A 54,501-nucleotide genomic window follows, 5' to 3' on the forward strand; every position below is an offset into this window, starting at 1 on the left:
ATCGGCTGCACCAGCAAGGAGCGCTTTCCGCTGCTGCCGCAGATTCCCTCGCTGCAAGAACAGGGGCTGGCCGGATTCGACTTCAGTGTCTGGTACGGCGTGTGGGGCCCCGCCGGCATGCCCGCCAATATCGTCTCGCAATACAACGAGGGCATTCGCGGCGTGCTCGCCAGGCCCGACATCGTCAAGCAATTCGGCGAGCAAGGCTGGGCCGTGAAGTCCGGGTCCCCGCAAGAACTCGACGCGCTCGGCCGCCAGCAATACACCCGATGGGGAGAGGTCATCGAACAATCCAAGATCGATACGGGGGTATGACCGTGAGCGAGTCGATTGCCGACGAATTCGGCGGACGCCCGGTCTGGCTGGTCGGCGCCACCGGTACGCTGGGACAGGCCATGGCGCGCCTGCTGTCGCAACGCGGGGCGATACTCGCCCTGTCGGGACGGCGCGCGGCCGAACTGGAACAGTTGGCGGCCGGCCTGCCGGGCCAGGCCATCGCCGTCCCTGTCGACCTGCTGGACCAAGCGAGCGTGAATGACGCCGCGCGGAGCATCAAGCGCAGGCTCGGCGCGGCCGGCTCCCTGGTCGTTTCAGTGTCCATTTCCGCGTTCGGCGAATTCCTCGAATTGCCCGAAGCAAGTTTCGCGTCGGCCATGGACACCAAATACCTGGGCGCCCTGCGCGCCATGCGTGCCGTGCTGCCGGACATGATCGCGCAACGCTATGGCCGCATCGTCACGCTGTCCGGCGGCAGCGGCAGCCGGCCGCGGCCGGTGCACCTGCCCGGCGGAGCCGCCAACGCCGCCCTGGAGCTGCTCTCGCGCGGCGCCGCCATGCGTTATGCCCGCGACGGCATCCGCGTCAACGTCGTCGCCCCCGGTCCCATCGCCTCGCCCCGCATGCAAGCCATCGTCGCGGCCTCGGACGCCGCTGGCCAGGGCGACGGCGACCGGCCCGCCGGCCAACCCCGGGATGTGGCCGAAGCGGTCTGTTATCTCTTGAGCGAGCGGTCGAATTTCGTCAATGGCACGGTACTGAAAGTCGATGGCGGCACACACTGATCCTACCCTCTCGCAATGGCTGGGCGACCGGTTGGCGTCGGCGGCCCGCACCGGGCTTCCCGCCGACGCGCTGGAGAGCGCCCGCCGGCTGATCCTCGACACGCGCATGGTGGCCTGGGCGGGCGCGGCACAGCCTGACGTCATCGCCGTGCGCGAGCTGACATGGCGCAACGGCGGCGCGGCGCAAAGCAGCATCTGGTCGGGTCCGTGGAAGGTGCCCGCGGCCGAGGCCGCGTTCGTGAACGCGCTCTGCGCCTCGGCCCTGGACTATGACAGCCTGCACGCCAACGTGCATCCCGATGCCATCGTGGCGGCTTCGGCCTGGGCCGTGGGCGAGTCGGTCCATGCCACGGGACGCGAGGTCCTGCAGGCCTGCGCCCTGGGCAGCGAACTGGTCTGCCGGCTGGCCGACGCCGTCTCGGGGCCGCAGAAGGGTTGGACCATCGGCGCCGTCCTTGGCACCTTCGGCGCCGCCGGCGCCGCCGCGCTGCTGATGCGGCTGCCTCCGGAACAGATCGCCCATGCCTTGGGGCTGTGCCTGTCCATGGCCGCCGGTTCGCAGCAGGCCAACGTCGAACAGGTACTGGCCAAACGCCTGCAACCCGCGCTGGCCGCCCGCGCCGGCGTCCAGGCCGCCCTGCTCGCCCAGGCCGGCATGACCGCGCCGGCCCAGGCCTTCGAGGGGCCATTCGGTCTCTGGAATCTGTATTTCCCAAGTGATCGCGAGCGCGTCTCGGATCAATTCGGCGTCCGGTTTTCGCTACGGGAGACCGGCCTGAAGAAGTACCCGGTCTGCGCCTGCAGCCATGCCGCGCTGGACGCCCTCCACGCCATCCTGCGGCCAGGCGGCATCCAGCTCGACGACATCGCCAGGATCGAGGCGCAGATCTCGCCATTCATGGACAGGCTGGTAGGCGGCGCGTTCTCCCCCGCGTCCAACCCTCAGGTCACGGGACAATTCTCGCTGCGCTACGGATTGGCCTCGATCGCCCTGCGCGGCCGGCTCGGCCTGGCCGAGATCGCGCCGGCCGCGGTACTCGACCCCGGGATCGCCGGGATCGTGGACCGCATCCACCTCGCCGTCGACACCCGCCATACCGGAGAGCTGGCGCCGGCCACGGTCCGATTGACGCTGCGCTCGGGCCAGGCCATCGAACATACGGTGACAACCATGCCGGGCGGTCCCGCCGCCCCCATGAGCGCCGCCGAACTCGAACGGAAGTACCTGGAATGCGCGGCCGTGCACGCGGCGGAAAACGCCCCTGCCCTGGTCGCCGCCGAAATCGCCCGCCTGGCCCGCATGGACCGGCTCGACGATATCAACCACTGGACCGCGGCCGGGAATACCGGGCCGGACCGTGGCGCCTGATCAGAACCCGCCGAACATCGTGCCCAGCGCGATGACCAGCGCCAGCGCCGGCAGCGGAAAAAGGATCGTCACCGCGGCGATGTCTCCATACGATTGCCGGTGCGTCAGCTTGCAGATGGCCAGCAGCGTGATGATGGCGCCGCAGTGCGGCAAGGTGTCCATGCCGCCGGCCGCCATCACCGCAACGCGGTGCATGAGTTCGGCGCTGATGCCCGCCTCGTGCGCCATGCGCAGGTAGTCCTGGCCCAGCGTCTGCAAGGCGATGCTCAGCCCGCCCGAGGACGACCCCGTGATGCCCGCCAGCACATTCATCGCCACCGCCTCGGAAATCAGCGGATTGCCCGGCGCCACGTTCAGCACCGCATCGCGGATGATGGCGAACCCCGCCAGCCCGGCGATGATCGCCCCGTAGCCCACTTCGGAAGCCGTGTTGAAGAGCGGCAGCATGAAACCGAACACGCCCTGGTTGATGGTGTTCTTCAGGTTGCTCCAATGCTTGAGCCGCAGCAGCACCAGCACCGTGCAGGCCGTGGCCAGCGCGACGATCAGCGCCCACAGGCCGACGATCTTCTGCGGCGCCAGGTCGGGGAAGCGCTGGGCCAGGAACGAGAAATCCACCGCCGGGAACACGACATAGGTGAACAGGGCGTTGATCCCCACCACCAGCAGCAGCGGCAAGAGGGCCAGCGGCACCGGCATGATCGACCAGCGGGCGTCCTGCCGCGCGCCGGCGTCCGTGGGCGCGCCCTCTTGCGCGTCGTCGTGGTCGCCGTAGCCCTCACCCGCGGCATGGGCGGCCGCGGCGCGGCGCCGCAGCCACCAGGTGCCGCCGCCGAACATGATGATGGCCGCGATGATGCCCAGGCCGGGCGCCGCGAAAACATTGGTGCCGAAGTACGGAATGGGGATCGCGTTCTGGATGGCGGGCGTGCCCGGCAAGGCCGTCATGGTGAAGGTGAAGGCCCCCAGCGCGATCGTGGCGGGAATCAGCCGCTTGGGAATCCGCGCCGCCTTGAACAGGTCGACCGCGACCGGATAGATCGCGAAGGCCACGACGAACAGCGACACGCCGCCATAGGTCAACAGCGCGCAGGCCAGCACCACGGTGACGATGGCGTGCTTCTCGCCCACGCTGGCCACGATCCAGCGCGACAGCGTATTGGCCGCCCCCGAGTCGGCCATCAGTTGGCCGAACAGCGAGCCCAGCAGGAAAATGGGCAGGAATTGCAGCACGTAGCCGCTCAGGGCCGTCATGAACGTGCCGGTATAGATGGGCAGCAACAGCGCGGCATCGCCGGACAGCACCACCGCCAGCGCGCCCATCAGCGGCGCCAGCAGCAGCACGGTGACGCCGCGATAGGCCAGGTACATCAACAGCGCCAGGGAAACGACGATGGCAAGCGTGCTGGTCATGGGACTCCTTCGGGCAAGGCTGGGCAAAGCCCGATCATCTCATACCGACACGACAGTCTCCGGTCCGCGTCCCGGCCGGACACCTTCCTAGGCCGCGAGCGGCGCCAGCCCCCGCAAGTAGGCCAGCGTCTCGGCCAGGCCGACGACGTCGCCGTACTTGGTGTCGAGATCGAACAGGCTCTGCGCATGCGCGGCGGCCGAGCGGTCTCCCACCCCTTCCTGTACCACCATGGGCCGGAATCCCAGCTGGCAGGCATCCACGGCGGTGGCGCGCACGCAGCCGCTGGTCGACGTGCCCGTCAGGATCAGCGTATCGACGCCCAGGTTCTGCAACCGGGACGCGAGGTCGGTGCCGAAGAAACACGATGCATACTTCTTGTAGAGCACGATGTCGTGCTCGCCGCGATGCAGCCTCGCATCGATGTGGTGGCCGTCGCCCTCGGCCGCCAGGGACATCGACCCCTTCTGCTTGATGGCCCACAGGCCGGCGTCCCGCATCTGCGGGTCGTCATAGCGCACGCAGGTGAAGATGGCGGGCACGCCCTTCTCGGCGGCGGCATCCAGCAAGGCGTTGGTGGCGGCGACCTGGGCCGAGAGATCGGCGCCCAGCGGGCGCGACGGGTCGGTGAAACCCTTGGTCAGGTCCACCACCATGAGCGCGGGCCGGCGGCCGAATCCCAGCCGCACGGCGAAACCGCGTTCGCGGAAAAAAGCGTAATCCGGATGCTGCGAAATATCGATCAATTGCTTCGTCCTGAAAAAACGCCGCCTCGCGACGGCGTGAAAACACGGCTCACTGCACGTGGATGCCGGCCTCGCGTATCACTTTCTCCCACTTGGCCGCGTCCGCGGCAAAACGCCGGGCCAGTTCCTGCTGCGGCAGGTACTCGGGCTCGATCCCCTGCGCGGCCAGCGTGGCGCGCGCATCCGCCGACAGCATCACGCGCTGGATCTGTTCGCCCCACTTGTCGACCACCTCGCGCGGCAAGTTCTTCGGCCCGACCACGCTGACCCACAACTGGCTGGCGTACCCCGGCACGCCAGCCTGGGCGACGGGCGGCACGCCGGGCAGCGCGGCGACCGGCACTGTGTCCGCCACCGCCAGCGCCTTGAGCTTGCCCGCCTTGATGTGGGGCAACACGGCGCTGATGGGCGAAAACACCAGCTGGATCTGCCCGCCCAGCAGGTCCGCCACCGCCGGGGCCGTGCCTTTGTAGGGCACGTGCACCATCCGGATGTCCGCCATGGATTGGAACAACTCGGCCGACAGGTGATGCAGCGTGCCCTCGCCCGCCGACCCGAAGGTCAGCTTGCCCGGGTTCTTGCGCGCCAGATCAATGAATTCCCCGACTGTGTTCGCGGCCACGGAAGGATGCACCGTCATCACGATGGGCACCTTGGCGATGCTCGCCACCGGAGTCAGGTCACGCCCGATGTCGAACGGCAGGTTCTTGTACAGCAGCGGCGCCACCGACCAGATCTCGTTGGGCAGCACCAGCATCGTGTAGCCGTCGGCCGCCGCCTTGGCCACGGCCGACGTGCCTATCTGGCCCGCCGCGCCCGGACGATTCTCCACCACGACCGGCTGCCCCCAGGCCTCGCCCGCCTTCGACGCGAAGTAGCGCGCCATGTAGTCCGTGCTCCCGCCCGGGGAAAACGCATCGATCAGCTTCACCGTCCGCGCCGGATAGTCCGCCGCGGCGGCCGGCCCCCCGGCCAGCCATACCGCCACCGCCAGCCCCGCGCCGGCCGCGCGCGCAAAGATATTCATGTCGTCCCCTCGTTGTCTTGTCGATGCGCGCCATTAGATGACGGGGCAACGGGGGCATCCAGAACATTTTTGCTATGCGAGCGGTATGTTTTCGTTACCGCGGCTCCTTTACCATGCAGCCGTGCCCCACTCCAGCCCCGAGGTGTCCGATGAACCTGCGGCAGCTACGCTACTTCCGCGCGGCGGTCGAACAACGCAACTTCACCCGCGCGGCCGAACGCATGCACGTCGCCCAGCCCGCGCTGGGCCAGCACATACGCATGCTGGAGGAAGAACTGCAGGTGACCTTGCTCACGCGCCATTCGCGCGGCGTCGCCCCCACCCCCGCGGGCCAGTTGCTTTATTCCCGCAGCGCCGAAGTGTTCGAATTGCTGGAGCAGATCCGCAAGGAAGTCGTCGGGGTCGACCGCAAGCAGCGCCCCGCCATCTCGCTGGGGTTGACGCCCAGCCTGACCCTGCTCATCGGCGCCGACCTGCAACTGGCGGCCACGCACGCGCTGCAACACCTGACCCTGAGCCTGCGCGAGGATCCCAGCTTCCTGCTGGTCGACGCCGTGGAACGCCAGGAGCTGGACATCGCGCTGGCCTACGACATCGATCCCCGGCAGGGCCTGTCCATCACGCCGGCGCTCAAGGAGCAGCACCTGTTCGTGACGCACCCCGACCAGGCACCGCCGCAGGACGCCGTCACGCTGGACCAGATCCTGGGCTTCGGCCTGGCCATGGGCACCGAGCGCGACATCGGCCGCCGCGCGCTGGCGCGGGTGGCGGGCATGCCGCCCGCCGAGCTGCCGATCCGCTACGAGGTCCAGTCCATCGCGGCGATCCGCGAGCTGCTGCTGCGCGGCTCGGCGGCCAGCGTGCTGCCATACGGGACCGTGGCTCGGGAGTTGGCGCAAGGCACCCTGGTCGCGCGGCGCATCGTCGGATGCGAGATGGAAAGCGTCCTGTACGTGGTGCGGCGGGCGAATACCGACCGGGACGACGGCGCGCTGGTGGAGATGGCGCTGGCGATGATCCTGGAACGCCTGGGGGACATGGCCCGCCGCTGACCCGCCGGCACGGTCTCGTCACGCCGCGCCGCACGCCCGCACGAAATCGTCCGCCAGCCCCGCCACGGCGCGCTTGGGCCAGATCGCGCTGACGTCGAAGCTGGGCAGCCGCGCGCCGTCCTCGACCTCGCAATAGCGCACGCCGGCGAAATCCAGCGAACGTATCCAGCTGGGCAGCAGCGCGATCCCGCAACCGCCGGCCACGCAGGCCAGCACGGTCAAGGTCCGGTTGGCCTCCTGCACGATTTCCGCATCCAGGCCCGCCTTGCGGAACGCGTCCATGACGGCCTCGTAGAAGGTCGGCAATTGCGAATGCGGAAACATCACCAGGCCGGCCCGGGCGATGTCCGCCATCGACATCCGCTCCTGGCCGCCGGGCAGCAGGTCTTCCGGCACCGCCGCCACGAGGCGCTCGCGCATCAGCACTTTCTCGTGCATGACCCCGGACAGGGCCACCGGCGTATGCACCAGCGCCACGTCGATCTCGCCGCGCGACAGGGCCTGCGCCTGCTCGGCGTTGCTCATCTCGCGCAGCACGATGCGCAGGCCGGGGACCTCGCCGCGCAGGACGCGCAGGGCGCGCGGCAGGATATCGACCAGCGCGCTGGAAACCAGCCCGACGCGCAGCACCCCCGCCCGTCCCGCCGCGATGGCCTGGGCCGCGTCGATGGCGTTGACGATGCGGAACACGCCGCGCCGGACTTCCTCGGCGATCTGCCGCGCCGCCGGCGTGGGCTCGGCGCCGCGCCGCGACCGCTGGAACAGCGTCACGCCCAGTTCGCGTTCGAGCCGCGCCAGGGACTGGCTCAGGGCCGGCTGGGCCACGCCCAGCTTCTCGGCCGCCTTGCTCAGGCTGCCCGTGTCCAGGACCGCGATGAACTCTTCCAGGCGCCGGATATCCATCACAAAACCTTATATAAAAACATGGTTTCCAGTATAGATAAATATAACAAGCCTTCCTAGAATCGGCCCAACCGGCACGATCACCCAAGCCGGATACGATTCTGGAGAGACACCCCGTGGCCGACCCCACGCCCCCGCTCGTCGATGCGCACGCGCATGTCTTCGCCCGCTCGCTGGCGTTGACGCCGGACCGGCGCTACGCGCCGCAAGCCGATGCCTTGCTGGAGGACTATCTCGCGCATCTGGACACCCATGGGCTGCATGCCGGCGTGCTGATCCAGCCCAGCTTCCTGGGCACGGACAACCGCTACATGCTCGACGCCATCCGCCAGGCGCCGCGCCGCCTGAAAGGCGTGGCGGTCGTGGACGAACATGTCTCGCCCGCCGAACTGGAGCGGTTGGCGCATGGCGGCATCGCCGGCATCCGGCTGAACCTGATCGGCCGGCCGCTGCCCGTGCTGGATCAGGGCGGCTGGCCCCGATTGCTAGCCTGCCTGCGGGCGCTGGACTGGCATGTCGAAGTCCACGTGGAAGCGGCGCGCCTGTCCGGCATCGTCGGCCCGCTGCGCGCGGCGCACTGCCGCGTGATGGTGGACCACTTCGGCCGGCCCGACCCGGCGTTGGGTGCCGCCGACCCCGGTTTCCAATGGCTGCTCGAGGCCGCCCGCGACGACGGCGTCTGGGTCAAGCTCTCGGGCGCCTATCGCAACGGGTCCGAGCCGGGCGGACCGGCGGCAGGCCAAGCCGCACGCCTGCTGGTCGAACATGCCGGCCCGGACCGCCTCGTCTGGGGCAGCGACTGGCCCCATACCCAGCACCCCGGCGTGACCTATGCGCAAACCTATCAGGCACTCGCCGACTGGATCGGCGACATCGATCTACGCCTGCGCATCCTCGCGGCCAATCCAAGCCGCTGCTTTACATTCTAAGGAGACACCATGATCCGTATTCCCTTCCTAGCCACGCTGGCCTTCGCCCTGCCCTTGTCGGCCGCGCACGCCGCCTGGCCCGAGAAACCCGTCACCCTGATCGTCACCTATCCGCCCGGCGGCACGGTGGATACGGTGGCCCGCATCATGGGCCCCAAGCTGTCGGCCAGACTCGGCCAATCGGTCATCATCGACAACAAGGGCGGCGCCGGCGGCATGATCGGCGGCGCCGCGGCGGCCCGCTCCGCCCCCGATGGCTACACCTTCATGCTCGATGCCTCCAACCACGCGCAAAATCCCGCGCTGCAAAGCAAGATGAGCTTCGATACGCTCAAGGCCTTCGACTCCGTATCGCTGCTGCTGCGCGTGCCCAACGTGCTGGTGACCTCGCCACAAGGCACGATGTCCTCGGTGCAGGACCTGATCCGCAACGGCAAGTCCAAGACCCCCGCCTACTTCGCCTCGGCCGGCCCCGGTTCGGCCCAGCACCTGGCCGGCGAACTGTTCAACGTCATGGCCGGCACCTCCCTCGTCCACGTCGCCTATAAAGGCGGCGGCCCGGCCATGGTCGACGTGATGTCCGGCCAGGTGCCCATCATGTTCGCCAGCCTGGGCTCGGCATGGACCCACATCCAGAACGGCAAGCTGCGGCCCATCGCGGTTGGCGGCGACAAACGCTCGGCCGTCCTGCCGCAGATCTCCACCATCGCCGAATCCGGCGTGCCGGGCTTCTCGTCCTACGAATGGAATGCCGTGTTCGCCCCCGCCGGCACCCCCAAGCCCATCATCGACCAGATGTCGGCCGCGCTGGCCGACGTGCTCAAGGATCCCGAGGTCAAGACCAGGCTCGAAGGCATCGGGGCCGAACTGGTCGGCTCCAGTCCCGCCGAACTCGAGACCTTCCGCCGCGCGGAGATCCAGAAATGGCAGGACGTGGTCAAGAAGAGCGGCATCACCATCAACTGAAGACCGGAACCCTGCTCCGCCCGGCGCCCCGGCCGGACCGTCAATCGTCGATCCGGGCCTGCTCGTAGAAGCGGTAGCCCTTGGCCCGCAGCGTGCTGACCGGCAACGCCTGGCCGCAGGCTTGCATCACCTTGGTGCGCAGGCGCCGCATCTGCGTATCCAGACGGCGCTGGTCATATGACAGATAGTCCTCCCCCAGCGCCTCGATGACGGCGCGGCGCGTCACGCACGGCCCGCCGCTCATCAACGCCCGCAGCACGACGTGGTCCTGCTCGGACAGGGGGATGACGACACCCTTGGACGAAACCAGCCGCCGCGGCCGCGCCGACAACCGCCAGCATGACGGATGTTCCGGCAGCAGCTGCGGCTCGACCAGGGCGCCGTCGCCGAGCTTGCGCTCGGTGATGTCGCGCGCCACGCCGATGCGCAATTGGTGCTCTTCCGACCAGGCCGCCGACCAGCTGATGTAGACCACCGTCCCGTCCTTGCGGATGTAGCGGTTCTCGAAATAGCGTTGCAGATAGCCGCCCATGACGCGGTCGATGGAGCCCCGGGTCCGGTCGCGATCCTCCGGATGCACCAGGTCCAGCATGTACTTGCCGGCCATTTCTTCCGGCGTATAGCCGAAGATGCGCTCGCATGCCCCGGTGACCGACACGCATTGCCCTTGCGCGGTCACCGCGCATACGGCGTCCAGCATCAGATCGTCCAGGGCGCCCGAGAATGCCCCGGCCCGCCCGTTCCCGCCCTCGTCATCCATCCTGCATGCTTCCTGCCCGCCGCCCGCGACATCCTGGGAAATACCCCAGGAAAGGGTACCCCTGTTGCACGACAGGCAACATCTTACAAGCAGCTCAGGAGGCGTGCGCAGGCCTCCAGCCGGCGGTGATGGACGAGAGGCCCGCCGGCAACGGGCATCAGGCCGGCGTGGCCAGTTCCGGATGGTCGGCCAGCCATTTGGCCAGCAGCCCCTGCATGCCACCCTCTTCCACGATGGTCTTGATGTCGCGCGCCACGGCGGGGTATCGGCGCGTCTCGCCCCGGGTCAGATCGATCACCTCGCCGCTCTCGAAATCGACCTCCAGTTCATCGCCGTCCTGGACGAACTCCCGGATCCCCTTGCACTGGATCAGGCACGGCAAGGCGACGCCTATCGCCGCCCGGAAGGAGCGGAACGGCATCGACTCGCACAAGACGCGCAGGCCCAGCGCCTTCATGGCGATCATGCCGTTGTTGTGCGCCTTGCCGCAGAAGAAGTTCTTGCCGGCGACGATGAAATCGCCCGGCCGGATGCGCGTCTTCAGGCCGGGATCGATCTCGTTGAACAATTCGGGAATCAGCAACGCCGGGTCCGTCACCCGTCCGGTAATGAAGTCGAAGCGCATGACGCCGCCGTCGTGGGGCACGTCGTCCCCCAGGACATGGCAACGCGCGCGGGTCTTCCAGCCGCCTTCCAGGGCCATGTGTCGTCTCCTCAGTGAATGTCAGTGAACAAGTGCCGGATCCGGCTCGGCCCGGGAGGCATCCGCCCACGAACGCGGATCGACGATCCGGCCCGCCAGCGCCGACGCGGCCACGGTGGCCGGGCTGCCCAGATAGCATTCCGCTTCCTTCGACCCCATGCGGCCGACGCCGTTGGTGGCGGCGGTCGAGATCGAGACCTCGCCCGGGCCCAGGGGCGCCCCCACCCCGCCCGCGCAAGGACCGCAGCCCGCCGGCAGCAGGATCGCTCCCGCGTCCAGGAAAACCTGGCTGATGCCTTGCTCGGCCATGCGGCGCGCGATTTCCACCGTGCCGGGCACGACGAACAGGCGCACGCGGTCGGCGATCTTGCGGCCGCGCACGATGTCGGCCGCGAGCGCGAAATCCTCGAACATGCCCGATCCGCACGACCCCAGGTAGGCGTGATCGACCGGACGCCCCGCCGCCTGCCCCACGGGCACGGCATTGTCGGGGCGCCCCGGCAGCGCGACCTGGGGTTCGAGATCGCCCAGGTCGAGCGCCAGGCGGCTCTCGAAGCGGGCATCGTCGTCGCTGCGCACCCAACTGTCGTCGGCCGGCGCCCCCGTCGGCGACAAAGGCGGGAAGATGACGCCGCTGACGCCGATCTCGGTCAAGGTATTGCACAGCGCGATACGCTCGGCCAGCGGCATCGCTTCGACCGCGTCGCCGCCGAACTCGACGATGCGATGATCGAATTCCAGGCCGTGGCGGCCCGAACTCAAGTCGGCGGACAGACGAAAGCCCAGGTCCCGCGCCAGCACGCCCGGCGCGAACCTGCCGCGCAGCTCGACCCGCAACGTCTCGGGCACCACGGTCCACATCGAGCCGGTCGCCAGCACCATGGGCACGTCCGGTCCGGCGCGCAGCGCCAAGGCCCCGACCGCGCCGAAATTCGTGCAGTGCATATCGTAGGCGAACAGGAACATGCCCGGTTTGACCAGGCCCGCCTCCATCGGATAGATGTGGCCGTGCCCGCCCCGCCCCACATCGAAGAAATGCCCGACCTTCCACTCGGCCGCGATGCGCCGGTTGGCCCGGCTCTGCTCGATCGAACGCGGCGTGGTCTGGATGGTGTTGTGGTCGGTGATGATCATCACCCGTTCGGCGTTCGTGATGCGCCGGTAGCCGATGTCGCTCAGCTGCTTGTGGGCGGTCTCGACATAGCCGTCGTGCATGATCACCAGCTCGGGTTCGGGCGAAATCACGTCGCCCGGCTTGACGCTGTCCAGCCCGCATGCGCGCGCCAGCAGCTTCTCCGTCATGGTCATGGCCATCTGCTGTCTCCTCTTGATAGCTTGCCGGGTTCTCCGTCCGGCCGGTTCATTCAGGCGGCCGGCGGCCGCGCGGCTTTCGCGCCGGCCAGTTCAGGCACGGAAACACCGGCGGCCACGCGCTCGCACTGGGCGGCCTCCGAGGCCGCCTTCCTGCGCGCGAACGCCAGCACGGCCTGCGCGTGCTCGCGCGGGATGAAGCACACCCCGCTGTCGTCGGCCACCACGACGTCGCCCGGATGCACCCGCACGCCGCAGATCTCCACCGGGCCGTTGATCTGCATCGTTTCCAGCCGCCACTTGCCCGTCAGCGGCGTGCGCAGCGACGCCCAGATCGGATAGCCGATGGAACGGGAATGCCCCAGGTCACGGATACCGCCGTCGATGATCGCGCCCACTTCCCCCTGGCGCTTGCCGATCGTGCATCCCACCCCGCCCAGGTTGGAGCCGTGCGCGATGCCCTGGATCACCAGGATGTCGCCCGGCCGCGCCAGGTTGTGCGCCTCCATTTCTCCCATGCGGTTGTCGCCCTGCTTCACATAGACCAGGGGATCTTCCGCCCTGGCCGCGTTGAGCAGGGTCAGCGCCGACCCCACCACGCTCGTGCCGGGCAGGGTCGGCGCCAGCAGGGACGCGGCCACCTGGCCGTGCACGCCCAGCTCGTCGAGCGCATCGGATACCGCGCTCACCACGTCGCCCAGGTCCCGGAACCCTTGCAGGATCTCCGCCGGTACGCGCGGCGGATCCAGATCGGCGATACGTTCCCGGGCGATCTTCCCGGTCAGGATTCTTTCGGTCATGCGCGTCTCCGGTAATCAGTCCGATTCGTTCGGGGTCGCCGGCGAGCCGTCCGCCGGCACCGCCAGCAACTTCTGTCCCAGCTTGGCGAGAAAGGCCGCCCAATCCTTGCGAAACCCCGGGTCCGAGGGCGATCGCCCCGTCGCCATGCGCGTGATCTGCGCATAGGCCAGCGGATAGTTGGCCAGCGCGAACACCGCCAGTTGCAGCAGCTCGGGATCCAGGTCGTCGGCCAGCCGGCGGTCGCCCTGGGCGGCCTTGATCGCCCCGATGCTCCGCTGGATCGTGCGCCCCCGTTCGACCTCGCCGGGAATGCCGGTTTCCTCGCCTTGCGCCGCCTCCCAGGTCAGGAACCTGACCCATTCCAGGTTGCTCAAGGCCCGGTGGAATCGCCAGACGAACAGCAGTTCCGGCTGCGCCAGCGGATCGGCCGCCGCCAGCATGGTGTCGTCGGCCTTGGAGGCCGCGAGCGCATCCGCGTGCTGCAACGCGCGGACCTCGTTGAAGATGTCTTCCTTGCCGCGAAAGTAGTGGTAGATCAGTTCCTTGGTCACCCCCGCCGCGCGGGCGATCGACTCCATGCGGGCACTGGCGAAGCCCTTGTGCGAGAACTCGTGGCGGGCCGCGTCGACGATCGCGCGGCGGGTTTTTTCTGCATTGCGGGTACGGGCCATGGGCGTGGAAAAGAAAGAAAACCTGAAGATACCGCTCACGAACCCCTGGCGGATAACTTACTTCATGGTAAATTAACTGCACGCGGAGTGTCAACGCGCCGCTTCGCGAGCAAGACGACCAGGAGAAGGCCCAAGCCGCCGCCGAGCGGCACGGCCATCGCTCCCTACGGGATCGTGGTCGTCCATGATCCATCCATGAGGAGACAGCCTTGAAGATCCTGACATCGGCGTTCATCGCCGCCGCGGCGTTCGCATCGTGCAGCGCCCTGGCCCAGGCCCCCCGCGCCTACCCGACCAAGCCCGTGCGCATCATCGTGCCCTTCGCCGCCGGCGGCCCCACCGACTACATCGCGCGCCTGGTCGCCGAAAAACTGGCCACCGCGCTGGGCCAGCCCTTCATCGTCGAAAACCGCCTGGGCGCGGGCGGCGTGGTGGGCGCGGAAGCCGCCCTGCGCTCCCCGCCCGACGGCTATACCCTGCTGGTGGCCTCGGCCAGCTACGCGGTCAATCCGGCCTTGATGAAAATGTCGTTCGACGCCGCCAACGACGTCCAGCCCGTCATCAACATGGTGGTCGGATCGACCGTGTTCGCCGCCCATGCCGGCACGCCCTTCAACACGCTGGGCGAAATGGTCGCCTACGCCAAGGCCAATCCGGGCAAGCTGAACTACGCGACCCAGGGGGCGGGCAGCATCACCCACGTCACCACCGAGGCCTTCCTGGCCGCCACCGGGATCACGGCCACGCACATCCCCTACAAGGGCATCGGGCCGGCCCTGACCGCGCTGGCATCCGGAGAAGTGCAATTCGTGCTGCCCGACTACGGCGCCGCGCGGGCCCTGGTCACCGCCGGCAAGGTCAAGATCCTGGCCGTGGCGGGCAACCGCCGGCTGGCGGAACTGCCCAACGTCCCCACCGCCGCCGAGGCCGGCTTCCCGCAGACCGCCAGCTCGGGATCGTGGCAAGGCATGTTCGCGCCCAAGAACACCCCGCCCGAAGTCGTCGACACGCTCAACCGCGAGATCAACCGGATCCTGCGGAACAAAGAGGTCGTCGAACAACTCGGCGCCCGCTACGCCGAACCCGTGGGCGGCACGCCCGACGCCTTCGGCGCCCAGGTGAAGGCCGACATCGCCCGCTTCGGTACCGTGGTGCGGACGGTGGGCATCAAGGCGGAGTGAGCGGCGCCGACAGGCGGACCGGCCACGAGGCGATGCGTTTTTTCGCCCATTAACTTACTGAAAAGTAAATTAATGGGCGGAAGGCAACGGGAGACATCCGGACAAGCGGAGACCGATGCTTCGCCCCCGGGCGCCTACGACAAACCGGCGCTCCCGCGCAAGCTCCCGGCCATGGCCAGGATTTCCTCGTAGCGAAAGGGAACCGTGGCATCGGCCATGACGCGTTCAAGCAGGCCGGTTTCCCAGCGCAGGTACTCGCGCATCGCTTCTTCGACGCCGCTGTCCCGGTCATAGGGCCGGTACCATACGTCGTCGATGGCGGTCAGGTACCGAGGATCGCCCGCGGTGAACGAGTCCGCTCCGACGTCCCGCAAGCCTCCCCGCAGATGCGTGGCGTCGCGGCCCATGGCTCGCGCGTCGGCCGCGGCCAGCGCCGAAAGACGGCCGTCGGCGCAGGTGAATACCAGCGGCACGTCGGCCGGCATGCCGGCCAGCGTCTGCGCGAGACGCGAGCGCACGGTCCAGGCCGCCCCCGGCAGATGGCGCGCCCGGTACTGGCGCGAATCGCCCACGTCGATCACGCGCGCCGCGGGCGCCAGCGGCAGCCGCACGCCGTCGTCATCGACGCCAACGGCCTCGGCCGGCCGGGGCGGCGCGAGCGCATCGGCCCGCGCGCGGTGGATGTACACCTCCCACCCCATCTGGCGCAGCCAGAAAGCCGTCATCGGCGCCTGCACCGCATCGGTATCGAACACGATGATGCGCGCGTTGCGCACCGGTGCGTAGGCATCCGTCTGCTGCACCAGTTGGCCGCCCGGCGCGCTGATCGCCCCGGGCAGCGTGCCGGCCCGCCAGGCGCCCGGCAACCGGACATCGAACAGATAACAGCTGCGGGTGGCATCGGCGAGCAGTGCATGCACCCCCTCGCTTCCGATCACCGCGATGCGCAGCGCGGACGCCAGCCTCGCCGCGGCAGGCGCGGCGCCCTCGGCCAGGGGCCGGTCGACATGGGTCTCGCACCGGCCATGATGGAACGGCAGACCAGCCAGGCGCTGGCCCATCAGGCCATTCTTCAACGCCCGCACATCGTGCTTGCCGGCGCTGATGAGCGACTGCGCGCCCATGATCGAGCGCGTGCGGCCCGCGCAATTCACGACCACGAGGCCGTCATGGCGCAGCGCGCGGGCGACGAGCTCGCCGCCCGGGCAGGAAGCCGCGCCGGGCATGGACATCGCATGAAATTCCTCTTCGCTGCGGCTGTCGAGCACCAGCACGCCGCCGCTCGCGCCTAGCGCATCGAGTTCCTCGGCCGTGATGGACGGTGTGTCGTAGACGTGCTCGACCACCTCGCCGAAGGCCTTGCTCGGCACGTGGAGGCCGGAATATCCGGCGTATCCCGCCGCGTCCCAACCGGCCTGTCCGCCCTCCAGCACCGCCACGTTGCCGTAGCCCATCAGACACAAGCGGCGCGAGGCCGTGGCCGCCAGGCCGTCTTCGTCGTCGACCAGCACGATGCGTGTCGTCTTGCAGGGCAACGCCGGTCCGGCGCACAGCTCCAGCGTGGACAGCGGCAACGAGGCCGCGTGGAAGATGTGTTGGCGAATGTGGACGCCCGTCTCGCGCACATCCAGCAGCGCGAGCTCGCGGCCATCGGCAAGCATGGCATGCAAGTCCCGGGCCGACACGCGCGGCGCGGCGGCGGGCGGATGGCCGGGCGGTGTCATCGCGTCTGGCAGGATCGGGCCAGCGTGTAGCTTTCTCGCTCCACGCTATGGGCGTTCAGGACCGCCCGGTCGATAACGGGCGTCCTCCCCGCATCCATCAACAACGAGCCGTGCTCGACGATCAGGGGATCCTCGAACAATCGCGCGCGCGTCTTGGCAAAGCCATTCATCTCGCCCGCATGCCGCACGCGGCCTCGCCACACGCAGGCTTCGGCCCAGCATCCGATCTCGGTGGACACGCCGTCTCCCAGCACGGGCAGCAATCCGCGTGCATGAATGTGATCCAGGGCCTGGCACAGCCGTTCGACGCCGCCGGCTTTCTTCATCTTCAATTTGATGAAGCCGATGCCTGGCAAGGCGGCGGCGCGGTCGATGTCGGCCAGGCTATAGATCGACTCGTCCAGCATCACCGGCACCGGCGAGATCCGCGCCACCTCGGCGTTGCTTTCCCAATCCTGCGAGCCACACGGCTGTTCCAGCAGCTCGATATCCGGCACGCCGCGCAAACCGTCCAGGTAGCGGCGGGCATCGTCCAGGGAAAAACCGCAATTCGCATCGATGCGCAGGGCCGCCCGCCCACGCGCCGTCTCGGCAATCGTATGAAGACGCGCGAGATCCTTGCCTACGTCGAAACCCGCCTTGACCTTGAGCGTGGCAAAACCGGATTCGATCAGCCCGTTCACCTCGTCTTTCAACGCTTCGGGATCCTTCGCATGACACGGGGCCAGGAGCGGGATCCTCGTGGTTTCCATCACACGAAGCGCGTCATGCGCCGTCAGCATTTCCAGTGCCGCGATGAGCGTGCTGGCCGCGCACGGATGCATGTCGACCTGGCGCCGCAGGATGGCCAACGCGGCCACCGGATCCGTTCCGATCGACGCCGAGGCGGCATGCTTGCAGAAATCCCAGCCGCCTTCCACGCTTTCGTGGGTGTAGCCCGGCGTGATCAGGGCCTCGCCCCAACCCAGTTCGCCCCCGCTGCCGCGAACTTCGGCCACCACCGGCGTGATCTCGTGGAACACTTTCCGGGAAACCGCGTACGGGGTCTCCAGCGGCATCGATATCCGGTAGAGATGGATGGAATCTATCTTCATGACACGGCCACCGGCGCAAGTTCATCGAGATGGGGCGCGATGGCGAGTATGGCCTTGCCGGTCGTGGCGCGCGAGGCCAGCGCCGTCTGCGCCAGACGCGCCTGCTCCAGCGGCCAGACATGCGGCGCGCTGCCGGCATCGGCGCCCGACGCCAGCCAGCCCATCGCGTCGCCGGCCCGCCGGGCATATTCCTGTGCTGTCGCGATGTAGTCCGCCATATGGGGCCGCGTAAGAAAAACCGATCCGGCTTCCGCCAGCTCCATGGGGTCCAGCGCATCCACCCGCCCCGATGCGTGTCCGTACAGCACGCATGTGCCGCGCCGCCTGAGCGACCGCAACGACCTGGCCAGCGTATCGCGGCCCACGGAATCGAATACCACGTCCACGCCCCTCCCCTCGGTCATGCGCCGGACCTCGGCGGCGAAATCCGCCTCGCGATACAAGATGACTTCCCGGGCGCCCAGGTCGCGCGCGATCCGCGCCTTGGCCTCGTTGCCGGCGGTCGCGATCACGTTCACGCCCAGCGCCCTCGCCCGCCGGATGAGCCATTGCCCCACGCCGCCAGCCCCCGCATGCACCAGGCACCAGTCGTCCGCGCGCAAGCCGAACTCGGTCGTCAAATAGTGCGCCGTCATGGCATTGGTCATCCCGGCGGCCGCACGGGCCAGGGATACGCCGCCGGGCACGCGCGCCAGGCGATGCGCGGGAACGATGGCATGGTCGGCCCAGGCGCCCAGGGTGCGCGTGAAGGCGACACGCGCGCCCGGCTCGATGCCCGCGACGCCCGGCCCCAGGGCGTCGACACATCCGGCCCCCTCGATCCCCAGCGTCAAGGGCAGGCGCGACACATACGTGGCGGACGCCGCGTAGTCTCCCTGGCGCCGGTAGATATCCGTGTAGTTCACGCCCGCGTAGGCCATGCGCACCCGGACCTCGCCCGGACCGGGTTCGGGCACGGGAAGATCCTGCACCAGCCGCAATGCTTCCGGCCCGCCGAAACGCTCGATACGAATAGCGCGCATCGCCACGCCCTCAGGCCGCTTCGGCCGCGGCGCGCACGGCCTGCCGGCCCGATATCTGCGTGCGGTACAAGGTGCGCGGCTGGCTCGCGTCCAGGGCGTCGCGGCGGTGCATCGTGGCAAGGTTGTCCCAGATGAGCATGTCCCCCATGCGCCACTCGTGCCTGTAGACGAACTGCGGCTGGGTGGCATGGGCCCAGAGCCTGTCCAGCAACGCCTCGCCCCGCTCGTCGGGCAACTCCGTGACGTAGGATTTCTGGCGGCGGCCCAGGAACACCACCGAACGCCCCGTGGCCGGATGCACCCTCAGCAACGGGTGGATCGCGCCCAGGGGACGCTCCCCTTCGCGCAGCGCGGCGCCCTCGGCACGCGGCTTGCCGGCGCTATTGAGCGAGCCGTCATGGAAGGCATGGCGCCCCTGGGCTTGCGCCCGCAGCGCTTCCGGCAGCGTGTCGTGCGCCAGATAGAGGTTCGAGAAAAACGTCTCGCCCCCCGTTTCCGGAAGGCGAAGGGGGTACAGTATCGCGCCCCGCGGCGGCAGATCGTCGAATGTCATATCGGCATGCCAGACCAGCTCGGAACTGCCCAGCAATCCCTTGGGCTTGCCGTTCTCTTCTTCGTTGGACATCAGCGCGATCTCGGGGTGCTCGGGAATATGGACGCGGCCGTAGCGCACTCCCGGCGGCATATCGAGCGCGCCGAAGAGCTGGCTGGCGGCCAGGAACTGGCCGGCATCGAGCCGCTGGTCGCGGAAGACCAGCACCAGATGGCGGTTCCACGCCTCGTGGAGCTGCTCGCGCAGGTCCTCGGAAACAGGCTGGCGAAGGTCCAGGCCATGGACTTCGGCGCCCAGGGATGCGCAAAGCGGGGTGATCTTCATCGACATGGTGCTCTACCGTGACAGGGACCGCGGTCGGCCGTTCAGTTGGTGGACGAAATATTCCTGCTCTTGATGATCGGGCTCCAACGCGCGGTTTCGCCGCGGATGTAGTCCATGTATTGCGCGCCGGTCGACGTCTCCGGACGAGAACCTTGCTGGGAAAACAGTTCCAGCAGGTCCGGCGATTTGAGCGCCTGGACCGCGGCTTCGTGGATGCGCCTCACGACCGGCGGCGGCAGGTTCGCCGGGCCGCACAAGCCATAGGCGCCGCCGCCTCCGATCAGGTCCGGATACCCCGCCTCGGCGGTGGTGGGAACGTCCGGCAGGAAGGTGCTGCGCCTGGCATCGGTGACGGCCAGGGCCACCAGCTTCCCGGCGCGGATCTGGGGCAGCACATTCGGCATTTCGCCGATGAACATCTGCAGATTGCCATTGAGCATGTCCATGACGATGGGCGCTCCACTCTTGTAGGGCACGTGCACCATGTCGATCTTCGCGAGCGACATCATGAGTTCGGCCGTAAGATGGGTCATCGAGCCGGTCCCGGCCGATCCGAACGACAGTTTCCCCGGATTCGCGCGCACGTGGGCCACGAACTCCCCCAGCGTCTTGATGCCCAGGCTCGCGGGAACCACGATGACCTTCGAGGTATCGGTAAGCAGGGTGATGTAAGTCAAGTCCTTGTAGACATCGAACGGCAGTTTCATTCCCATCAGCGGCAGATTCACCAGGGGGCCGGGCGGACAGAACAGCAGCGTGTTTCCGTCGGCCGCGCTCTGGGTCACCGCGCTGATGCCGATGACGCCGGCGCCGCCCGGCTTGTTCTCCACCACGATGGGTTGGCCCAATTGGTCGGCAAACGACTTGGCGAAGATGCGCGCGAGGACGTCGGCGGATCCACCCGCCTGATACGTCACGATCAGCCGCACGGGCCGGTCGGGATAGACCGCGTATGCGCACGTCGATGCCGACGCGAATGCGAGACTCAACAGGAATCCGGCGACACGGAAGAATCGGAACATGGGCTTGTACCTCTCGGGTTGTCTCGTTGTATCGATCAGCAAACCGGCCCATCGGTGCTGACACTATGCGATCGATGCTAGCACCCGATGCCTTCGGGTTTCTCTGTATTTTCTGAAGGAAAACTTAAGGATTTCTTTTGTTAGGATTCGACGTGCGTCCTTCGTGGAACGCCCAGCACAGTCGGGGAAGCCCTCCATGTCGTCACGTGAACTGCGGTCTCTGGTTTCCATCGCCGACCACGGCAGCATCACCGCCGCATCGGAAGCGCTTTTCCTGACCGTTCCGGCGGTCAGCGCCCACGTGGCCAATCTCGAGCAGGAATTCGGCGTCCAGTTGCTGGATCGGAAGCGCAAGCCCGCCCGGCTCAGCGAAGCGGGGCTGGTCATCGTCGAACGGGCCAGGGAAATACTCAGGCTGCACGATCAGCTCCACAACGCCGTCGCGGAGTCATCCAGTTTCAGTGGCGTGCTGCGCATCGGCGCCTCGCCCACCGTGCTGACCAGCATCATCCCGCGTTCGCTCGCGGCGCTGCGCAAGGCCTACCCCCGCCTTCAGGTGCGGATGCGGTATGGACGCCCGGCGTTTCTCATCAAGCGGCTCGAACACGACGAAATAGACGTGGCGTTCATCAGCGAACCCAGGACCCAGATCGAAGGCATCAAGTGGACGATGTGCGCGCTGGAGCCCATCGTCGTGGTCGCGCCGCCCCACGCGCGCGGACAAACCGACGAGGCCCTGCTCCATGAGTTCCCGTACATCCGGTTCGGCCGCAACTTCCTGGTCAGCCGGGACATCGAAGAGCACCTGGCGGACCGTCAACTTGTGCTGAAGGATGCCATGGACGTCGAATCCGTGGACGCGATCAAGCTGTTGGTCCTGAACGGCCTGGGTGTGTCCATCGTTCCCGACGGCAACCCCCGGCTCTCGCAGTTGTACGGATTGCGCGTCATGCCGTTGGGAACGCCGCCGCTCATGCGGCGCATAGGCATTGCCGAAGCCGTGGGGGGATCGAAGCAGCAGATCGCCGCTGAACTGCTCGAGATTTTTCGGCGCACGTCACTGCATGAAGTGCATCCGGAACAGGTATGAACGCCAGAGCGAAGGTCCGGCACGGCATGTCAAAGCACCGCCTCCAGTCCTTTTCGATCCAGCAGGCTCAGTAGCTTCAACGACGGCCCGCTGGGCGCCTTGTCCCCTTGTTCCCACTTGCGGATCGTTGAAACACTGGTATTGAGCACCAGCGCCAGCACGGTCTGGCTGAGCTTGAACTTCTCCCGCATGGCCCGAATTTCTTCTTTGCTGTACACCGGGACGGGCTCCAGGCAGAGCGCGTCATATTGGTTCATCTTGCGCTTGGTGATGAACCCCTGGCGATGCAAGTCATTGGCCGTTTCATGCACGGCGGCGAGTATGGGACTCTTCACTTTGGTTCGGCTGGTCATGGCAGATCTCTTGTAGCGACCCGTCTTGGACGGCATCCTTCATTTCCAGATTGGTCAGGTTGAGCAAATCTTCAGTCAAGAATTGAAGCGCCTCCAGTTCCACGTCACTGATGTTTGCCCTATCGTTCTTTGAGAATCCAAAGACAAAAACCCAGAGATTCTCCTTGTTGGTAGCGACGAACGTGCGAATGCCACGGCTCTTGCCGCGGCTCCCAACCGCTACTCGCTTCTTGACCAAGCCACTACCAAGCTCAGCATCAATGATGCCCCTGGTGCATCTCGTCGACCGCCTTGCATAGCAGTTGTTCAGTCAACTCCGTCTTGCGCATCCAACGCACGAAGTAGCGTGTCATGAAGACTTGCCGCATTTCTCTAATTATGCCACTTAGTGGCACCTTTATCCAGGATAAGGGGTACGGCTGCGCATGACCCTCGATACAGCCGCCGCACTGCCTCGACATCTCCCCACTTGCGGAGACGCGCCCTGGATTGTCCCCGCAACGCCGCAATCAATGAAAGGTCGTTGTGTGCTCGAATAGTCCTGGCCAACTGCACCGCCCTACAATCGACCTGTGAATCCTGCCCCCTCGTCCAAGCCGCAGCGAGCGGCGTCAGCCTCCCGCGACAAAGGCGGCCCGGTCCGGCCCAACGTCAAATCCGCGGACCGCGTCCTCGATATCCTGGAATTGCTGGCCAGCACCGGGCGCGCCATGACGCATGCCGAAATCTCGCGCCGGACGGCCGTTCCGAAAAGCAGCCTGACCGCGCTGCTGCACAACCTCGTCGTCCGCGGCTACATCGAGCAATCGCGGGATACGCAGCAGTTCCAGCTCGGCGAAGGCGCCTATGCGCTCGCGCGGCGCGGCGCGCACAACCGCGACCTGCTGCGCGCCAGCGAACCATGGCTGCGTCGGCTCATGCATGACACGGAAGAGTCGGCCGGGCTCAGCGTGCTGCGCAACGACATGGCCGAGCGCATCGCCTCCGCCCAATCGCCGAATGCGGTGCTGTATTCCGTGCACGTCGGCGTCATGCAGCCGCTCTATGCCAGTTCGGCGGGCAAGGTATTGCTCGCGTGGCTGTCCCCGGCCGAACGCGAGGCCTATCTCCAGCGCGTCCAGTTGCAACCGCGCACCGAACGGACCATACGCTCCGCGGCGGTCCTGCGGCGGCAACTGCACCAGATCCGGGAGGAAGGCGTGGCCTGGTCCTTCAGCGAGTTCACGGTCGGCATCGTGGGCCTGGCCGTCCCCGTCCTGGACCTCCACGGGCGCGCGCTCGCGGCCGTGGGCCTGGCCCTGCCGGCCAGCCGCCTGGACGATCCCCGCAAGCTGAAGCTGGAGCAGGCCCTGCGCATCGCCGCCCGGAAAATTGGCGCGGCGACGGATCGGGCCAGGGTTTCCGAAGCGAAAAGTGTTCACATATGAGAACACCGTCTGGCGGCATGCGATACCGGGGGCGACACTGCGCCGCATGAACAGGAGGCACCCGAACAGGGTGCCCGGGAGACATGCATGCAGCCATCGGCCACCATCCAGGAAACACTGAACACGCCCGTCGCGGGCCGCTATGACGTCATCGTCGTCGGCGGCGGCGCCTCCGGCACCGTAGCCGCCATCGCGGCGGCGCGCACGGGTGCCCGCACGCTGCTGGTCGAACGCGGCGGCTGCCTGGGCGGCGCCGCCACCGCCAATCTCGTGGCCCAATGGGTCGCGTTCTTCCATGGCGAGACGCGCGTGGTCGGCGGCATTCCGTTCGAGCTGGCCGAACGCGTGCAGGCCGCCGGCGGCTCGGACGGTTTCCATCGCTACGTGATGGGCGAGGCCGCCGGCACGCCATTTCCGCTGCGCGTACTGCCCTTCAACCCCGAGACGGTCAAGTGGGTGCTGGACGACGTGGTCAACGAAGCCGGCGTGGACGTGCTGCTGCACACGGCCTTTGCGCGCGCGCTGGTACAGGACGGTTCCATGGCCGGCGTCACGGTCGAGACCGTCCAGGGCCGCCTGGCCCTGCTCGCGCCCGTGGTCGTGGATGCCTCCGGCGATGCGCTGGTGTGCGCCAGCGCGGGCGTGCCATCCCAGGACGACAGCGGCGAGCGCCAACCCTGCACGTTGTCCTTCCGGCTGTCGAACGTGGACGTGGCGCGCTTCCGGGCGGTGCCGCCGGACGAGCGCCGCGCCCGGGTGCTGGGCGGCTTGCAGCGGGGCGAACTGTTCTGGGAAAGCCTGTCCTTCGTCAGCACCCCGGGCGGCACCGACGCCATCTGCCTGATGAGCCGCATCCAGGACATCGACGCACTGGACGCCCGCGACGCCTCGCGCGCCGAACAGGAAGGCCGCCGCCAGATCGCCAGCATCGTCGGCTTCCTGAGGCGCGAGATACCCGGCTTCGGGAACGCGATCCTGGCCGACATCGCCGAACGCGTGGGCGTGCGCGAGACGCGCCGCATCCAGGGCCGCTACACCCTGAGCGAAGAAGACATCATGCAGGCGCGCGGCTTCGACGACGCCATCGCCCTGGGCGCCGGCCCCATGGACCGCCACCAGCCGGGCGGCACCGGCATCCGCCTGTATGCGCCGCCCAAGCCCTTCGAGATACCGCTGCGCGCGCTGCTGCCCGTGGGCGTGGAAGGCCTGCTGGTGTGCGGCCGCACGCTCAGCGCGACACGCGAGGCCATGGCCGGCGCGCGCCACATGGCCACCTCCATGGCGATGGGACAGGCCGTCGGCACGCTGGGCGCCATCGCGGCCGCCAGCGGCCGCCGCCCCTCGTCCGTGCCGGCCGCGGAAGTACAGCAAGACCTGGCACGGGCCCAAGCCCTGTTCCGCCGCGCGCAGGCCGCCCATCAGCCTGCCTGATTTCCCAGGAGACACCATGAAAAAAACCCTAGGCGCCGCCGCCTGCTTCGCCATGCTCGCCACCGCCACCGCGGCGGCCCAGGACTGGCCCGGCCGCACCACGACCGTCATCAACCCCTTCAGCGCCGGCACGACGACCGACACCGTGGCGCGTGTCGTCGCCGAGGGACTGCAAAAGAAGTTCGGCAACCCCTTCATCGTCGACTCCCGGCCCGGCGCCGGCGGCATGATAGGAACCACGCTGGTCGCCCGCGCCCATCCGGACGGCAGCACCTTCGGCGTCAGCATCGCCGGCCCGCTGGTCCACAATCCCCTGCTCTACCAGCGCATGGCCTACGACCCCGCCAAGGACCTCACGCCCCTGACGCTGGGCGTGCACCAGCCCTGCCTGCTGATCGCCTCCAAGGCGCTCGGCGTCAAGACCGTGCCGGAGCTGGTCGAGGTACTGAAGAAGAATCCCGGCAAATACAACTATTCCTACGTGGGCAACGGCTCGCTCGGCCACCTGGTCATGACGCTGCTCGCCAACAAGAGCGGCGCGCAGATCGTCCCGGTGATGTACGCCGGCGCGGTCCAGGCCACTACCGCCGTGATGACCGACGAGGTGCAGATGGGCTGCCTGCCCGCCCAGGCCACGATGGCGCAGGTGCGCGGCGACAAGGTGGTACCCCTTGCCGTCTCCACCGCCGGGCGCGCGGCGCTGCTGCCCGAGGTGCCGGCCTTGCGGGAGTTCTACCCGGACATCGTCGGCAGCGCATGGATCGGGTTCGTCGCGCCCGGCGGCATGTCCCCCGCGCTGGCCGGACGCATCAGCGCCTCGATCGGCGAGGTGCTGCGCCAGCCCCAGGTGGTGGAGCTGCTGCGCCAGCAACTGATGGAGCCCGCGCCGGGCACGCCCGCGCAATTCAAGGCCTTCATGCAGGAAGAACTGACGCGGTGGAAACCGGTGATCGTGGACAACAAGATCACCGCCGAATAGCAATTGGGAGAATGTGAGTTGAACAGCAGCATCCAACCCCCGGGCCGCACCGCGCGGGGCGTGCCGGTCATCGAAGAAGCCGACGTCGTCGTCATCGGCGCCGGACCGGGCGGCTTCGCGGCGGCGCTGCGCGCGCGCCGCGAGGGCTGCAGCGTGGTACTGGTCGAGAAATTCGACATGCCCGGCGGCGTCCATACCTCCGGGCTCCAGGGCGCCGCCAACACGGGCGTCGGCGGCATCCATACCGAGCTGATGGAACGCTTCGCCGCGGAAGGCGCCATCTACACCGCGACCGAGAAGGACCTGCCCGACTGGGCCGGCAACGCGCTGTCCCACTACGACCACTACCTGGAGCCGGGCTCGCCCTTCCGCCGCGCCTCCTTCAATCCGGATGCCGCCGGCAACATCATGCTGCGGATGCTGGACGAAGCTGGCGTGCGGACCCTCTACGGCGCCGCCTTCGTCGACGTCGAGATGCGGGCCGAGGACGGCCAGCGCCGCATCACCCACGCCATCATCGAAACCGTAGAAGGCCGCCAGGCCATCGGCGGCCGCGTCTTCGTGGAAGGCAGCGGCACCGCGGAAGTCGTGGCGCGCGCCGGCGCCCCCTTCGTGCGCGGCGGCGGGCGGCAACCCGAGACCGTGGCCAAGGATGCGCTGGAACGTCCCATTCCCGGCGGTCTGCTGTGGATCATGGGCGGCATCGACTTCGCGCAGACCGCCGCCTACCAGAAGCGCGAGAACGATCCCGCCCTGAGCAAGCTGATCAACGCGGCGCGCGCAGCCGGCGACATCCCGCCCGAACTCTATCGCCCCCGCCTGGCCGACCAGGGCGTCTACGGCGACCACTACATCGGCCACCCGACCGTGGACATGAGTCCCATCCAGGGCCCCGGCACCTTCATCCTGTGGCAGAACGTGCCCTACGAATGGGCGCTGCACATGGACGAGGACACCGGGCACGCCTCGCGCGCCAAGCGGGAACTGCGCCGGTTGATCGACGCCGAGGCCGCCTTCCTGCGCAAATACGTGCCAGGCTTCCAGGACGCCTTCATCTCCCACGTCGGCCGCTACGTGGGCGTGCGGGACGGCCGCCACCCCATCGGCGAATACGTCTTCTCCATCGACGATGCGCGCGAGCAAAGGCGCTTTCCCGACGCCGTGACGCCGCCCATGACCAAGACCTTCTTCTGGGACCAGTACGCGAAGTACCGCTTCGAGGTGCCCTACCGCTGCTTCCTGCCCAAGGAAATCGACAACCTGCTGCTGACCGGCGCCTCGCTGTCCTTCACCTTCGAAACCATTTTCATGGTCATGCGCAACTTCCCCTGGTGCTGCCAGACCGGCGAAGTAGCCGGCCACGCCGCCGCCCGCGCCGTGCGCGAAGGCACGAGCCCCAAGCAGCTGCGCTGGACCGAGCCGCTGGCCTTCTGATCCGCAAGGAGACACGACATGAACGCTTCGGTCATCGCCGAAACCCTGAACACGCCCGTACTCGACCACTACGACGTCATCGTCGCGGGCGGCGGCGCCTCCGGCCTGATCGCCGCGGTCGCGGCCGCCCGGAGCGGCGCCCGCGTCGCGCTGGTCGAGCGCGCCGGCTGCCTGGGCGGCACCGCCACCTCCGGCATGGTCGCCCAGTACATCGGCCTGTTCAACGGCACCGTACGCTGCGTGGGCGGCATCGGCTTCGAACTCACCCAACGCATCGAAGCCGCCGGCGGCAGCGACGGCTTTCGCCGCTACACCCTGGCCGAGGCCAGCGCCAACCCCGTCACCATCACCAACTTCCCCTTCAACCCCGAAGTCGTCAAGATCGTCGCCGACGACATGACGCGCGAAGCCGGCGTGGACGTGCTCCTGCACTCGCGCGTGGTCGGACCGCTGATGGAAGACAACCGCGTGGCCGGCCTGCTGCTGGAGAACGTATCCGGCCGCCGCGCCCTGCGTTCCCGCATGCTGGTGGATGCCACCGGCGACGCCGTCATCGCCGCCGCGGCCGGCATTCCGTACGTAGGCGAAGAACCCGAACTGCGCGACCAACGCCAGCCCCTGACCCTGGTGTTCCGCATGTCGAATGTGGACGTGCGCGCCTTCCGCGCCATCCCCCGCGAACAAAAGCGCGCCATCGCCCTGGACGGCTTGCGGCGCGGCCAGCTCGCCTGGGAAAGCCTGTCCTTCTGCAGCACGCCCGGCGACACCGATGCCATCTGCCTGATGAGCCGCATCCACGGCATCGACGCCCTGGACGGCGCGGCGCTGACGCGGGCCGAACAAACCGGGCGGCAACAGATCAAGACCATCGTGCCCTTCCTGCGCGAACACGTCCCCGGCTTCGAACGATCCGTGCTCGCCGGCATCGCCGAACGCGTCGGCATACGCGAGACACGCCGCATCGTCGGCCGCCACACGCTGACGACCGAAGACATCGTCGGCGGCAAACGCTTTGCCGACGCGGTCGCCCTGGGCGCCGGCCCCATGGACCTGCACGAAGCCGGCGGCACCGGCGTCGACCTGTGGATGCCCCCAGCGCCCTTCGAAATCCCGCTGGCCTGCCTGCTGCCCCGGACCATCGAAGGCATTGTCGTAACCGGCCGGGCCATCTCCGCCACCCGCGAAGCCAACGGCGGCGCCCGCCACATGGGCACCGCCATGTGCCTGGGCCATGCCGCCGGCGCCTACGCCGCCCTGGCGGCCGGCGGCCAGGGCACGCTGGACACCCCCGCGATCGACACGCTGCGCCAGACGCTGCGCAGCCAGGGCGCCCTGATATCGGCCGACGAGGCCATGGCCGCCGCGGATGAAAACGCAGTCCAGGCACGCCCCGCCTGAATGGATCGAAAAAAGGAGACAAGCATGTACAACATCGTTCGACGCAAGACACTGGCCACGGCCGCGCTGATGGCCATCACGGCCAGCGCCGCCGTGCCTGCGCTGGCCCAAGACTATCCCGGCAAACCCATCCGCCTGATCGTGCCCTTCCCCGCCGGCGGCCCCTCCGACACCACCGCCCGGTCTATCGCCGAAGGCCTGGGCAAAGTGCTGGGACAGCCCGTCGTGGTCGAGAACAAGCCCGGCGCCGGCGCCATCATCGGCAGCGAAGTCGTGCTGGGCCAGCCCGCCGACGGCTACACGCTACTGATGGCCAGCAACGTCATCTCCACCGGCAAGTGGCTCTACCCCTCCATGAACTTCGAACCCGTGCGCGACTTCCGCGCCGTCGCCGGCGTGTTCCGCAGCCCGCACCAGGTGGCCGTCGCGCCGAACTTTCCGGGCCAGGGCATCCAGGACCTGATCGCCCTGGCCAGGCGCGAAGGCGGACGGATGAACTACGGCTCGGGCGGATCGGGCACCATGCCGCACCTGGGGACGGAGCGGTTCAAGCAGGTTACCGGGGTGGAGATGCAGCACATTCCCTACCGGGGTTCGGCGCCGGCCAACGTCGCGCTGGTGGCGGGAGACGTGCCGGTTCACTTCGATATCGAGTTTTCGGTGCAGCCGCTGCTGAAGTCGGGGCGGTTGCGGTCGTTGGGGGTGACGGCGTTGAAGCGGTCGCCGCAGTTTCCGGACGTGCCCACGCTGGATGAACAGGGGATCAAGGGCTTCGAGCTGTATTCGTGGTTCGGCATCGTGGCGCGGACGGGAACGCCGGACGGCATCGTTGCCAAGCTCAATCAGGCCATCAACCAGGTGATGGAAACGCCGGAGTTCAAACAGCGGCTGGCGGCGCTGGGCGCCGAGAAGATCGGCGGACCGCCGGCCACGTTCGAGAAAATGATCCAGGACGATTATCAGCTCTGGGGCGAGGTGATACGCAAGGCCGGCATCAAGATCGATTGAGCTCCGCGGCGCTCCCGTCAGGGAGTCGCCGGCGCGTTCATCTTGCCCACCACGGCATGCAGACGCTTGCCCTCCTCCTTCAGAAAGCCGCCGAACTCCGGCCCGTCCTGATAGGCCAGCGTCGCCTCCATCCTCTCCAGGTTGCGCTTGAAATCGGCATCGTTCGCCGCCGCCCGCACGCTGGCACGCAAGGCCGCCATGACCGCCGGCGGCGTGCCCGCCGGCGCGAAGAGACCGGACCAGACGTAGTAGGTGCTGTCGTAGCCGAGTTCTTTCAAGGTCGGCACATCAGGCATGCTGGGCAGACGATCCGTGCCCAGTATCGCCAACGCCTTCACCTTGCCGCTCTTGGCAAAGGTGGCGGCGGTGGCGGGACCGCCCGTGGACAGGTCGACCTGTCCGCCGGCCACGGCCATCAGTGCCTGCGACCCGCCCTGGTAAGGGACGTGCAAGAGCTGTATGCCAGCGGCCTGCGCGAAACCATCCACGCCCACGTGCGCATTGGCGAAATAACCCGTGGACGAATAACTGACCGATCCCGGCTTGGCCCGCGCCCGGGCGACGATCTTGTCGACGGTGGCGTCCTCCGGACGCATCGCCCCCATCAGCACGGTCGGCTCGTAGGTAATGCGGGCCACGGGCTGGAATTGCGCCAGTTCGTAGGTGGGCTTCTTGCCCTGCATGCGTTCGGCTTCCGGCAGGATGAGGTGACTGGTCAGGCTGATCAGCAGGGTATGGCCATCGGCCGGTGCCCGGGCCACCGCCGCGGTACCGATCGCCCCGCCGGCCCCTGGCCGATTCGTCACGACGATCGGCTGGTGCAAGGTCTTTTCCATCTGGGTCGCGAGCACGCGCCCCACCTGATCGGCCAGCCCACCGGGCGCGAACGGCACCACCAACGTAATGGGCCTGGATGGGAACTCCTGCGCCCAGGCCTGCGCGGTGGCCAGGCCGGCCACCGCCGCCAGCAAGCATTTTCCAAACGTCATTTCTGTCTCCTGATCCCGCCTGGGGTTCTGATATGTCTGTTGCGTACGCTCAGGACGCCGCGACGATGGGATTCGACAGCACGCCTATGCCCTCGATCTCGCCGCGCACCACATCCCCCACGTCCAGATAGCGCGCCGCGCGAACGATGTCATTGCGCGTATAGGGCTTGCCCCCCAGCGCCTCGTCCCCGGCCCACCCCGTTCCCCCCGGCGTGCCCGTCGTGATCACGTCCCCCGGCAGCAGCGGCAGAAACTGCGAGAAGAAGCTGACCAATCGATAGACGCTGGAGATCATCAGCGCGGTGCTGTTGTTCTGCCTCAGCTCGCCATTGACGGTGGTACGCAGGGCCAGGCGCTGCGGATCGGCAATGTCGTCCGCCGTGACCACGACAGGCCCCAGGGGACACGAGGTCGCGAAATTCTTGCTGCCCCCCAGCTCGATGACCGCCAGCCCGTTCTGGAACGTGATCTGACGATCGCGCAGCGTCACGTCGTTCAGGATGGTATAGCCGTAGATGTGCGCGGCGGCGTCCTCTTCGCGTATCCATCGGCCCGGTTTGCCGATCACGACAGCCAGCTCGATCTCATAATCCAGCTTGCGGGTCAGCCTCGCGTCCAGCTCGATGCCTGCATCCGGCCCGATCACCGCGCGCGGGGTCTTGAAGAAAAAGGCGGGATCCTTGCCCGACAAGGCCAGATCGGCAATCTCGTCCAGGTGATCGGCGTAGTTGCCGCCTGTCGCCAGAATGATGCCGGGCACCAACGGCGCCAACAGCCTGGCCGACGGCACCACCACCCGCGAGCCACCGGCCGCCAGCGCCCGCCGTGCCAATGCCTGCCCCGCCTGCGCCGAGGCGATGAATGCGTTGACGTCGCCAAGCACGGCCCGTTCGGCCTCGCTCAACCCGCCGCTGGCCTCGCACGACGCGGCGATGTCCACCACGCCGCCGTCGCCGTCCAGCACCCCGATGCGCGCACCCTGCGCACTGTCGAATCGCACGAGCTTCATGCCTTCTCCCTGGTTTCATTCAGGGCGGAGTCTAGGGACCGTTCTCGCATGACGACAAATTGGTCGGAATGGTGCATGCTTCGCCTGGATTGGTTCGAACCAATCCGCACAAGAACAAAGGAGACACCGGCATGCGCAAGAATGCCCCCATCGAGCCCGTCCAGGCGGTCACGCGCTATATCGCGCAAAGCAAGTTGCGGCCTGGCGAACGTTTGCCGGCCGAGCGCGAACTTGCGCCCCTGCTGGGGCTGAGCCGGGGCAATCTGCGCCAGGCCTTGGCGGAACTGGAAGCCAACGGCGAGGTGCAGCGCCATGTCGGCCGTGGCACCTACCTCAGCAGGCCCACGCGCCGGTCGTCGCCCCTGGAACCCCTGAAGATCGCGTCGCTCACCAATCCTGTCGAACTCATGGCCGCGCGCCTGATCATCGAACCGCAGACCGCCGCGCTGGCCGCCGTCTACGGTTCGGCCCAGGACTTCTCCCGCATCATGGCGGCCCTGCAACAGATGGAAGGCGAGAAAATCCTCTCGCGCACCCAGGCTCAGGCGGAATCCTTCCACCGCGCCATCGCCGCCGCCTCGCACAACCGGCTGCTGCAGGCGTTGACCGACATCCTGTTCGACATCCGCACCGCCATGCACGGCAGGCCAGCCGCCCCCTTCAACATGGCCGAGGATATCCAGCGCATGTACGCGGAACACGCGGCCATCGCGCAGGCCATCGTCAAGCGCTCGGCCCCGGAAGCGGAACGCCGCATGCGCCTGCACCTGGAATCGCTGCAACGCCAGACCGAGTCTTTCGCGGCCTGAGCCGGGGCGCGCCGAATCCCCGTCAAAATAGTCGATCGCCGCGCCGCCACGCCGCCCATGAAACGAGCCTACTTGCTGCCGGTAGCGGCACTGATACAACGGCGCTGGGAGCGGAGAAGATCGGCGGACCGCCGACCGCGTTCGAGAAGATGATCCAGGACGACTATCGGCTCTGGGGCGAGGTGATCCAGAAGGCCCATATCAAGATCGAATAAGCCAGCGGCCTCAGGGGTCGAGGAAGCAGCGGGATGTCGCCATCATCCGCACATGCTGAGCCGAATTGACCGACGGGGTGTGCAGCAGACGCATGTCCATGAGGAAGACATCGCCCGCACGCCCGGACATCTCGACGACCCTGACCTTCAGGCCATCGAGCTCGCGCTCCAGATCCTCCGCCGTTCTCAATATCCGGCGTAGCCGGGACGACGCCCCATCCGGCTGCATATCGACACGATGGGATCCGGCCAGCGCCAGCGTTCCCCCACCCCCGCCAGCCACGTCATCGATCAGGAAAAATGCCTGTATCCCGGGCAAGCGGCCTGGCGGCTTCGCCGCCACGTCCACATGCCAGTTCAAACCTTGCAGCGTCGAGGCGCCTTGACGGGGCGGCGACAGCAACAGTTCGACATCCTGGACAACCTTCGGCATCCGTCCGGCCAGTCGGGTCACCTCGGCCAGCAACGCCTGGGTAACCAGCGATTCGTGCAGCCCAGGCAGCCTGACAAGCGAAGACAACTTGCCGATCTGCTGGAAAACAGGCAGCCCGCGCACCGAGGCGGGCATGCCCTTTCCCTCGGACACGCGCTTGAGTTCATCAAGCAGCTTCTGCCGGACAGCCATCATCCGCTTACGCGGATGAAAGCCCTCCAACCGGACATACCCTTGATCGGCGAAACAATCGGTTTGAGCAGTATTCATTGGCAAGAAGTCCTTGGAGGAACCGGCGCCCCGACTCCCGCCACTCAATGCAGGCAAAGCGGCGTACTGCCCCGTGGCCATGCGCCGTCTATTCGACTGCTTCGAGGATACACATGGCATCGCCCTCCGCCCAGACCGTTCATCTCGCCCCTCCGGCCTCCTGTCCGAACTGCGGTCGCGCGCGGATCGTCCACGCCGCGGGCGAGAAAACCGCACCCCGGCGAACATTCGCCAGCACCCCGCAGCTCGCGATTTATGTAGCGAATCTCCTGCTGATCGGCGGGGCCATCGCGATTTCCGTACAGCCAGAGAGCGCATCGTCACCGCTGATATTCGGCGGATTCCTGGCCGGCCATATCTGCCTCGGCCTATACGCGATCCTGCTACGCGAGCGCGGGCTGCTGTTTCTGAACGTCGCACTCGCGGCGTTGGATCTCTACGCGGTTGTCATTCGGCTCTGACATCCCGCTTGCGCACCGGCTGGCCGCGCAACGCTTGATCAAATCGACACTGCGGCAACGCCGGCCCTACGAAAACCAGCCAACACTGCCGCAGCAACCACTCAAGTATTGTCTTTCACCGTGGGGGTGGGCCCCTTGGCCTTGACCGACTCAATGCCATTGTCCCGTGCCGACGTACCCGAGTACATCTCGCTGCGCCCGATGACCTCGCCATTCGCTCCCGTCAAGGTGAAATAGGGCGAACCGTCGGATGCCGTCTTGCGTTGATATCTTGCGTCGCTCGGGGAGTTCCTACGCACCGACTCAATGCCACCCAAGGCGCTCGCTTTGGCGGTGTAACGCTCGCTGGTAAGAATGACTTCGTGGTTGCCGGCTTTTAGATTGAACATGTACTGATCACCGCTACGCTTCAAGTCGTAGTAACCGCTCATAGGAGCCTCCGATGTCTGAGTTCTTCATCTGATGGTCGATCGGTGCTGCGATGCGTATCGTATACATGAACGCCGGCCAATAGTAGTGCGTTCTTGGCCTATAGGAGCCTTGCTGACCGGGCAACGGTGAATGCTGTAGTACAGACAGGTGCAATGTAGAGCCAATCGAAAATTTGCTCACGCGATAGTTGGAGACTAATGACCATGAGCAAGCAGATGGCCTAGCATGTCAAGCAGGCGACAGCCAAGCATGCTCTGAACAGGGTTCTTGTGCATTGAAGAGAAAACGATGTACTACAAGCATCTCTTCAAGACCGTGCGGCAATAGCCAGTTGCGTAATCGAGGGCGGGATACCCTCTTACGTCCGCAGTGCCCACATGGATCAATATTGGGTTGCCCCTTTGTCAATGACTGCTTTCGACCCATAGCGGAAACTCACCACTCCGCCAAGCTGCCGTTCAGCGTTTGACCTGTGAGGCAGTGCCCGGCTTGCCGGGGACATCCTCCCGATGAAAGGGGGCCACGCTGAAAAGAGCATGCTACTTAATGTGGTCGTATACAAAATTTCCAACTACTCCAAGTGCAACGCTGGCGAGCATCGATATCAGTAGCCACAAGTTCTTCCGTCTCAACCGCTCTAGCGTTTCGACTCTATTCTTGGCCGCCGCCGGCGAGAGCACGACGAACGAGGGATTTGGCCTCGCTAAAGAGACGCCCGCAAAGAACACTAGGACCGCGAACATTAAGGAGTAAATCAGTATCGATGCAACGGCAAGCTTACTATCGGTACTCCTCGATGCTTCAGCCAGCAAAACGTCTACCTTTGCATGAAGGCTTTGAAGGTCTGGCTTGCTATTGGTGGCTACCTCAAGAATTTTCTCCTTAGCTTCTGCCCTGGACCCGTGCGTTGATAATTCCGCGTACAGCACAGAGGCGAACATCATGAGCGGAAATGAGAGGCTAATGAATGGGAAGAAAAATCCGCGTAGCCCCTTCTTCAGTCGTCCCTCAGGGACTTGAATAGCATTGATTTCCGTCTCGACGAGGCGGAGTATATCGTCTGCCCACGTGCGTTCGGTGTGGCGAATCTCGACCGTGACACTCCCTACCGTTGGTTTGCGTCCGACTAGGATTTCTGCGAAGCTCTGCCTGTTGTCCCCCGAGTCGAAGCTAATGATTAACTCTTGCCGCTCTGGTATTTGCTTAGTGGGAAACTGGATGAGCAAGGCAAGGTGAAACTTTGCACCAATGCTAATAATGTTCTGAGTCTCTGAGAAGTGCTGAAACGCCTGCCAAGTAGTTAATTTTCGCTCAAGCTTGTCCCGGTACTGAATAGTTACCTCGAACGCCAACGGCTCAGGTGCATTCTGCTGTTGTATGCGCTGGAGGATTAGCGAAAAGAAGTGAATAAACCACTGCTGATCCGCAGAGAAGGAGTTATCAAACTTTCTTTCCAGCGTCTGCGGCTGGCCGAGTAGGCCAGAAATGAATTCGCCAAGTTTCTTCTTATCCACTGCTAAGGCGACGGTGCTATCAGCTACTTCAACGTTAACAACTTCTGCCATAAATCCTCTTCTATGTTGTTTTGGAACCGTGAAGATTAACTTCATTGGTTCACCGTAACGCTACCTATCGGAGTGCTTGTGCCCCAACCCGGCTGGAGTTCCGGCTGTATCGCTGCCCTCATCAGCGGCCGCTTTTGGCCGATAGCAGTCACATGAAGCCCAGGCACAGCGAATCAGTGAGAAAAGCCGAGACAAACCACATCAATCTCTCGGAAAAGCATCCCTATTGCTGGCTCACATAATGACGGATGAAAGTTGGCACATTTCTTCAAACAAACGATCCGACAAAGCCATGAGATTCTTCTCGATTTTATTTCCAACCTCAATATTCTTACACTTCCGGGGCTGCAGTGGAAAATCAAATTTCCGCTCTGGAAAACCTGCCACACAAAGATCTGAAATTGCAATATTCTTGGCATATTGATCTGTGCACTTGCCACAAGCAAGCTCCACCCCCAGTTGCGACAAGTGAAATTGGCGCTGTGCGAAGCGGATATCATCGACTTCGTTCTTCGATAGCTGAACTGAGCCGGCATAGGCAATATTGTTGGCAATCAACCCCTGCAACAGGGGTTCGCATTTCATCAAGAATCAGTAAACGCATACGCGTCCTGGATGTACTGCTCTGCCTGTTCGAATCGTTCATTGCCCGTTTCTAGCCTATGGCGCTCGTTATCACCAACAAAATGCACAACCTTCAATCGCCCCTGCAATGAACGCCACTTCCACTAAACAATGAACCTCAACACATGCGCGATCCAGAGCCAACGCCCCCTCTTTGAACACACGCGAACGCCCTGTGAAGCCCCGCCTAGTTGAAATACTCCAGCCGCTCATTTGGCCTTCCAACACTCTTAAAATCCTCATTCCATATGGAAGGCACGATCAAACCAGCATTTTTAGTAACTTTTGTAACTCCGGAGACTCTTTACGTCAACAAGGATCTCCGCCCTTCCCCATCGTTCTAAAAAATAAAAAAGCCGCACAAAGTGCGGCTTCTCTTCAAACTACAACAACCCCTACTTCTTCCTAACCGGCGGCAAATCCGTACACACCCCCTCCGCCACCTCAGCCGCCATCCCGATCGACTCACCCAGAGTCGGATGCGGATGGATAGTCTTCCCGATATCCACCATATCCGCCCCCATCTCGATCGCCAGAGCCACCTCGCCAATCATGTCGCCGGCATTCGTACCGACGATGCCGCCGCCCACGATCCGGTGCGTCTCTTCATCGAACAGCAGCTTGGTAAACCCTTCATCGCGCCCATTGGCGATGGCGCGGCCCGAAGCGGCCCACGGGAACATGCCCTTGGTGACCTTGCGGCCCTGCTTCTTGGCTTCGTCTTCGGTCAGGCCCACCCACGCGACTTCCGGATCCGTGTAGGCCACGGACGGGATCACGGTGGCGTCGAAGTGGCTCTTCTGGCCGGCCGCGGCTTCCGCCGCCACGTGGCCTTCATGCACGGCCTTGTGGGCCAGCATGGGTTGGCCGACGATGTCGCCGATGGCGTAGATGTGCGGCACGTTGGTGCGCATCTGGGAATCCACGGAAATGAAGCCGCGGTCGCCCACCTGCACGCCGGCCTTGTCGGCGCCGATCTTCTTGCCGTTGGGGCTGCGGCCGACGGCCTGCAGCACGAGGTCGTAGCGCTGGGGTTCCTTGGGAGCTTTTTCGCCTTCGAAGGTGACGTAGATGCCGTCGGCCTTGGCTTCGATGCCCACCGTCTTGGTCTTCAACATGATGTTGTCGAAGCGGTGTTCGTTCATCTTCTGCCAGACCTTGACGAGGTCGCGGTCGGCGCCCTGCATCAGGCCGTCCAGCATTTCGACGACGTCCAGCCTGGCGCCCAGGGTGGAGTACACCGTGCCCATTTCGAGGCCGATGATGCCGCCGCCGATGATGAGCATTTTCTTGGGCACGCTCTTCAATAGCAGCGCGCCGGTGGAGTCAACGATGCGTTCGTCTTCGGGGGCGAACGGCAGTTTCACGGACTGGCTGCCGGCGGCGATGATGGCGCTGGCGAACTGGATGACCTGTTTGCCGTCCTTGCCCTGCACTTCGATGTGGTTGGGGCCGACGAAGGCGCCGACGCCGGTCACGACGGTGACCTTACGGGCCTTGGCCATGCCGGCCAGGCCGCCGGTCAGCTTGCCGACGACGCCGTCCTTGAACGCGCGCAGCTTGTCGAGGTCGATCTCGGGCTTGCCGAAGGTGATGCCGTGTTCGGCCATCTTGGCGGCTTCTTCGACCACGGCCGCGGTGTGCAGCAGGGCCTTGGAGGGAATGCAGCCGACGTTCAGGCAGACACCGCCCAGGGTGGCGTAGCGTTCGATCAGGGCCACTTTCAGGCCGAGGTCGGCGGCGCGGAAGGCAGCGGAGTAGCCGCCGGGGCCGGCGCCCAGAACGACGACGTCGAAGCTCTGGTCGGCCTTGCCGCCGAAGCTGGCGGCGGCGGGCAGCGGAACGGGATCGGGATCCGGCTTGTCGGAGGTGGGTTCGCCCAGTTCGTGCATGGCGGCGGGCGCCAGTTCGACCTTGGGGAAGCCGGTGCGGGACTTGGTGTCCACAGCGGGGGCCGGGCTGGCAGCGGCACCGCCTTCGGCGGCGTCGATCTCGAGCAGCACGGAGCCTTCGCTGACCTTGTCGCCGACCTTGACCTTGATGGCCTTGACCACCCCGCCCTGCTCGGCGGGAATTTCCATGGAGGACTTGTCGGATTCGACGGTGATCAGGCTTTGCTCGGCCTTGATGGTGTCGCCCACGGCCACCAGGATCTCGATGACTTCGACTTCCTTGAAGTCGCCGATGTCGGGTACCTTGAGTTCTATCGCCATCTCGGGCTCCTTACAGCAGGATGCGGCGGTAGTCCGCCAGCACCGAGGCCAGGTAGGCGTTGAAGCGGGCGCCGGCGGCGCCGTCGATGACGCGGTGGTCATACGACAGCGACATGGGCAGCGTCAGTTGCGGCACGAATTGCTTGCCGTCCCAGACGGGCTTCATGGCGGAGCGGCTGACGCCCAGGATGGCCACTTCGGGCGCGTTGATGATGGGCGTGAAGCTGGTCCCGCCTATGCCGCCCAGCGACGAGATCGAGAAGCAGCCGCCCTGCATTTCCGAGGGCGAGAGCTTGCCGTCGCGCGCCTTCTTGGCCAGTTCGGTGGTCTCGCGAGCCAGGTCCAGGACACCCTTCTTGTCGGCGTCGCGGATGACCGGCACCACCAGTCCGTTGGGCGTGTCGGCGGCGAAGCCGATGTGGAAGTACTTCTTCAGGATCAGGTTGTCGCCTTCCAGCGAGGCGTTGAACTCGGGGAATTTCTTCAGCGCCGAGACCACGGCCTTGATCAAGAACGCGAGCATCGTGACCTTGACGCCGGACTTCTCGTTTTCCTTGTTGAGCTGGACACGGAAGGCTTCCAGGTCGGTGATGTCCGCATCCTCGTTGTTGGTGACGTGGGGGATCATCACCCAGTTGCGGTGCAGGTTGGCGCCGGAGATCTTCTTGATGCGCGACAGCGGCTTGGCCTCGATGTCGCCGAACTTGGCGAAATCGACCTTGGGCCAGGCCAGCACTTCCAGCCCGGACCCCGAGCCGCCGGCGGCCGCGGGCGCCGCGGCGGCACCGCCGGCCAGCGATTTCTTGACGAAGTTGCGCACGTCGTCGGGCGTGATGCGGCCCTTCGGACCGGTGGCGGGCACCCTGGCCAGATCGACGCCCAGTTCGCGCGCGAACTTGCGCACGGACGGCGAGGCATGGGCCTTGGATTGCGCATGTTCGACGGCCGGATCGACCGGTACGGGCGGTTGTTTGGCCGCGGGAGCCGGCGCAGCGGGCGCCGCGGATACCGCGGCGGGCGCGGGGGCGCTCTCGGCCTTGGCGGCGGCCGGCGCAGACGCGGCGGCGGCGCCGCTCTTGACCTTGACGAGCTGGCTGCCCTTGGACACCTTGTCGCCAACCTTGACCAGCACGGCGGTGACTTCGCCCGCCGTCGAGGTGGGGATTTCCATGGACGACTTATCGGATTCGACGGTGATCAGGCTTTGCTCGGCCGCAACCTTGTCGCCCACCTTGACCAACAGTTCGATGACTTCGACGTCCTTGAAGTCGCCGATGTCGGGGACCACCACGGTTTCTTCTGCCCCGCCCTGCGCGGGGGCGGCGGCCGGCGCGGCCTGGGGCGCGGCTTCCTGCCTGGCTGCGGGCGCGGCGGGCGCTTCGGCCTTGGCCGGCGCCGCTTCCTGCCTGGGCGCCTCGACGGCTCCGCCGGCGGCTTCGATCTCGATCAGCGGGGTACCTTCGCTGACCTTGTCGCCCACCTTGACCTTGATGGCCTTGACCACCCCGCCGGTCGCGGCCGGGATCTCCATGGACGACTTGTCGGACTCGACCGTGATCAGGCTTTGTTCGGCCTTGATCGTGTCGCCCACGGCCACCAGGACCTCGATCACTTCGACTTCGCTGAAATCACCGATGTCGGGGACTTTCAGCTCGCTCACATTACTCATTCTGTAGTCTCCAGAAAGCCGGACACCCATCCGGCGCGCCGCCGCAGACAGACGCGCGCCAGCCGGGGGCAAGACAGGGCGCAGCCCTATCTTACCCATCCCGGCCGTCGATCACGCGTGTTGGGGGTTGGCTTTCTCGGGGTTGATGCCGTACTTCTTGATGGCCTCGGCCACCTTCTTCATGGGGATCTTGCCTTCGTCGGCCAGCGCCTTCAGGGCGGACAGCGTGACGAAGTGGCGATCCACCTCGAAGTGTTCGCGCAGCTTGGCGCGGAAGTCGGAACGGCCGAATCCGTCGGTGCCCAGCACGTTGTAGGTGCGGCCCTTGGGGATGAACGGGCGGATCTGGTCGGCGAAGGACTTCATATAGTCGGTCGAGGCGACGATCGGGCCTTCGGTCTTTTCCAGCGCTTCGGTCACGTAGGCGACCTGCGGCGTCTTCTCGGTCGGATGCAGCAGGTTGTGGCGCTCGGCGTCCAGGCCGTTGCGGCGCAGCTCGGTGAAGCTGGTCACGCTCCAGATGTCGGCGGCGACGCCCCAGTCCTTCTCGAGCAGTTCCTGGGCGGCGATGACTTCGCGCAGGATGGTGCCCGAGCCCAGCAGCTGGACGCGATGCCCGGCCTTGGCCTCGCTCTTCTTCAACTGGTACATGCCGCGGATGATGCCCGCTTCGTCGCCGGTCTTCAGGCCGGGCTGGGCATAGTTCTCGTTCATGACCGTGATGTAGTAGAAGACGTTTTCCTGGTCTTCCACCATGCGCTTCAGGCCGTTCTGGATGATGACCGCCAGCTCGTGCGCGAAGGTCGGGTCGTACGACACGCAGTTGGGGATGGTGGCCGACATCAGGTGGCTGTGGCCGTCCTCGTGCTGCAGGCCTTCGCCGTTGAGCGTCGTGCGGCCGGCGGTGCCGCCCAGCATGAAGCCGCGGGCCTGCATGTCGCCGGCGGCCCAGGCCAGGTCGCCGATGCGCTGGAAGCCGAACATCGAGTAATAGATGTAGAACGGCACCATGATGCGGTTGTTCGACGAGTACGAGGTCGCCGCGGCGATCCAGGAGCTCATCGCGCCCGCTTCGTTGATGCCCTCTTCCAGGATCTGGCCGTCTTCCGCTTCGCGGTAGTACATGACCTGGGCCTTGTCCACCGGCACGTACTTCTGGCCTTCGTGGGCGTAGATGCCGATCTGGCGGAACATGCCTTCCATGCCGAAGGTGCGCGACTCGTCGGGCACGATGGGCACGACGCGCGGACCCAGGGTCTTGTCGCGCAGCAGCTGCGTCAGGATGCGGACGAAGGCTTGCGTGGTCGAGATCTCGCGGCCTTCGGCGGTGGGATCGAGCACGGCCTGGAACGCCGACAGCGCCGGCGCGGGCAGGTGCTCGTCGGCCTTCTGGCGGCGGTGCGGCAGGTAGCCTCCCAGGGCCTGGCGGCGCTCGTGCAGGTACTTCATTTCCGGCGATTCGTCGGTCGGCTTGAAATACGGCAGGTCGCCCAGCTTGTCGTCCGGCACCGGGATGTTGAAGCGGTCGCGGTAGGCGCGAATGATGTCGTCGTCCAGCTTCTTCTGCTGGTGCGCGGGGTTGCGCGACTCGCCGGCGGCGCCCATGCCATAGCCCTTGATGGTCTTGGCCAGGATGACGGTCGGGCGGCCCTGGCTCTTCTGCGCGGCGTCGAACGCGGCGAAGACCTTGTGGGGATCATGGCCGCCGCGGTTCAGGCGCCAGATGTCGTCGTCGCTCATGCGGCTGACCATCTCCAGCAGCTTGGGGTGCTTGCCGAAGAATTTCTCGCGCACGAACGCGCCGTCGTTGGCCTTGTAGGCCTGGTATTCGCCGTCGACGGTCTCTTCCATGATCTGGCGCAGGATGCCTTCCTTGTCGCGCGCCAGCAGCGGATCCCAGTAGCCGCCCCAGATCAGCTTGATGACGTTCCAGCCGCTGCCGCGGAACTCGCCTTCCAGCTCCTGGATGATCTTGCCGTTGCCGCGCACCGGACCGTCCAGGCGCTGCAGGTTGCAGTTGATGACGAACACCAGGTTGTCGAGCTTCTCGCGCGAGGCCAGGCTGATGGCGCCCAGCGATTCAGGTTCGTCCATTTCGCCGTCGCCGCAGAACACCCAGACCTTGCGGTTGCTGGTGTCGGCGATGCCGCGGGCGTGCAGGTACTTCAGGAAACGGGCCTGGTAGATGGCCATCAGGGGGCCCAGGCCCATCGAGACGGTCGGGAACTGCCAGAAGCCGGGCATCAGCTTGGGATGCGGGTAGGACGACAGGCCCTTGCCGTCGACTTCCTGGCGGAAATGGTTGAGCTGGTCTTCGGACAGGCGGCCTTCCAGGAAGGCGCGGGCATAGACGCCGGGCGAGGAATGGCCCTGGAAATAGACTAGGTCGCCGCCGCGGCTTTCGGTTTCGCCATGCCAGAAATGGTTCTGGCCGGTTTCGATCATGGTCGCCAGCGAAGCGAACGAGGCGATGTGGCCGCCCAGGTCGCCGCCGTCGGCCGGATGCAGGCGGTTGGCCCGGACCACCATGGCCATCGCGTTCCAGCGGATGTACGAGCGGATGCGGTTTTCCAGGTCGAGCTTGCCCGGATGCGCCGGCTCCATGTGCGTCGGGATGGTATTGACGTAGGCCGTGTTCGGCGAAAACGGGATGTAGGCGCCGGAACGGCGGGCCAGGTCGATCAGGCGCTCCAGCAGGAAGTGCGCGCGCTCAGGGCCTTCGCGATCCAGGACCGCTTCCAGGGCGTCGAGCCATTCTTGGGTTTCCAGGGTATCTTCGTCGTTGGCGGCGGTTATACCGGCCCCGACCTGGGGAAGAGCGGACATGCCTGTCTCCTGAGTCTCTGTGACATCCGGACGGCTCGTAGCCATCCGAGGGTTTAAGTCGCTGTTGGCGGCCTTCGCCTATGTAAAACTAGGGCCCTCGCAACTCCGGCGCGATTCTAGAAGGCAGGAAGCCTTCCATGCAATAAAAATTTCGCTTTGCGATATCATTTACCACAATGTGAAATCTAGCACGAAACCCGAATAAAAGCATTCTGCGCTGCAATAAAACCAGCGGGTCTCCGGACGCGCCACTGTGCGTAAACTTTCTTCATGTCTACCGTTCATCCTTCCAATATTCCCGCCCCGTTCAAGGATCTGGGGCGCCTGCGCCGGCGTAGCTGGTATTGGCTGACTCCGGCCATCGCGCTGGGGCTGTTCGTCTGCGTCATGGGCTCCATCCTGTGGTGGCTGGATGCCCGCGACGACGCGCAGCGCTACGGCACGCTGGTGCGGGACGTCGACTGGGCGCAGCAATCCATGCGCCTGCGCATGCTGGCGGCGCGCGACCGCATGGGGGCGTTGGGACGCGACCTGGTGCGCACCAACATGACCGAGGGCCGTTTCCTGGACGACGCCCGGGAACTCCTGGTGGAGCATCCCGAGATCATCCACGTGGCCTGGATCAACGCCGACCGCAAGGCGGTGTGGATCTCGACGCCCGACCGGCGCGCCGGCCAGACCTTCCGCATGAGCGCCCCGGGCGCGGCCGAACCGGAAGCCTTCCGCGCTTTCGAGATCGCCCGCGACGAACACCGGCCGGCGTATTCCCGCCCCTACCGCGGCCAGTACAACGAGGTCTACCTGGACCTGTACGTGCCGGTATTCCAGGACGAGCGCTTCCTGGGCACCCTGGCCACGGTGTATTCGGTGGACGCCATCCTGCAGAACCTGATCCCCCAGGAGACCCAGCACAAGTACAAGGTATCCATCCTGGACGGCAACGAGATGCCGCTGGTGTCCTCGTCCTCGCGCGCGGACAAGGGCGCCATCAACGCCTATGAGGTGCCGCTGGACCCGCCGGGCAACGGCATGATGCTGAGCGCGCGCGGCTACCGCACGCAGACGGACACCTCGCAGACCATGCTGGTCTGGGTGGTGGTGTCGCTGTCGGCGGTCATCATATGGAGCCTGTTCGCGCTGTGGCGCCATACCCGCTTCCGCTCCCAGGCCGAGGAGGCCCTGATCGCCGAGACCGCCTTCCGCCGCGCCATGGAGAACTCCATGCTGACCGGCATGCGGGTGCTGGACATGGAAGGCCGCATCACCTATGTGAACCCGGCCTTCTGCCGGATGATGGGCTGGGACGAGGCCGACCTGCTGGGACGCCCGCCGCCCTACCCCTATTGGCCCCAGGGCGACCACGCCGCCCAGTGGCGCAACACCGAGATGCTGCTGTCGGGCAACGCCCCCAGCAGCGGCTTCGAGATGGAGGCGCAGCGGCGCGACGGATCGATCTTCTTCGCCCGCATGTATGTGTCGCCGCTGCTCGACCAGCGCGGCGTGCAGACGGGCTGGATGACGTCCATGACCGACATCACCGAGCCCAAGCGCATCCGCGAAGCCCTGGCCGCCGCCCACGAACGCTTCATGACGGTGCTCGAAGGCCTGGACGACGCCATCTCGGTCACGGCCGAGACGCCCAAGGGCTCGGAGCTGCTGTTCGCCAACAAGACCTATCGGCGCGTGCTCGGCTCGCAGCCCACCGGCCATGACGAACTGTCCGCCGGCCGGCGCGGCCGTTTCACCGATGAAGCGATCGAGGTGTATTCCTCCTCCACCCACCGCTGGTTCGAGGTGCGCCACCGCATGCTGCAATGGGTGGACGGGCGCCGGGTGCGGATGCAGGTGGCGCGCGACATCACCGAGCGCCGGGCGTCCGAGGAAGCCTCCCGCGCCCAGCAGGAGAAGATCCAGCTCACCAGCCGCCTGATCACCATGGGCGAGATGGCCTCGTCGCTGGCGCACGAACTGAACCAGCCGCTGACGGCCATCAACAACTACAGCATGGGCGTGGTGGCGCTGGTACGCGCCGGCGATACCGATCCGGCCAAATTGCTTCCGGCCCTGGAAAAAACCACCGCACAGGCCCAGCGTGCAGGTATGATCATCCGCCGCATACGCGAATTCGTGAAGCGGAGCGAACCCAAGCGCCAGCGGGTGAGCCTGCCCACGATCGTGGATAATGCGGCCGGATTTGCCGGGATCGAATCCCGGACCCGGCGGATCGATATCATTCAAAAAATACCCCAACAGTTGCCGGACGTTCTTGCCGATCCTATCCTGATCGAACAGGTGGTCCTGAACCTGCTGAAAAACGGCCTGGAGGCCATGCAGGATTCAGCCGGGCGGGAACTGCTGGTGGAAGCGAACGTGCGCGAGGACATGGTAGAAGTGGCAGTCACCGATACCGGCCACGGACTGGCCGATCCCGAACGGCTGTTCGAGCCTTTCTACAGCACCAAGTCGGAAGGCATGGGCATGGGCCTGAACATCTGCCGCACGATCATCGAATTCCACCATGGCCGGCTATGGGCCGAAGCCAACCCCGCCGGAGGCACGATCTTCAAATTCACGCTTCCGTGGGTACGTCCGATCCTGCCGACCGGACCGGCCCCCGAACTGGAATCCGCACCCAAGGAGCTTACCTGATGAGCAATACGCCCCAATCCAGCACGGTCTTCATTGTCGATGACGACGAAGCCGTGCGAGATTCTCTCCGATGGCTGCTCGAAGCCAACGGTTACCGGGTACGGGCCTACGAGAGTTCGGAACGTTTCCTGGCCGAGTACGATCCCGAGGTGATCGGCGTCCTGATCGCCGACGTGCGGATGCCGGGCATGACCGGGCTGGAGCTCCAGGAACAACTGCTCGCCCGCAAGTCCGCCCTGCCCATCGTCTTCGTCACCGGCCACGGCGACGTGCCCATGGCGGTCTCCACCATGAAGAAAGGCGCGGTGGACTTCCTGGAAAAGCCCTTCAACGAAGCCGACCTGCGCCAGATCATCGCCAACATGCTGGAACAGGCCCACTCCCGCGCGGCGGACGATGCCACCCGGCGCGGCCACGAGGCCCTGCTGGCCCGGCTGACCGTGCGCGAGCAGCAGGTGCTGGAGCGCATCGTGGCCGGCCGCCTGAACAAACAGATCGCGGACGACCTGGGCATCAGCATCAAGACCGTCGAGGCGCACCGCGCCAACATCATGGAAAAGCTGCAGGTCACGACCGTGGCGGACCTGATGAAGGTCGCGCTGCATCATCGGCCGCAGGGATAACCCGCCGCCCGATACCCAGCCAACTATGTATTTGCCACCGCATTTCGAGCAGACCGATGCCGGCAGGATCCGCGACCTGATACGCGCCTGTCCGCTCGGCATGCTCGTGACGGCGGGGCCACAGGGGCTGGACACCAATCACCTGCCCTTCATCCTCGACCCCGACCGCGGTCCGCACGGCACGCTGCTGTGCCACGTGGCGCGGGCCAATCCGGTCTGGCGGGAACTGGCGGATACCCAGGCCGAGAGCCTGGCCGTCTTCCAGGGACCCAGCGCCTACGTCTCGCCCAGCCTGTACGAAACCAAGCGCACCACCCATGAGGTGGTGCCCACCTACAACTACGCCGTGGTGCATGCCCATGGCCGTCTCATCGTCCATGACGATCCGCGCTGGGTGGCGGGCGTGGTGGGCCGGCTGACGCGCATGTTCGAACAGGGACGCGACGATCCGTGGAAGATGAGCGACGCGCCGCCCGCTTTCCTGGAAGAACGGCTATCGGCCATCGTCGGGCTGGAAATGCCCATCGCCCGGCTGCGGGCCAAGTGGAAGATGAGCCAGAACCGCAGCGAGGCCGACCGGCGGGGCGTGGCGGCTGGCCTGGAAGCGTCCGGACAGGATGGGGACCGGGCCGTGGCGGGGGTGATGAAGGCGGTCGAAAAAACCTTGCCCGCCGGTTAGGACCGTGGCGGCTACCTGGGCAACGTCCGCGCGGGCGATGCCGAAAGACGCATACCTATCGCCTCCAGGACGGCCATGAGCGTCTTCAACGTGGGATTGCCGTTGGGCGACAAGGCCCTGTAGAGCGCCTCGCGCGTCATGCCCGCCGACCGCGCCACGGCCGCCAGGCCACCATAGGCTTCGGCCACATCGCGCAATGCCAGCAAGCCCACCGAGCGGTGCCGCGAGTCCTCCATTTCCTCCAGTGCCGCTTTCAGGTATTCAACGGCGAAGGCATGATCCGCCCGCAATTCGGCGATCAGCGCATCCCGGTGCGACACCGAGGCCGCGTATTTTGCCGCGCTCATGAATTCCTCTTCTTCCAATCGGCCCAAAAATGGTACGCCCGGACGATGTCCTTCTGCTGGGTCCGCTTGTCCCCCCCGCACAGCAGGACGACGACGGCAGAACCATGCCTTCCCACGTAAAGGCGATATCCTGCTCCCTCATCCTCGCGCAGTTCCACCACGCCATGACCGACTGACCGGGCGTCCCCCCAGATTCCCATCGATAGCCGACGAACCCGTATGGCCATGCGCGCTCGTGCTCTATCGCTGCGGACGTGGGTCAACCAGTCATCGAAGGGCACGCTGCCATCGGAACATTGGTAGCGGAGGATCTCAACCAGGCTGAACATGGCAATAGTAACTTATAAATCACAGACTTCCAGGGTTGGCTTCGCATGCGGCCTCCCGCAAAGACGCTTGCCTATTCGTTGCGGGACAGGAATATCCCGCCCCGCCTGCTCCTCCCCCGTGCGCTAAAATGCCCCAGGCGTCCGCGCCCTCGTTCCTCCACTCCTCTTTGCCTTCAGACCGCCATGCCCGCACGCCTCATCAACGGCAACGAACTCTCCAAGCAGATCCGCTCCGACATCGCCCAGCGCGCCGCCGAACTCACGCGCCAGGGCAAGCGTCCCGGCCTGGCGGTGATCCTGGTGGGCGAGGATCCGGCCTCGCACGTGTACGTGCGCAACAAGGTCAAGGCGTGCCACGACGCGGGCTTCCATTCGGTGCTAGAAAAGTACGAGGCCACGATGACCGAGGCCGAGCTGCTGGCCCGGATCGACCTGCTCAACCACGACCCCGCCATCCACGGCATCCTGGTGCAGATGCCCCTGCCCAGGCACATCGACCCGCACAAGGTGATCGAGGCCATCTCCACCCGCAAGGACGTGGACGGCTACTCGGTGCTGAGCGCCGGCGAACTGATGGCCGGGCTGGACGGCTTTCGCCCGTGCACGCCCTACGGCTGCATGAAGCTGATCGAAAGCACCGGCTACGACCTGCGCGGCAAGCACGCCGTGGTCATCGGCCGCAGCAATACCGTGGGCAAGCCGATGGCGCTGCTGCTGCTGCAGGCCAACGCCACGGTCACGGTGTGCCACAGCGGAACGCCCGACCTCGCCTATCACACCCGCCAGGCCGACGTGGTCGTGGCCGCGGTGGGCCGCCGCAACACGCTGACCGGCGACATGGTCAAGCCCGGCGCGGTGGTGATCGACGTGGGCATCAACCGCGACGACGAAGGCAAGCTGTGCGGCGACGTGGATTTCGCCAGTGTCTCGGAAGTGGCCGGCTGGATCACCCCGGTCCCGGGCGGCGTCGGTCCCATGACCATCACCATGCTGCTGGCCAACACGCTGGAATCCGCAATGGGGTAGCCCCCCCTACGCGCTGACGCGCGCCCCCCAGGGGGCGGCACTGGCGGACCGGCGAAGCCGGATCCGCCGTGCCCTGGGGGACAACCCGACCGGCATGGGGTGGCGTGCTTGTCCCGTCGGGTGACTCTTCCCTTGGTCTTTTGTCTTTCGCCCCCATCTACGGGGCACAGTCAGCATTCAGGAGTTTCCCCATGGCGCAAGCGTCCGACCTCCCCTCTTCTTCCTCCCTGGCCGGCAATCCGCTCATGGACCTGTCGGGCCTGGCGCCGTTCGATGCCATTCGCCCGGAGCACATCACCCCCGCCATCACAGCGCTCATGGAGCGGGCGCAGCAGGCGGTGGACAAGCTGGAGGCCGACCAGGCGGCGGATGCGCCGGCCACCTGGCAAAGCGTGGTCGAGACGCTGGATGAAGGCACCGAGGGGTTGTCGCGCGCCTGGAGCGTGGTCGGGCACCTGAATTCGGTGGCCGATACGCCGGAGCTTCGTGCCGCCTACGGCGAGAACCTGCCGCGCGTGACCGAATTCTGGGCCGGCCTGGGCCAGAATCAGGCGCTGTACGAGCGCTACAAGAAGCTGGCGGCCGGCAAGGCGTTCCAGCAGCAGACCCCGGCCCGCAAGAAGCTGATCGAGAACGAGCTGCGGGGCTTTCGCCTGGGCGGCGCCGAGTTGCCCGAGGCCGACAAGCCACGCTTCGCCGAGATCCAGGAACAGCAGGCCACGCAGTCCAAGGCCTTTTCCGACCACGTGCTGGACGCCACCAACACCTACGCGCTGATCGTGCGCGACGAGGCCGAGCTGGCCGGCCTGCCCGACGACGTGAAGGAAGCGGCGCGCGAGGCCGCCGGCAAGGCGCCGGCCAAGGAAGGCGACGCGCAGGACGGCACGCCGGCCTGGAAGTTCACCCTGCACTTCCCCTCGTATTTCCCGGTGCTGCAATACGCCGACCACCGTGCCCTGCGCGAGACCCTGTACAAGGCGCACGTGACGCGCGCCTCGGAGCTGGGCCCCGAATACGGGCAGGGCCAGGCCGAGTGGGACAACACGGCCATCATGCTGGACCTGCTGCGCCTGCGCCGCGAGGAAGCCGGCCTGCTGGGCTATGCCAACTACGGCGAGGTGTCGCTGGTGCCCAAGATGGCCGACACCCCCGAGCAGGTACAGACATTCCTGGCCGAACTGGCCGAGCGCGCGCACCCCTACGCCGAGCGCGACCTGCGCGAACTGCGGGAATTCGCCGCTGCCGAACTTGGCCTGGCCGAACTCCAGCCCTGGGACATCGCCTACGCCTCCGAGAAACTGCGCCAGGCACGCTATGCGTTCTCGGAAAACGAGGTCAAGCAATACTTCCCCGAACCCAAGGTACTGGCGGGCCTGTTCAAGGTGATCGAGACGTTGTTCTCGGTCCGCATCCGCCCGGACAGCGCCCCGGCCTGGCACCCCGACGTGCGGTTCTTCCGCGTCGAGTCGGCCGCGGGCACCCTGCTCGCCCAGTTCTACCTGGACCTGTACGCGCGCGACGGCAAGCGCGGCGGCGCCTGGATGGACGACGCCCGCACCCGCTACCGCCGCCCCGGTGGCGTATTGCAGACGCCGGTGGCCTACCTGATCTGCAACTTCACGCCGCCCGGCGGCGGCAAGCCTTCGCTGTTCACGCATGACGAAGTCATCACCCTGTTCCACGAATGCGGCCATGGCCTGCACCATATGCTCACGCAGATGGAAGACCTGGGCGTGTCCGGCATCAACGGCGTGGAGTGGGATGCGGTCGAGCTGCCCAGCCAGTTCATGGAGAACTTCTGCTGGGAATGGGCCGTGCTGGAGCAGATGACCGCGCACGCGGAAACCGGCGAACCCCTGCCCCGCGCCCTGTACGACAAGATGGTGGCCGCCAAGAACTTCCAGGGCGGACTGATGACGCTGCGCCAGGTGGTGCTGGCCGCCACCGACATGCATTTGCACACCGATTACGACCCGGACGGCCCGCAAAGCGTGCTCGAGTTGTCGCGCGCGGTGAACGACCGCATGCATGTACTGCCCCAGCCGGAGATTTCTCGCTGGATCAACACCTTCAGCCACATCTTCGCGGGTGGCTACTCGGCCGGCTACTACAGCTACAAGTGGGCCGAAGTCCTGTCGGCGGACGCCTACGCGGCCTTCGAGGACGCCGCCACCGAGGACACGCTGCGGCCCGAGGTCGGGGAACGTTTCTTGCGGGAGATCCTGCAAGTGGGCGGCAGCCGGCCCGCGATCGAGTCTTTCCGCGCGTTCCGCGGCAGGGATCCCAGCATCGAGGCCCTGCTGCGCCACAGCGGAATGGCTGAAGCCGCGTCCTAATCGCGGGAGATCAGCATCCTGACGGCCGACAGGTCGTCGGAAAGCAGATCGGCCAGCGACGCCTTGCCCGGTAGCTCCAGCACCGGATTGGTCCCGTATCGATGCATCAGTTCCCGGGCGATCTGTACGGTGACCAGGGCACGGCGGCGCGGCGCCCTGGCATGGCCCGAGAAAGGAAACTTACGTTCCAGCCTGGCGATGTCCCACCCGCTGGGGACAAAGATCCAGGCGAGATGGCCCTCGCGATCGATGCCGCTGAGCACCAGCAGTTCAACAACGCCTTGGTGTGTTTGCATAGTACGCAATTTCCAGGATGGCGCCAGCTGCCGGATGGCCGCTTTCTCCCCCTGTACGATCCCCCAATTTTGCCTTTAACGCAAAATATACACCAAAAATTTGCGCCACACGCTTTGCGCGGCAAGCAAGGCGTTCGGACAATCACGCCATGGATATAGGCTCGGCGATCAGGCAGATGCGCGAACAGCTCGGGCTCAAGCTCGAGGCTGTCGCCATGGAAGCCGGCACCGATGCAGGCAATTTGTCGCGCATCGAGACGGGCAAGCAAAAGCCGTCCATCGGCCGCCTGGAAAGCATCGCCCGGGCCATGAACGTAGGCGTGACGGATCTCTACGCCCTGATCGAGAATGTCCGCGTCCTTCCCGCCACCCCTCCGCCGCTGCGCGATGGCGACGACATCCCCTACACCGACGACACGCACGCCCTGCGGCGCAGCTTCGCTCCGCTGAACGCCCACCATCGCAAGCTCGTGATCGAATTCGCCAGGCTGCTCAACCGCCTGCAAAAAGAAGAAAACGCCGGACGGGAATCGGTCTAGCCGTCCCCCGCCGGCGTTTGGCCGCGGCCTGTACCGCCGCCGTCAGGAAGGCCGGCGCATCAATTGCGAGATGTCGCGCACGGCGCCGCGGTCGGCCGACGTCGCCATCATTCCATACGCCTGGAGCGCCTGCGTCACGACGCGCTGGCGGTCGAGCGGCTGCCACGCCTTGGCGCCGCGCGCTTCCATCGCTTCGCGGCGCCTGGCCAGTTCGGCCGCGTCCACGCGCAGGTTGATACCACGGCCGGGAATGTCGATCTCGATGATGTCGCCCTCTTCCACGAGGCCGATGGCGCCACCCTCGGCCGCCTCGGGCGAGGCGTGGCCGATCACGAGGCCGGACGAGCCGCCCGAGAAGCGGCCGTCGGTCAGCAGCGCGCACGCCTTGCCCAGGCCCTTGGACTTGATGTACGAGGTCGGGTAGAGCATTTCCTGCATGCCCGGGCCGCCCTTGGGGCCTTCATAGCGGATGATGACCACGTCGCCCGCATGCACGGTGTCGCCCAGGATGCCTTCCACGGCGTCTTCCTGGCTTTCGAAGATACGCGCCTTGCCGGTGAACGTCAGGATGCTTTCGTCGACGCCCGCGGTCTTCACGATGCAGCCCTTCTCGGCCAGGTTGCCGTACAGGACGGCCAGGCCGCCGTCCTGCGAATAGGCGTGGGCCTTGTCGCGGATGCAGCCCTCGGCGCGGTCCAGGTCCAGCTTGTCGAAGCGCTTGTCCTGGCTGAAGGCGGTCTGGGTGGGCACGCCGCCGGGCGCGGCGCGGAAGAAGGCGTGGACGGCCTCGTTCGCGTTCGCCTTGACGTCGTTCGCGGCGATGGCCTCGCCCAGGGTCTTGCTGTGCACGGTGGACACCGAGGTGTCCAGCAGGCCCGCGCGGTCGAGCTCGGCCAGGATGGCCATGATGCCGCCGGCGCGGTGCACGTCTTCGATGTGGTACTGCTGCGTGGCGGGCGCGACCTTGCACAGGCAGGGCACGTGGCGCGAGATGCGATCGATGTCGCTCATCGTGAAGTCCACGCCGCCTTCCTGGGCCGCGGCCAGCAGGTGCAGCACGGTGTTGGTCGAACCGCCCATGGACACGTCCAGCGCCATCGCGTTGGTGAACGCCGCCTTGGTGGCGACGTTGCGCGGCAGGACCGAGGCGTCCTCTTGTTCGTAGTAGCGGCGGCACAGTTCGACCGCCACGCGACCGGCGCGCAGGAACAGGTCCTTGCGGTCGGCGTGGGTGGCCACCAGCGTGCCGTTGCCCGGCAGCGACAGGCCCAGGGCCTCGGTCAGGCAGTTCATGGAGTTGGCGGTGAACATGCCCGAGCACGAGCCGCACGTGGGACAGGCCGAACGCTCGTAGTTCTCGACGTCTTCATCCGACACGCTGGGGTCGCCGGCCTTGATCATGGCATCGATCAGGTCGACCTTGATGATTTTCTGGCCATTCACGTCCTGGGCGGGATGGTAGGCCTCGATGACCTTGCCCGCTTCCATCGGGCCGCCCGACACGAACACGGCCGGGATGTTGAGCCGCATGGCGGCCATCAGCATTCCCGGGGTGATCTTGTCGCAGTTGGAGATGCAGACCATGGCATCGGCGCAATGCGCGTTCACCATGTACTCGACCGAATCGGCGATCAGTTCGCGCGAGGGCAGCGAATACAGCATGCCGCCGTGCCCCATGGCGATGCCGTCGTCCACGGCGATGGTGTTGAACTCCTTGGCGACGCCACCGGCGGCCTCGATCTCGCGCGCCACCATCTGGCCCAGGTCCTTCAGGTGCACGTGGCCGGGCACGAACTGGGTGAACGAATTGACGACCGCGACGATGGGCTTGCCGAAATCGCCGTCCTTCATGCCGGTCGCGCGCCATAGCGCACGTGCCCCGGCCATGTTGCGGCCATGGGTGGAGGTACGGGAACGGTATTGCGGCATGACGGGACTCGCAAGGAAAATGACGAAACACTCTAGTATAGGGCGGAACGGACCTGCCCGCCCCGCTCTCGCGATGCATCCGGGGGCATGTCTTACGTTTATTAATAAAAATCATTATCATTACGAACCATTTCCCTCCGCACCCAAGGTTTCCGGCATGACTGCAACCACTCTCTGGCAACGTTACCTGGCCCTCAAGGCCGAGCAGCCCAAGCTGCGCATGCGCGACGCGGCCGCCAGCATCGGCGCCAGCGAAGGTGAACTGGTCGCCGCCGACCCGTCCTCGACCCGGCTCAAGCCCGACTGGAGCGCGCTGCTGGGCGGGTTGAAGGCGGCCGGACCGCTGCTGGCGCTGACCCGCAACGAGGCCGCCGTCCACGAAAAGACCGGGGTCTACGACCACGTCCAGATCGAAGGCAGGATGGGCCTGGCCCTGAACCCCGAGATCGACCTGCGCCTGTTCCTGTCGCAGTGGCGGCACGC

At 66.1% G+C, this 54,501-nt stretch carries 53 protein-coding genes (2 of these 53 only partly in view); 23 read left to right on the forward strand and 30 right to left on the reverse strand.

The window, feature by feature from the left end; all coding sequences use genetic code 11:
• The 3 genes in view from AC1Q6E_RS19425 to AC1Q6E_RS19435 are tightly spaced (at most 2 nt apart) and all read left to right on the forward strand, a layout consistent with a single transcriptional unit that may run on beyond the window.
• A protein-coding gene (locus tag AC1Q6E_RS19425) for a tripartite tricarboxylate transporter substrate binding protein (RefSeq protein ID WP_152792550.1) crosses the window boundary here: on the forward strand, window positions 1-315 show its 3' portion. 684 nt of this gene lie to the left of the window's left edge; 315 of the gene's 999 nt are visible here — the last part of the coding sequence; the start codon falls outside the window, past its left edge; the stop codon is at window positions 313-315.
• Window positions 316-317: 2 nt separating this feature from the next.
• Window positions 318-1,061, forward strand: coding sequence for an SDR family NAD(P)-dependent oxidoreductase (locus AC1Q6E_RS19430; RefSeq protein ID WP_296558889.1), 744 nt, complete (start codon window positions 318-320; stop codon window positions 1,059-1,061).
• Window positions 1,045-2,430, forward strand: a complete 1,386-nt coding sequence (locus AC1Q6E_RS19435) for an MmgE/PrpD family protein (protein WP_296558887.1) — start codon at window positions 1,045-1,047, stop codon at window positions 2,428-2,430. Before AC1Q6E_RS19430 ends, AC1Q6E_RS19435 begins: the two co-directional genes overlap by 17 nt.
• On the opposite strand, the gene AC1Q6E_RS19440 is transcribed toward AC1Q6E_RS19435, so the two are convergent.
• From AC1Q6E_RS19440 to AC1Q6E_RS19450, 3 genes are all read right to left on the reverse strand, one after another.
• Window positions 2,431-3,843: a GntP family permease gene (locus AC1Q6E_RS19440; RefSeq protein WP_492573338.1), complete on the reverse strand. Its 1,413-nt coding sequence runs from the start codon at window positions 3,841-3,843 to the stop codon at window positions 2,431-2,433. It lies immediately after the preceding gene.
• Between the two features lie 87 nt (window positions 3,844-3,930).
• A complete protein-coding gene (locus AC1Q6E_RS19445) occupies window positions 3,931-4,587 on the reverse strand; it encodes an isochorismatase family protein (RefSeq protein ID WP_492573339.1) in 657 nt (218 codons plus the stop codon).
• Window positions 4,588-4,636: 49 nt separating this feature from the next.
• Window positions 4,637-5,614, reverse strand: a complete 978-nt coding sequence (locus AC1Q6E_RS19450) for a Bug family tripartite tricarboxylate transporter substrate binding protein (protein WP_492573340.1) — start codon at window positions 5,612-5,614, stop codon at window positions 4,637-4,639.
• Between the two features lie 149 nt (window positions 5,615-5,763).
• Between AC1Q6E_RS19450 and AC1Q6E_RS19455 the strand changes: the two genes are divergently transcribed.
• On the forward strand, window positions 5,764-6,666 hold the full coding sequence (locus AC1Q6E_RS19455; protein WP_492573341.1) for a LysR family transcriptional regulator: 903 nt from the start codon (window positions 5,764-5,766) through the stop codon (window positions 6,664-6,666).
• Window positions 6,667-6,684: 18 nt separating this feature from the next.
• Here AC1Q6E_RS19455 and AC1Q6E_RS19460 read toward each other — a convergent pair whose 3' ends face one another.
• Window positions 6,685-7,569: a LysR family transcriptional regulator gene (locus AC1Q6E_RS19460; RefSeq protein ID WP_152792556.1), complete on the reverse strand. Its 885-nt coding sequence runs from the start codon at window positions 7,567-7,569 to the stop codon at window positions 6,685-6,687.
• 116 nt (window positions 7,570-7,685) lie between these two features.
• Between AC1Q6E_RS19460 and AC1Q6E_RS19465 the strand changes: the two genes are divergently transcribed.
• Together AC1Q6E_RS19465 and AC1Q6E_RS19470 are read left to right on the forward strand one after the other, a co-directional pair.
• Entirely contained in the window at window positions 7,686-8,498 is an 813-nt protein-coding gene (locus AC1Q6E_RS19465; protein ID WP_492573342.1) for an amidohydrolase family protein, read from the forward strand.
• 9 nt (window positions 8,499-8,507) lie between these two features.
• The gene (locus tag AC1Q6E_RS19470; protein ID WP_492573343.1) at window positions 8,508-9,464 is read left to right on the forward strand and encodes a tripartite tricarboxylate transporter substrate binding protein; all 957 of its coding nucleotides are present in this window, start codon (window positions 8,508-8,510) and stop codon (window positions 9,462-9,464) included.
• Window positions 9,465-9,504: 40 nt separating this feature from the next.
• Here the strand turns inward: AC1Q6E_RS19470 and AC1Q6E_RS19475 are convergent, their stop codons facing one another.
• From AC1Q6E_RS19475 to AC1Q6E_RS19495, 5 genes are all read right to left on the reverse strand, one after another.
• Window positions 9,505-10,224, reverse strand: coding sequence for a PAS domain S-box protein (locus AC1Q6E_RS19475; RefSeq protein ID WP_296558876.1), 720 nt, complete (start codon window positions 10,222-10,224; stop codon window positions 9,505-9,507).
• Window positions 10,225-10,381: 157 nt separating this feature from the next.
• Window positions 10,382-10,927: a 3-isopropylmalate dehydratase small subunit gene (locus tag AC1Q6E_RS19480; RefSeq protein ID WP_296558874.1), complete on the reverse strand. Its 546-nt coding sequence runs from the start codon at window positions 10,925-10,927 to the stop codon at window positions 10,382-10,384.
• A 21-nt stretch (window positions 10,928-10,948) separates the two neighbouring features.
• Window positions 10,949-12,241 carry a 3-isopropylmalate dehydratase large subunit gene (locus tag AC1Q6E_RS19485; RefSeq protein WP_152799259.1) on the reverse strand — a complete coding sequence of 431 codons (1,293 nt, stop codon included), beginning with the start codon at window positions 12,239-12,241 and terminating at the stop codon, window positions 10,949-10,951.
• A gap of 50 nt (window positions 12,242-12,291) precedes the next feature.
• Window positions 12,292-13,038, reverse strand: coding sequence for an RraA family protein (locus AC1Q6E_RS19490; protein WP_296558873.1), 747 nt, complete (start codon window positions 13,036-13,038; stop codon window positions 12,292-12,294).
• Window positions 13,039-13,053: 15 nt separating this feature from the next.
• Window positions 13,054-13,749 carry a TetR/AcrR family transcriptional regulator gene (locus tag AC1Q6E_RS19495; RefSeq protein WP_152799265.1) on the reverse strand — a complete coding sequence of 232 codons (696 nt, stop codon included), beginning with the start codon at window positions 13,747-13,749 and terminating at the stop codon, window positions 13,054-13,056.
• A 170-nt stretch (window positions 13,750-13,919) separates the two neighbouring features.
• Between AC1Q6E_RS19495 and AC1Q6E_RS19500 the strand changes: the two genes are divergently transcribed.
• Entirely contained in the window at window positions 13,920-14,891 is a 972-nt protein-coding gene (locus AC1Q6E_RS19500; protein WP_152799267.1) for a Bug family tripartite tricarboxylate transporter substrate binding protein, read from the forward strand.
• A 134-nt stretch (window positions 14,892-15,025) separates the two neighbouring features.
• Here the strand turns inward: AC1Q6E_RS19500 and AC1Q6E_RS19505 are convergent, their stop codons facing one another.
• From AC1Q6E_RS19505 to AC1Q6E_RS19525, 5 genes are read right to left on the reverse strand one after another with little or no spacing between them, the layout of a single operon-like run.
• Window positions 15,026-16,615 carry a rhodanese-like domain-containing protein gene (locus tag AC1Q6E_RS19505; protein WP_492573344.1) on the reverse strand — a complete coding sequence of 530 codons (1,590 nt, stop codon included), beginning with the start codon at window positions 16,613-16,615 and terminating at the stop codon, window positions 15,026-15,028.
• On the reverse strand, window positions 16,612-17,709 hold the full coding sequence (locus tag AC1Q6E_RS19510; protein WP_492573345.1) for a mandelate racemase/muconate lactonizing enzyme family protein: 1,098 nt from the start codon (window positions 17,707-17,709) through the stop codon (window positions 16,612-16,614). Before AC1Q6E_RS19510 ends, AC1Q6E_RS19505 begins: the two co-directional genes overlap by 4 nt.
• A complete protein-coding gene (locus AC1Q6E_RS19515; protein ID WP_492573346.1) occupies window positions 17,706-18,731 on the reverse strand; it encodes a quinone oxidoreductase family protein in 1,026 nt (341 codons plus the stop codon). The genes AC1Q6E_RS19510 and AC1Q6E_RS19515 overlap by 4 nt, the downstream gene beginning before the upstream one ends.
• Window positions 18,732-18,741: 10 nt before the next feature.
• The gene (locus tag AC1Q6E_RS19520) at window positions 18,742-19,614 is read right to left on the reverse strand and encodes a TauD/TfdA dioxygenase family protein (protein WP_152799281.1); all 873 of its coding nucleotides are present in this window, start codon (window positions 19,612-19,614) and stop codon (window positions 18,742-18,744) included.
• A 35-nt stretch (window positions 19,615-19,649) separates the two neighbouring features.
• Window positions 19,650-20,630, reverse strand: a complete 981-nt coding sequence (locus AC1Q6E_RS19525) for a Bug family tripartite tricarboxylate transporter substrate binding protein (RefSeq protein ID WP_492573347.1) — start codon at window positions 20,628-20,630, stop codon at window positions 19,650-19,652.
• A 196-nt stretch (window positions 20,631-20,826) separates the two neighbouring features.
• On the opposite strand from AC1Q6E_RS19525, the gene AC1Q6E_RS19530 reads away from it, so the two are divergent.
• The gene (locus AC1Q6E_RS19530; protein WP_152799288.1) at window positions 20,827-21,720 is read left to right on the forward strand and encodes a LysR family transcriptional regulator; all 894 of its coding nucleotides are present in this window, start codon (window positions 20,827-20,829) and stop codon (window positions 21,718-21,720) included.
• 29 nt (window positions 21,721-21,749) lie between these two features.
• Here the strand turns inward: AC1Q6E_RS19530 and AC1Q6E_RS19535 are convergent, their stop codons facing one another.
• Genes AC1Q6E_RS19535 through AC1Q6E_RS19545 form a run of 3 tightly spaced genes read right to left on the reverse strand, consistent with a single transcriptional unit; the run spans window position 21,750 to window position 22,426 of the window.
• A complete protein-coding gene (locus AC1Q6E_RS19535) occupies window positions 21,750-22,073 on the reverse strand; it encodes a helix-turn-helix domain-containing protein (RefSeq protein ID WP_152799291.1) in 324 nt (107 codons plus the stop codon).
• On the reverse strand, window positions 22,024-22,311 hold the full coding sequence (locus tag AC1Q6E_RS19540) for a type II toxin-antitoxin system RelE/ParE family toxin (RefSeq protein WP_492573348.1): 288 nt from the start codon (window positions 22,309-22,311) through the stop codon (window positions 22,024-22,026). The genes AC1Q6E_RS19535 and AC1Q6E_RS19540 overlap by 50 nt, the downstream gene beginning before the upstream one ends.
• Window positions 22,312-22,330: 19 nt before the next feature.
• Window positions 22,331-22,426, reverse strand: coding sequence for a type II toxin-antitoxin system RelE/ParE family toxin (locus AC1Q6E_RS19545; RefSeq protein WP_296559015.1), 96 nt, complete (start codon window positions 22,424-22,426; stop codon window positions 22,331-22,333).
• A gap of 219 nt (window positions 22,427-22,645) precedes the next feature.
• Between AC1Q6E_RS19545 and AC1Q6E_RS19550 the strand changes: the two genes are divergently transcribed.
• The 6 genes from AC1Q6E_RS19550 (at window position 22,646) to AC1Q6E_RS19575 (ending at window position 29,750) form a co-directional block, all read left to right on the forward strand.
• Window positions 22,646-23,500: an IclR family transcriptional regulator gene (locus AC1Q6E_RS19550; protein ID WP_492573349.1), complete on the forward strand. Its 855-nt coding sequence runs from the start codon at window positions 22,646-22,648 to the stop codon at window positions 23,498-23,500.
• A gap of 87 nt (window positions 23,501-23,587) precedes the next feature.
• Entirely contained in the window at window positions 23,588-24,931 is a 1,344-nt protein-coding gene (locus tag AC1Q6E_RS19555; RefSeq protein WP_492573350.1) for an FAD-dependent oxidoreductase, read from the forward strand.
• A 16-nt stretch (window positions 24,932-24,947) separates the two neighbouring features.
• Complete coding sequence (locus tag AC1Q6E_RS19560) at window positions 24,948-25,910, forward strand: Bug family tripartite tricarboxylate transporter substrate binding protein (protein ID WP_492573351.1); 963 nt, start codon at window positions 24,948-24,950, stop codon at window positions 25,908-25,910.
• An 18-nt stretch (window positions 25,911-25,928) separates the two neighbouring features.
• On the forward strand, window positions 25,929-27,344 hold the full coding sequence (locus tag AC1Q6E_RS19565; protein WP_492573352.1) for an FAD-dependent oxidoreductase: 1,416 nt from the start codon (window positions 25,929-25,931) through the stop codon (window positions 27,342-27,344).
• Window positions 27,345-27,362: 18 nt separating this feature from the next.
• Window positions 27,363-28,742, forward strand: a complete 1,380-nt coding sequence (locus AC1Q6E_RS19570) for an FAD-dependent oxidoreductase (RefSeq protein WP_492573353.1) — start codon at window positions 27,363-27,365, stop codon at window positions 28,740-28,742.
• A gap of 24 nt (window positions 28,743-28,766) precedes the next feature.
• Window positions 28,767-29,750 (forward strand): Bug family tripartite tricarboxylate transporter substrate binding protein, encoded by a 984-nt coding sequence (locus AC1Q6E_RS19575; RefSeq protein ID WP_492573354.1) that lies wholly within the window; start codon window positions 28,767-28,769, stop codon window positions 29,748-29,750.
• A gap of 17 nt (window positions 29,751-29,767) precedes the next feature.
• Here AC1Q6E_RS19575 and AC1Q6E_RS19580 read toward each other — a convergent pair whose 3' ends face one another.
• Window positions 29,768-30,739 (reverse strand): Bug family tripartite tricarboxylate transporter substrate binding protein, encoded by a 972-nt coding sequence (locus tag AC1Q6E_RS19580; RefSeq protein ID WP_492573355.1) that lies wholly within the window; start codon window positions 30,737-30,739, stop codon window positions 29,768-29,770.
• 49 nt (window positions 30,740-30,788) lie between these two features.
• Window positions 30,789-31,748 (reverse strand): fumarylacetoacetate hydrolase family protein, encoded by a 960-nt coding sequence (locus tag AC1Q6E_RS19585; RefSeq protein WP_492573356.1) that lies wholly within the window; start codon window positions 31,746-31,748, stop codon window positions 30,789-30,791.
• 131 nt (window positions 31,749-31,879) lie between these two features.
• On the opposite strand from AC1Q6E_RS19585, the gene AC1Q6E_RS19590 reads away from it, so the two are divergent.
• The gene (locus tag AC1Q6E_RS19590) at window positions 31,880-32,557 is read left to right on the forward strand and encodes a FadR/GntR family transcriptional regulator (RefSeq protein WP_296558999.1); all 678 of its coding nucleotides are present in this window, start codon (window positions 31,880-31,882) and stop codon (window positions 32,555-32,557) included.
• Window positions 32,558-32,782: 225 nt separating this feature from the next.
• Here AC1Q6E_RS19590 and AC1Q6E_RS19595 read toward each other — a convergent pair whose 3' ends face one another.
• The gene (locus AC1Q6E_RS19595) at window positions 32,783-33,475 is read right to left on the reverse strand and encodes a phytanoyl-CoA dioxygenase family protein (RefSeq protein ID WP_492573357.1); all 693 of its coding nucleotides are present in this window, start codon (window positions 33,473-33,475) and stop codon (window positions 32,783-32,785) included.
• Between the two features lie 113 nt (window positions 33,476-33,588).
• On the opposite strand from AC1Q6E_RS19595, the gene AC1Q6E_RS19600 reads away from it, so the two are divergent.
• Window positions 33,589-33,936: a hypothetical protein gene (locus AC1Q6E_RS19600; protein ID WP_492573358.1), complete on the forward strand. Its 348-nt coding sequence runs from the start codon at window positions 33,589-33,591 to the stop codon at window positions 33,934-33,936.
• A 101-nt stretch (window positions 33,937-34,037) separates the two neighbouring features.
• Here AC1Q6E_RS19600 and AC1Q6E_RS19605 read toward each other — a convergent pair whose 3' ends face one another.
• From AC1Q6E_RS19605 to aceE, 6 genes are all read right to left on the reverse strand, one after another.
• On the reverse strand, window positions 34,038-34,367 hold the full coding sequence (locus AC1Q6E_RS19605) for a YegP family protein (RefSeq protein WP_492573359.1): 330 nt from the start codon (window positions 34,365-34,367) through the stop codon (window positions 34,038-34,040).
• Between the two features lie 540 nt (window positions 34,368-34,907).
• On the reverse strand, window positions 34,908-35,978 hold the full coding sequence (locus AC1Q6E_RS19610) for a hypothetical protein (RefSeq protein WP_492573360.1): 1,071 nt from the start codon (window positions 35,976-35,978) through the stop codon (window positions 34,908-34,910).
• A gap of 189 nt (window positions 35,979-36,167) precedes the next feature.
• Window positions 36,168-36,518 carry a hypothetical protein gene (locus AC1Q6E_RS19615; protein WP_492573361.1) on the reverse strand — a complete coding sequence of 117 codons (351 nt, stop codon included), beginning with the start codon at window positions 36,516-36,518 and terminating at the stop codon, window positions 36,168-36,170.
• 434 nt (window positions 36,519-36,952) lie between these two features.
• A complete protein-coding gene (gene lpdA / locus AC1Q6E_RS19620; RefSeq protein WP_492573362.1) occupies window positions 36,953-38,770 on the reverse strand; it encodes a dihydrolipoyl dehydrogenase in 1,818 nt (605 codons plus the stop codon).
• A 10-nt stretch (window positions 38,771-38,780) separates the two neighbouring features.
• Window positions 38,781-40,439 carry a dihydrolipoyllysine-residue acetyltransferase gene (gene aceF, locus AC1Q6E_RS19625; RefSeq protein ID WP_296558989.1) on the reverse strand — a complete coding sequence of 553 codons (1,659 nt, stop codon included), beginning with the start codon at window positions 40,437-40,439 and terminating at the stop codon, window positions 38,781-38,783.
• Between the two features lie 111 nt (window positions 40,440-40,550).
• Window positions 40,551-43,265, reverse strand: a complete 2,715-nt coding sequence (gene aceE / locus AC1Q6E_RS19630) for a pyruvate dehydrogenase (acetyl-transferring), homodimeric type (protein WP_492573363.1) — start codon at window positions 43,263-43,265, stop codon at window positions 40,551-40,553.
• Between the two features lie 270 nt (window positions 43,266-43,535).
• Between aceE and AC1Q6E_RS19635 the strand changes: the two genes are divergently transcribed.
• Genes AC1Q6E_RS19635 through AC1Q6E_RS19645 form a run of 3 tightly spaced genes read left to right on the forward strand, consistent with a single transcriptional unit; the run spans window position 43,536 to window position 47,216 of the window.
• Window positions 43,536-45,914: a PAS domain S-box protein gene (locus AC1Q6E_RS19635; protein ID WP_152797103.1), complete on the forward strand. Its 2,379-nt coding sequence runs from the start codon at window positions 43,536-43,538 to the stop codon at window positions 45,912-45,914.
• Window positions 45,914-46,537, forward strand: a complete 624-nt coding sequence (locus AC1Q6E_RS19640) for a response regulator transcription factor (RefSeq protein WP_152797105.1) — start codon at window positions 45,914-45,916, stop codon at window positions 46,535-46,537. Before AC1Q6E_RS19635 ends, AC1Q6E_RS19640 begins: the two co-directional genes overlap by 1 nt.
• Window positions 46,538-46,562: 25 nt before the next feature.
• Complete coding sequence (locus AC1Q6E_RS19645; RefSeq protein WP_492573364.1) at window positions 46,563-47,216, forward strand: FMN-binding negative transcriptional regulator; 654 nt, start codon at window positions 46,563-46,565, stop codon at window positions 47,214-47,216.
• A gap of 11 nt (window positions 47,217-47,227) precedes the next feature.
• Here the strand turns inward: AC1Q6E_RS19645 and AC1Q6E_RS19650 are convergent, their stop codons facing one another.
• Complete coding sequence (locus AC1Q6E_RS19650) at window positions 47,228-47,563, reverse strand: addiction module antidote protein (protein WP_152797109.1); 336 nt, start codon at window positions 47,561-47,563, stop codon at window positions 47,228-47,230.
• Window positions 47,560-47,892: a type II toxin-antitoxin system RelE/ParE family toxin gene (locus tag AC1Q6E_RS19655; RefSeq protein ID WP_492573365.1), complete on the reverse strand. Its 333-nt coding sequence runs from the start codon at window positions 47,890-47,892 to the stop codon at window positions 47,560-47,562. Before AC1Q6E_RS19655 ends, AC1Q6E_RS19650 begins: the two co-directional genes overlap by 4 nt.
• A 183-nt stretch (window positions 47,893-48,075) precedes the next feature.
• Between AC1Q6E_RS19655 and folD the strand changes: the two genes are divergently transcribed.
• Together folD and AC1Q6E_RS19665 are read left to right on the forward strand one after the other, a co-directional pair.
• The gene (gene folD / locus AC1Q6E_RS19660; RefSeq protein ID WP_152797113.1) at window positions 48,076-48,918 is read left to right on the forward strand and encodes a bifunctional methylenetetrahydrofolate dehydrogenase/methenyltetrahydrofolate cyclohydrolase FolD; all 843 of its coding nucleotides are present in this window, start codon (window positions 48,076-48,078) and stop codon (window positions 48,916-48,918) included.
• Between the two features lie 191 nt (window positions 48,919-49,109).
• Complete coding sequence (locus AC1Q6E_RS19665) at window positions 49,110-51,254, forward strand: M3 family metallopeptidase (protein WP_492573366.1); 2,145 nt, start codon at window positions 49,110-49,112, stop codon at window positions 51,252-51,254.
• On the opposite strand, the gene AC1Q6E_RS19670 is transcribed toward AC1Q6E_RS19665, so the two are convergent.
• Window positions 51,251-51,550 (reverse strand): hypothetical protein, encoded by a 300-nt coding sequence (locus tag AC1Q6E_RS19670; protein ID WP_152797117.1) that lies wholly within the window; start codon window positions 51,548-51,550, stop codon window positions 51,251-51,253. The two genes, AC1Q6E_RS19665 and AC1Q6E_RS19670, sit on opposite strands and share 4 nt — an antisense overlap.
• Before the next feature lie 149 nt (window positions 51,551-51,699).
• Between AC1Q6E_RS19670 and AC1Q6E_RS19675 the strand changes: the two genes are divergently transcribed.
• Window positions 51,700-52,089 (forward strand): helix-turn-helix domain-containing protein, encoded by a 390-nt coding sequence (locus AC1Q6E_RS19675; protein WP_152797120.1) that lies wholly within the window; start codon window positions 51,700-51,702, stop codon window positions 52,087-52,089.
• A gap of 42 nt (window positions 52,090-52,131) precedes the next feature.
• Here AC1Q6E_RS19675 and ilvD read toward each other — a convergent pair whose 3' ends face one another.
• Window positions 52,132-54,018, reverse strand: a complete 1,887-nt coding sequence (gene ilvD / locus AC1Q6E_RS19680; protein ID WP_152797122.1) for a dihydroxy-acid dehydratase — start codon at window positions 54,016-54,018, stop codon at window positions 52,132-52,134.
• A 157-nt stretch (window positions 54,019-54,175) separates the two neighbouring features.
• Here ilvD and AC1Q6E_RS19685 point away from each other — a divergent pair, with 157 nt between their 5' ends.
• Window positions 54,176-54,501, forward strand: partial view of a hemin-degrading factor gene (locus AC1Q6E_RS19685; RefSeq protein ID WP_492573367.1) — the 5' portion only. Its footprint extends 706 nt past the window's final position; only the first 326 of its 1,032 coding nucleotides appear in the window; it begins with the start codon at window positions 54,176-54,178; the stop codon falls past the right edge of the window.

The sequence above is a fragment of the Pigmentiphaga sp. MLSB6-MA01 genome (assembly GCF_058793475.1).

What these genes read in the sequence shown, in the direction of transcription:
- AC1Q6E_RS19435 (WP_296558887.1), top strand. Translation starts at nt 1,045, where the DNA reads ATGGCGGCACACACTGATCCTACCCTCTCGCAATGGCTGGGCGACCGG.
- AC1Q6E_RS19440 (WP_492573338.1), bottom strand. Translation starts at nt 3,843, where the DNA reads ATGACCAGCACGCTTGCCATCGTCGTTTCCCTGGCGCTGTTGATGTAC.
- AC1Q6E_RS19450 (WP_492573340.1), bottom strand. Translation starts at nt 5,614, where the DNA reads ATGAATATCTTTGCGCGCGCGGCCGGCGCGGGGCTGGCGGTGGCGGTA.
- AC1Q6E_RS19455 (WP_492573341.1), top strand. Translation starts at nt 5,764, where the DNA reads ATGAACCTGCGGCAGCTACGCTACTTCCGCGCGGCGGTCGAACAACGC.
- AC1Q6E_RS19460 (WP_152792556.1), bottom strand. Translation starts at nt 7,569, where the DNA reads ATGGATATCCGGCGCCTGGAAGAGTTCATCGCGGTCCTGGACACGGGC.
- AC1Q6E_RS19470 (WP_492573343.1), top strand. Translation starts at nt 8,508, where the DNA reads ATGATCCGTATTCCCTTCCTAGCCACGCTGGCCTTCGCCCTGCCCTTG.
- AC1Q6E_RS19475 (WP_296558876.1), bottom strand. Translation starts at nt 10,224, where the DNA reads ATGGATGACGAGGGCGGGAACGGGCGGGCCGGGGCATTCTCGGGCGCC.
- AC1Q6E_RS19480 (WP_296558874.1), bottom strand. Translation starts at nt 10,927, where the DNA reads ATGGCCCTGGAAGGCGGCTGGAAGACCCGCGCGCGTTGCCATGTCCTG.
- AC1Q6E_RS19485 (WP_152799259.1), bottom strand. Translation starts at nt 12,241, where the DNA reads ATGGCCATGACCATGACGGAGAAGCTGCTGGCGCGCGCATGCGGGCTG.
- AC1Q6E_RS19490 (WP_296558873.1), bottom strand. Translation starts at nt 13,038, where the DNA reads ATGACCGAAAGAATCCTGACCGGGAAGATCGCCCGGGAACGTATCGCC.
- AC1Q6E_RS19505 (WP_492573344.1), bottom strand. Translation starts at nt 16,615, where the DNA reads ATGACACCGCCCGGCCATCCGCCCGCCGCCGCGCCGCGCGTGTCGGCC.
- AC1Q6E_RS19510 (WP_492573345.1), bottom strand. Translation starts at nt 17,709, where the DNA reads ATGAAGATAGATTCCATCCATCTCTACCGGATATCGATGCCGCTGGAG.
- AC1Q6E_RS19515 (WP_492573346.1), bottom strand. Translation starts at nt 18,731, where the DNA reads ATGCGCGCTATTCGTATCGAGCGTTTCGGCGGGCCGGAAGCATTGCGG.
- AC1Q6E_RS19520 (WP_152799281.1), bottom strand. Translation starts at nt 19,614, where the DNA reads ATGTCGATGAAGATCACCCCGCTTTGCGCATCCCTGGGCGCCGAAGTC.
- AC1Q6E_RS19525 (WP_492573347.1), bottom strand. Translation starts at nt 20,630, where the DNA reads ATGTTCCGATTCTTCCGTGTCGCCGGATTCCTGTTGAGTCTCGCATTC.
- AC1Q6E_RS19530 (WP_152799288.1), top strand. Translation starts at nt 20,827, where the DNA reads ATGTCGTCACGTGAACTGCGGTCTCTGGTTTCCATCGCCGACCACGGC.
- AC1Q6E_RS19535 (WP_152799291.1), bottom strand. Translation starts at nt 22,073, where the DNA reads ATGACCAGCCGAACCAAAGTGAAGAGTCCCATACTCGCCGCCGTGCAT.
- AC1Q6E_RS19545 (WP_296559015.1), bottom strand. Translation starts at nt 22,426, where the DNA reads ATGACACGCTACTTCGTGCGTTGGATGCGCAAGACGGAGTTGACTGAA.
- AC1Q6E_RS19555 (WP_492573350.1), top strand. Translation starts at nt 23,588, where the DNA reads ATGCAGCCATCGGCCACCATCCAGGAAACACTGAACACGCCCGTCGCG.
- AC1Q6E_RS19560 (WP_492573351.1), top strand. Translation starts at nt 24,948, where the DNA reads ATGAAAAAAACCCTAGGCGCCGCCGCCTGCTTCGCCATGCTCGCCACC.
- AC1Q6E_RS19570 (WP_492573353.1), top strand. Translation starts at nt 27,363, where the DNA reads ATGAACGCTTCGGTCATCGCCGAAACCCTGAACACGCCCGTACTCGAC.
- AC1Q6E_RS19575 (WP_492573354.1), top strand. Translation starts at nt 28,767, where the DNA reads ATGTACAACATCGTTCGACGCAAGACACTGGCCACGGCCGCGCTGATG.
- AC1Q6E_RS19580 (WP_492573355.1), bottom strand. Translation starts at nt 30,739, where the DNA reads ATGACGTTTGGAAAATGCTTGCTGGCGGCGGTGGCCGGCCTGGCCACC.
- AC1Q6E_RS19585 (WP_492573356.1), bottom strand. Translation starts at nt 31,748, where the DNA reads ATGAAGCTCGTGCGATTCGACAGTGCGCAGGGTGCGCGCATCGGGGTG.
- AC1Q6E_RS19590 (WP_296558999.1), top strand. Translation starts at nt 31,880, where the DNA reads ATGCGCAAGAATGCCCCCATCGAGCCCGTCCAGGCGGTCACGCGCTAT.
- AC1Q6E_RS19595 (WP_492573357.1), bottom strand. Translation starts at nt 33,475, where the DNA reads ATGAATACTGCTCAAACCGATTGTTTCGCCGATCAAGGGTATGTCCGG.
- AC1Q6E_RS19600 (WP_492573358.1), top strand. Translation starts at nt 33,589, where the DNA reads ATGGCATCGCCCTCCGCCCAGACCGTTCATCTCGCCCCTCCGGCCTCC.
- AC1Q6E_RS19605 (WP_492573359.1), bottom strand. Translation starts at nt 34,367, where the DNA reads ATGAGCGGTTACTACGACTTGAAGCGTAGCGGTGATCAGTACATGTTC.
- AC1Q6E_RS19610 (WP_492573360.1), bottom strand. Translation starts at nt 35,978, where the DNA reads ATGAAGTTAATCTTCACGGTTCCAAAACAACATAGAAGAGGATTTATG.
- AC1Q6E_RS19615 (WP_492573361.1), bottom strand. Translation starts at nt 36,518, where the DNA reads ATGAAATGCGAACCCCTGTTGCAGGGGTTGATTGCCAACAATATTGCC.
- lpdA (WP_492573362.1), bottom strand. Translation starts at nt 38,770, where the DNA reads ATGGCGATAGAACTCAAGGTACCCGACATCGGCGACTTCAAGGAAGTC.
- aceF (WP_296558989.1), bottom strand. Translation starts at nt 40,439, where the DNA reads ATGAGTAATGTGAGCGAGCTGAAAGTCCCCGACATCGGTGATTTCAGC.
- aceE (WP_492573363.1), bottom strand. Translation starts at nt 43,265, where the DNA reads ATGTCCGCTCTTCCCCAGGTCGGGGCCGGTATAACCGCCGCCAACGAC.
- AC1Q6E_RS19635 (WP_152797103.1), top strand. Translation starts at nt 43,536, where the DNA reads ATGTCTACCGTTCATCCTTCCAATATTCCCGCCCCGTTCAAGGATCTG.
- AC1Q6E_RS19640 (WP_152797105.1), top strand. Translation starts at nt 45,914, where the DNA reads ATGAGCAATACGCCCCAATCCAGCACGGTCTTCATTGTCGATGACGAC.
- AC1Q6E_RS19645 (WP_492573364.1), top strand. Translation starts at nt 46,563, where the DNA reads ATGTATTTGCCACCGCATTTCGAGCAGACCGATGCCGGCAGGATCCGC.
- AC1Q6E_RS19650 (WP_152797109.1), bottom strand. Translation starts at nt 47,563, where the DNA reads ATGAGCGCGGCAAAATACGCGGCCTCGGTGTCGCACCGGGATGCGCTG.
- AC1Q6E_RS19655 (WP_492573365.1), bottom strand. Translation starts at nt 47,892, where the DNA reads ATGTTCAGCCTGGTTGAGATCCTCCGCTACCAATGTTCCGATGGCAGC.
- folD (WP_152797113.1), top strand. Translation starts at nt 48,076, where the DNA reads ATGCCCGCACGCCTCATCAACGGCAACGAACTCTCCAAGCAGATCCGC.
- AC1Q6E_RS19665 (WP_492573366.1), top strand. Translation starts at nt 49,110, where the DNA reads ATGGCGCAAGCGTCCGACCTCCCCTCTTCTTCCTCCCTGGCCGGCAAT.
- AC1Q6E_RS19670 (WP_152797117.1), bottom strand. Translation starts at nt 51,550, where the DNA reads ATGCAAACACACCAAGGCGTTGTTGAACTGCTGGTGCTCAGCGGCATC.
- AC1Q6E_RS19675 (WP_152797120.1), top strand. Translation starts at nt 51,700, where the DNA reads ATGGATATAGGCTCGGCGATCAGGCAGATGCGCGAACAGCTCGGGCTC.
- ilvD (WP_152797122.1), bottom strand. Translation starts at nt 54,018, where the DNA reads ATGCCGCAATACCGTTCCCGTACCTCCACCCATGGCCGCAACATGGCC.